Below are 56,368 nucleotides of genomic sequence, written 5' to 3'. Positions count from 1 at the left end.
ACTGGCAACTGACGAAGCTCGCCGCTCCGACAGCGTCTGATTGTAAGCGTCGGATCCATCGCTGTCGGTGTGGCCGTACACGTCGATATAGGTCTTGGGATATTGCGAGAGCACCGATGCCACGTCGTTCAGCGTCGGCTGGAACTGCGGCTGAACGGCGGCGTCATTATAGGCGAAGGTGATCCCGGACGGCATGCGCAGCAGCAGATTGTCGCCATCGCGGATCACGTCCACGCCCGATCCCGCGGTTTCCTCGCGCAGCTTGCGCTCCTGCGCGTCCATATACGCGCCGATGCCTGCGCCTGCGAGCGCGCCAATCCCCGCGCCAACGATCTTTTCGGTCCGGTCGCGCCGACCACCCACCAGATCGCCCACCAGATATCCGCCCAGAGCACCACCGATGCCGCCGATGGCGGCCTTGGAAATCGTGCGCTCCCCGGTATTCGGGTCAGTGGTGCAAGCCCCGGTCAACAGCATGGCGCTGAGCCCTGCGGTGCCCAAAATGCGGTGCGAGATGTTCATGATCTTATGTCCCTCTATTGACGGCTGAAACCGCTTCAATGCGGCAATAACAACCTATGATAGCGCTTGTTCCACTACCGAACTGAATGGAGGATGAGGTTGCTGTTGTGAAAGAGACAGAATACCGGCAATAGGTGGGCGACCGCCATGGCCATTTCCCCACCTCCGCTCCCGCCGCTGACAGTCTTTCCCTGGGCCGACGTCGTTATCATTCTGGCGCTGATCGCCCTGAACGGCGTGTTCGCCATGTCCGAACTTGCCATCGTTTCGGCGCGCAAGCCGCGCCTCCAGGGCCTTGAAAAGGCCGGAAGCAAAGGGGCGACGCTGGCAATCGCCTTGGCGGCGGACCCCGGAAAATTCCTGTCGACGGTGCAGATCGGGATCACGCTTATCGGTATCTTGGCGGGCGCCTATTCGGGCGCCAGCCTGGGCGGCCCTGTGGGAGCGCGCATCGCGCGGATGGGGGTCGATCCCGAAACGGCCTATTCCATTGGCTTTGCGCTGGTAATCGGCGTTACGACTTATGCCTCGTTGATCATCGGCGAACTGGTGCCCAAGCAATTCGCCCTACGAGCGCCCGAACCGATCGCGGTGATCATGGCCCGCCCGATGCTGTGGCTATCCAAGATCACCGCACCCGTCGTCTGGCTGCTCGACGGAAGCAGCGCACTGATCTTCCGCCTGCTCGGCATGAACCGCGAGTCCGAAAACCACGTCACGGCGGAGGAACTGCACCTGATCGTCGCGGAGGCGAGCAAGTCCGGCGTGATCGAGGAGAGCGAACGCGCCATCATCTCGGGCGTCGTGCGCCTCGCCGACCGCCCGGTGCGCGAGGTTATGACCCAGCGGATGGATGTGGACTGGATCGACATAAACGCCGACGCTCAGGCTATTCGCGACCGTCTGCTCGAAACGCCGCATACGCGCCTGCCGGTCGGGCAGGGTTCGGTCGAGGACATCATCGGCATCGTGCAGGCCCGCGACATCATGTCGGCGCTGTTCAGGGGGGAAGCGCTGGACCTGCGTGCCCTGATGCGCCGCGCCGAAGTGGTGCCAGATCAGGTGGACGCGATGGACGCCTTGGAAGTGCTGCGCCGAGCGGATGTGCCGATGGTCATGGTCCATGACGAATATGGCCATTTCGAGGGGATACTGACGCCCGCAGACCTGCTCTCCGCCATTGCCGGAGAGTTCGCGTCGGACCGCGACCTTCACGACGAACCCGACGTGGTGGAGCGCGAGGACGGCAGCCTATTGGTTTCGGGCCAGATGCCTATCGACCTGCTGGCCGACCGCATCGGCATAGACCTGTCGGAGGAGCGCGACTATGCGACCGTCGCGGGCCACGCCCTTTGGGTACTCAAGCGCCTCCCCGAAATCGGCGAGCATTTCGACGACCAGGGATGGCGTTTCGAGATCGTCGACATGGATGGGCGCAAGATCGACAAGCTGCTGGTGGAGCGGCGGTAGTTTCCCACCGCCGCCCTGCCCTTACATGGTGGGAACGGGTTCCGCGCCCGAATAATCGTAGAAGCCGCGCTTGGTTTTGCGCCCATACCAGCCTGCTTCGACATATTTGACCAGGATCGGCGCGGGACGATATTTCGGATCGCCAAAATCCTGCTGCAGCACGCGCAGAATTTCGAGGATAGTATCCAGCCCGATCATGTCCGCCAGCGTCAGCGGCCCCATGGGATGGCCAAGGCCAAGCTTTATGCCAAGGTCGATATCCGTCACTGACCCCACACCTTCGCCCAGCGCAAAGAACGCTTCGTTCAGCAGGGGCACCAGAATGCGGTTGACGACGAAGCAAGGGCTGTCCTTCGCCAGAACGACCTGCTTGCCGACCTTGGCCGCAAAGTCGCTGGCGACCTTCACTGTCTCGTCGCTGGTGGCGAGGCCGCGGATCACTTCCACCAGTCCCATCAGCGGCACGGGATTGAAGAAATGGATGCCGACGAACCGGCTCGGATCGGAGGAAGCCTGCGCCAGACGCGTGATCGAGATCGAGGACGTATTGGTCGCGAGCACTGCATTCGACCCAAGCACTTCGGCAGCCTTCCCGAAGATGACACGCTTGATCTCTTCGCGCTCCGTTGCAGCTTCGATGATGAGGCCCGCGTCGCCCATAGCCGCATAATCGCCAACTGGGGCGATGCGGGCGATAGCGGCCTCCGCAGCGTCAGCCGTCAGCTTTTCCTTCTCGACCAGACGCTTCAATTGCTTGGCGATGCCATCCTTGCCTGCCTGCGCGCGTGCCACGTCGACATCGGCCAGAAGCACGTCATAGCCTGCCTGCGCGGACACCTGAGCAATGCCTGCGCCCATCTGGCCCGCACCGATAATACCTATGGTCTGCATCATTTTTCCTCCGTGCTACGATTCGCAGGCTCTACCGGTCAGTGAACAAGGAGGCTATGATAAAAGAAGAGGGACCAATGGCGATGCGACGCGCGATGATGATGCCGCTGGCACTTGCAGCCGCACCGCTGGCGGCGGCAGGACCACAGCCGCGCGAGCTGGAGACCTATCGCGACTGGATCACGGGCTGCGACAACGGCAGTGCGTGCGCTACCGTATCGCTCGTTCCGGAAGACGCCCCGGCCGTTGACAGCCCTGTCACCGTCACGATTTCCCGGGATGGAGCCGTGCTGGCCCAGCCCGTAATCTGGATCAGCGGCCTCGAACGCATCAAGGGCCCCATATCCCTGGTGATCGACGGAAAGGCGGTAGCCACCACCACCGCGATCACGGCCGATGACGATGCGCGGTTCACTGGCCCGCGCGGCGTGGAGATCGCGCGTGCGATCGCCAATGGCATGACGATGGAAGTGCATAATGGTCAAAAGCTGCTCAGCAGGCCTTCTTTACGCGGCGCGGCAGCGGCGCTACGCTATATGGATGCGCAACAGGGCCGGGCGGGCACCACTACCGCGCTGGTGGCCATCGGCACTTTGCGGCGGACCGTCACGACACCGCCGCCTGCGCTTCCGATAATCCCGCGCCTGCTCGCTCCGAAGACCAAACCTGCGGCCCTCATGCCTGGAGAACTGGCGCGTGCCGTGAAGGCCAGCGGCTGCGGCGAGGAAGACCGCTTCCGGTCGCCCACAGATGTCTTCGCGCTCTCGAAGGGGCAGGCGCTGGTGCTGGTCCCCTGCGGATCGGGGGCCTATAACAGCCTGCATGTCCCATTGATCGCCACCGGCAGCACAGGGAGCCGTAGCTTTGCCGTCGCCAAGTTCGACCTCAATCCCGGTTGGCGGGAGGACAGCGGCAAACCGATGCTGGTCAACGCCAATTTCGACGTCGCAAGGAGCACCCTCTCATCTTATGCAAAAGGTCGCGGCGTCGGCGATTGCGGCAGTAGCGAGGCCTATGTCTGGAACGGCAGGATGTTCCGGCTGATCGAAGCGTGGCAGATGGGCGAGTGCCGCGGCGCATGGCGCTGGATCACGACCTGGCGCGCCACGCCCAAACCCTGATCAGGCAGCGTTCGCCAGCAACATCGCGAACTGATCGTCCGCATCGGTCCACTCGTGCGCCGGTTCCCATCCACCGGCGCGCAGTAGCAGCCGGGCATCCCGAGCCCCATATTTATGGCTGTTCTCCGTGTGGATCGTCTCGCCCGCCTCCATCGCGAACACTACGCCATCGACCATGAAGCAGACGTTCCGCGTCGCCTCCAGATGCATTTCGACACGCGCGGCCTCATCGTTCCAGATCGCGCGATGAGCGAACGCCTCGACTGGAATGGTGCCTTCCAGTTCGCGGTTGATGCGCGTCAGCAGATTGAGATTGAACGCGGCAGTGATACCTTGGGCATCGTCATAGGCGCGCACCAGCACGTCCACGTCTTTCACACGGTCCATGCCGATGAGCAGCATCGCCCCCTCGCCCAACGAAGCACGCATCGCCCGCAGCAAGTCGACTGCCTCGTGCGGCGTCATATTGCCGATCGTCGAACCGGGGAAAAACCCAAGCTTCGGCAAGTCTGCCACGGCGGCGGGCAAGGTGATCGGGCTCGTGAAATCCGCTTCGAGCGGCAGGACCGGCAATCCGGGGAAACGCGACGCCAGCACAGCGCTGCTTTCGCGAAGGAAATCGCCGCTGATGTCTACGGGCACATATGCGGCAGGCGCGATCGCTGACAGGAGATGCGGCGTCTTCGTCGCGCTCCCCGCACCGAATTCGATGACCGCTCGTCCTTTCCCGGTCAGCGCTCCGATCTCACTGCAAGAGGCAGCAAGCAACGCCGTCTCCGTGCGTGTCGGATAATATTCAGGAAGCGCCGTGATTTCCTCGAACAGTTCCGATCCGCGGCGATCGTAGAACCAGCGCGCTGGCGTGGTCCGCGGCCGATGCGCCAAACCGCTAAGGATATCGCGGCGAAACGCGGGATCGACGCTTTCCGCGTCGCTATTCCGGTCAAGCGTCAGCAGCATAGACGTCACAGATCCTTTGCAAGGCGCACGCCAGTGAATTGCCAGCGTTGATGGGGATAGAAGAAGTTGCGGTAAGAGGCGCGCATATGGCCACGCGGCGTGGCGCAGCTGCCGCCCTTCAGAACGAACTGGCCGGACATGAACTTACCATTATATTCACCGACGGCACCCTCCGCCGCGCGAAAGCCGGGATAAGGGCGATAGGCGCTCCCGGTCCATTCCCACACGTCGCCGAACATCTGCGCCAGACCGCTGGCCTGCTCGCAGGCACGAGGGCGCGGGCAGCGGGCGCTGTCGAGCTGGTTGCCACCATGGGAATCTAGGTCCTGCGCCGCGCTTTCCCACTCGGGCTCGGTCGGCAGGCGCGCACCGGCCCAGCTTGCATAGGCGTCGGCTTCGTACAGGCTCACATGCGCCACCGGAGCGGCGGGATTGACAGGGCGGCGGCCGTCATGGCCGAACCGCGTCCAGCCTTGCTTATCCTTGCGCCAGTAGAGCGGCGCTACGATCCCCTCGCGCTGCACCCAGGCCCAGCCATCGGAGAGCCAGTGGCGAGGATCGGAATAACCGCCAGCGGCCATGAACTCCATCCACTCGCCATTGGTGACGGTACGATGCGCCAGTGCATGCGGCGTTAATATGGTGCTATGGCGCGGTCCTTCGCAGTCGAAGGCGAAATCATCGCCATCGTGCCCGATTTCGATAATGCCCTCGCGGCCTTCGATCCACTGGACGGGGCCGGGAACCGGGGCGGGCAGCGCGCTCGGTGCATCCCAGATCGCTGGTTCCAATGGATTCTGGGCGAACAGATGCAGGATATCCGTAAGCAGTAATTCCTGATGTTGCTGCTCATGATGCAGCCCCAGTGTTACCAGCTCACGCGCCTCGGCAGGCAAGTCAGTAAGCGCTGCGGCCATCGCGCCATCAACATGCCGCCGGTATGCGAAGATCTGGGCCAGCGACGGCCGTGTCAGCAGTCCTCGATGCGGCCGGGCATGGCGTTCCCCCTCCGCCTCATAATAGCTGTTGAAAAGGTAAGAGTAGGCCGGATCGTAAGGCTCATATCCCGGCACATGATCGCGCAGGACGAACGTCTCGAAAAACCATGTGATGTGTGCCAGATGCCACTTCGCCGGAGACGCATCGTCCATGGACTGCGCGGTAGCATCGGCATCGGAAAGCGGCTGGACCAGTGCCTCGCTGAGGGCGCGAACAGCGGAAAAATGTGCGCCGAGGTTGGATTGCTTTTCTGCTTGCCGATACACCGTCACTGGCTGCTCCCATGCGGTCGTCCGCTCTGCCGATGTTAATCGCGTGGCAGCTAACTTATGTTCCGTCTGCCTCAATATTATGTCGGCACCGTTACGTGCGGTGAAGCGGATCAGCGCGCCGCGCCGGGCACCCACTTGATGTCGGCCGCACCGTTGTCGTTGACACGGCGGGCGAGCACGAACAGATAATCGGAAAGTCGGTTGATATAGGCCAGCGCCTGCGGATTGAGCGGCATCCCCTGCGCCGCCAGCGTAGCGCTCCGTTCCGCGCGCCGCACGACCGCTCGCGCAAGATGCACGGCCGCTGCGGCAGCCGATCCACCGGGCAGGATGAAGCTGTTCAGTGGCGCAAGACTCTCGTTCATCGCGTCGATGTCCCGCTCCAGCCGCGCGACTTGGCTCTCCACGATGCGCAGCGCCATTGGCACCGGCGTGAAGTCCTCGCCAGGCGTCGCGAGATCCGCGCCCAAATCGAACAGGTCGTTCTGGATCACGCGAAGCGCCGCCGCCTCGGGTGTCTCACCCAAAGCCACGACAGCCAGACCGATAGCGCTATTGGCTTCGTCCACGTCTCCCATGGCCGCAAGGCGCAGGTCGTGCTTGGGCACACGCGATCCGTCGACCAGTCCCGTAGTGCCCGCGTCACCGGTGCGCGTGTAGATGCGGTTGAGCTTTACCATCGTACCAGCCTTACTGGCTGCCGCCATTCAGCAGCATGAGCAGGGCGACGAGCAGCACTGCCACCGCCTGAAAGCCGATGCGCGCAAACATCGCCTTGTTCTGCTTGAGGCTCGAAGCGCTGGGGCGGGACTGGCCGGAATTCAGTTCCTCCTGCGTCGTCTTCAGGAAGGTGACGATGCCGCGCACCAGCATGACGACCGTCGCGATGGCGGCCGCGATGATGAGAATGATGAGGAAAGTGTTCATGAATGTAATCTAGGAACTCTGCACCGAGATTCCAACTGGAAACCGCCCCTGCCGCAGATCGTCGCGCAACCGCTCCGGGTCCATGCCGTCCGCACGCAATTGCGCCAGTTGGATGCCCCCGCTGCGCTTAGCCAGCCGCTTGCCCTGCGCGTCCACCAACAGGCCGTGATGACGATAGATCGGCGTCGGCAGATCGAGCAGCGCCTGCAGCAGCCGATGGATGTCCGTGGCCGCGATCAGGTCGCTTCCCCGGAGTACGAAGTTGATGCCCATCGCGGCATCGTCCAGCGTGGCGGCAAGGTGATAGCTGGTCGGCGCATCCTTGCGCGCCAGCACGACATCGCCGGCAGCCAACGGGTCGGCGATAATGGTGCCCCTGTCCGCGTCCTGCCAGGTCAACGCGCCTGCCTGCGCCACCGCACGCGCCATGTCGATCCGCCATGCGTGCGGCTCCTGTGCAGTCCGCGCCGCTCGCTCCCCCTTCGTCAGAGCGCGACAGGTGCCGGGATATACGGGCCCTTCCGGACCATGCGGCGCGGAAGCGGACCCGGCAATGTCCGCGCGCGTGCAGAAACAGGGATAGACCAGCCCCATCGCCTTCAGCCGGTCGAGCGCATCAGCATAATGACCCAGCCGCTCCGACTGCCGCACTACCGCGCCCGCCCACCCGATGCCAAGCCACGTCAGGTCCTCCACTATACCCGCCACATGTTCCTCACGGCTGCGGGCGCCATCGATGTCCTCGATCCGCAGGCGGAAAATGCCGCCCGCTCCACGCGCAAGATCATGCGCCATCAACGCCGACCAGCCATGGCCGATATGCAACCGCCCGGTGGGACTCGGCGCAAAGCGAGTCACAATATGCTGTGGAAGGGCGGGCAGACTCATACAGGCTCTTGACGGAGGATATAGGTTAATGCTGTCATGCCAATGTCACGCTAATCGGCGATCAGCGCGACAGACTGGGGGTAGAGGCTTTTCTATGTACCATCCCGACCTGATACGGCACCCGGAAAGTTGCCCGGCGCTGGTTTTGAATGCCGACTACACGCCGCTGAGTTATTATCCGTTGAGCCTGTGGCCCTGGCAGACGGCGATCAAGGCCGTGTTCCTGGAGCGCGTGGACATTGTCGCGAGCTACCAGCGGGAAGTTCATTCGCCCAGCTTCCAGATGAAGATCCCCTCGGTCATCGCGCTCAAGCAGTATGTCAAGCCGTCCGAGCACCCCGCCTTCACCCGCTTCAACCTGTTCCTGCGCGACAAGTTCGCCTGCCAATATTGCGGATCGCCGCACGACCTGACGTTCGACCATGTCGTGCCCCGGCGCGCAGGCGGGCGCACGACATGGGAGAATGTCGCGACGGCCTGCTCCCCCTGCAACCTGCGCAAGGGCGGCCGGACGCCGCGCGAAGCCGGAATGCGGCTCCACGTGCAGCCGATCCGCCCGACCAGCTGGCAGCTACAGGAACATGGCCGCGCTTTTCCCCCCGGCTATCTGCACGAGAGCTGGCACGACTGGCTCTACTGGGACGTGGAACTGCTGGCCTGATCGTCAGGCCGTTCGGCTATGCGGCAGGCAGCCAGGTAAGGTCGATGTCGGTATAGCGGTCGGTATAATGGCCGATCTCCGCCATCGCCCTTTCATCGAGCAGGGTTATCGAACCGTTGGAGCGTTGGATCAGGCCCTCCATCTCCATCTGGCGGATCATCCGGTTCACATGCACAGAAGTCAGGCCGATGGCGTCACCGATCTCCTCCTGGGTCAGCTTGAGGTCGAAAGTGTCGGTCATGTTGTCGTCCATCGCCCGCAGCCGATGCGCGATATCCAGAAGGAACGCCGCCACCCGCGCCTTGGCCGAAGTACGGCCCAGCGATGCAAGCCGGTCGGTGAGCGCCACGCGCTCGGTTTGCGACAGCACGAACATCAGGGCTGCGACTCGCGGATATTCCTCCAGCAGCACTCGAAGCCCCGCCTTGTCGAAGGGACACAGAACGGAATCCGACAAGGCAACCAGGGATTCCGGCGCTTTGCTGTAGATGGTGGTTGCCGATCCGATGAAATCGCCGGGAAAGAAAATGCGCAAGATCTGCCGGCTGCCGTCCGGCATGATGACGTAACTCATGACGCGTCCATGCCGCAGCACAAACAATTCCGACACCGGATCGTTGGCGCGCTGAATGATTACGCCGCGCTTAACTTTCCGCTGGGTCTCTTCCAGGCGTGCGAGGGCCCCGCGTTCGGCCTCGCTCAATGGAGTATGCTTTTCCAGTCGTTCGGCGAAACAACTTCCCGTCACGCGCGCACCTTTTCTGAATGTTGTTACGGTGGCAGAACGCCCCAGCACGCTATTGGCTGCATTCAGGATCGCCGCATTAACCTCGGTCAACAATTCGCAACACCGACAAGATTTATATCCCGCCTGTTGCAAAGCCATTTCGCGCCCTTTTCCGCAGTATTCTTTCGCCGCCTTGCATAGCAATCTTTAAGCTTTATGAAGCAGGGCAATGGATCAAATTCGCATTCAAGGCGGCGCACGGCTCAGTGGTCGCCTTCCCATCTCCGGCGCCAAGAACGCTGCCCTGACATTGCTGCCCTGCGCGTTGCTGACGGATGAACCGCTCACTCTGCGCAACCTGCCGCGGCTGGCCGATGTCGACAGCTTTGGCCACCTGCTGAACCAGCTCGGCGTGTCGACGATGATCGAAGGTGCGCGGCCGGAGGATTTCGGCCGCGTGATGACGCTGCGCGCAGGCCGCGTGACATCGACCGAAGCGCCCTATGACATCGTGCGCAAGATGCGCGCATCGATACTGGTGCTCGGGCCGTTGCTGGCGCGCGCTGGCGAGGCGACGGTTTCGCTGCCCGGCGGCTGCGCGATCGGCAACCGCCCGATCGACTTGCATTTGAAGGCACTGGAGGCCTTCGGCGCAATTATCGAGATCGCAGCGGGCTATGTCCGCGCCAGCGCGCCCGACGGCGGCCTTCCCGGCGGGACGTTCAGCTTCCCGGTGGTATCCGTAGGCGCGACCGAGAATGCGCTTATGGCCGCCGTGCTCGCTAACGGCACCTGCACTCTGGAAAATGCCGCGCGTGAGCCGGAGATCGTCGACCTGTGCAACCTGCTGGTGGCGATGGGCGCGGAGATAGAAGGCATCGGCACCGGCCGCCTCACGGTACATGGCAAGAAACGGCTCCACGGCGCGACCTGCAGCGTCATGCCGGACCGGATCGAGGCAGGCAGCTATGCCTGCGCCGCAGCGATAACCGGCGGCAGTCTCGACCTGATCGGAGCGGACTTTGCCGATATGCGGGCGATCTTAACGGCGCTTCAGGAATCGGGCGTCCATGTGGAGAACATCGCCGATGGCATCCGCATCGCCGCTGACGGCAAGCTGAAGCCGTTGACGATATCGACAGCCCCCTTCCCCGCCTTTCCCACCGACATGCAGGCGCAGTTCATGGCGATGCTGACGCTGGCGGATGGCGCTAGCGTTCTTACCGAAACGATCTTTGAGAACCGCTACATGCACGTGCCCGAACTGGCGCGCATGGGTGCCGACATCGGCGTCAACGGCCGCACAGCCATCGTGCGTGGCGTCGAGCGCCTGACCGGCGCGCCGGTAATGGCAACCGATCTTCGCGCCTCGATGAGCCTGATCCTGGCCGGTCTGGCAGCGGAAGGCGAGACGGTGGTCAGCCGGGTCTATCATCTGGATCGCGGCTATGAGCGGCTTGAGGAAAAGCTTTCAGCGGTCGGCGCGCAGATCGAACGCATCAGTGATGGCTGAACAGGTCCAGTCGAACTCGACGGAGACGGATCGCGCCGCGCTGCTTCGGCAATATGATCTGGACGCGGCCGGGTTCGAGGAACTGGACAAGATCACGGCCTTCGCCAGCGCATTGTGCGGGACGGCTACTGCGCTGGTCAGCATAGTCGAGGATGATCGGCAGCGTTTTCTGGCACGCACCGGACTGGATGCCACCGAGACTCCTCGCAGCGTGTCCTTCTGCGCCCATGCGATGATGGGCGATGCGCTGTTCGTCATTCCGGACGCTACCCTTGACGAGCGCTTCGCCGAGAATGCGCTGGTGACTGGCCCCCCTTTCATCCGTTTCTACGCCGGGGCGCCGCTGATCAATTCGGAGGGCTTTCCACTCGGCGCGCTATGCGTGATCGACCCGGTAGCGCGAGAGGCACTGACACCGCTCCAGCGACAGGGATTGAAGCTGCTCGCACGCCAGGTCACGACTTTTCTGGAAACGCGCCGGGCCGACCGCGTGCAGCGTCAGGAAGCCAGGGTGCAGACGCTGGCCCTGCAGGAAAGCGAACAGAGGTTCCGGACCTTGGCGGATGCCATGCCGCAGATGGTGTGGTCGACGCGGGCTGACGGATATCACGACTATTACAATGCGCGATGGTATGAATTTACAGGAATGCCCGAAGGATCGACCGACGGTGAAGACTGGAACGGCATGTTCCATCCCGACGATCAGGAGGAGGCCTGGAAGCGCTGGAGCCGTTCCCTTGCCACCGGGGAACCTTACGAGATCGAATACCGGCTGCGACACCATAGCGGCCAGTATCGCTGGACCCTGGGGCGCGCCCTCCCCGTACGAGATACAGAGGGGACCATCACGCGCTGGTTCGGCACCTGCACCGACATCGACCAGCGCAAGCGTGAGATGGAGGAGCGCGAAGTCATCACGCACGAACTCTCGCACCGCATCAAGAACATCTTCTCCGTCATAGCGGGACTCATCGGCCTGTCGGCTCGCCAGCATCCCCAGATCTCCGACGTGGCGCTGCAGTTGCGCGACAGGATCATGGCGCTGGGACGCGCGCATGATTTCGTTCGCCCACATAGCGCCGAATCTGCTTCCGACATGGGGCAAAGCAGCCTGTTCGGCGTGATGAAGCAGCTTTTTGCGCCCTATCAGTCCGCCACAGGAGATCGCATTCTGCTGAGCGGCGAAGACCAGGTCGTGGATGACCGCGCTGCCACGCCGCTGGCGCTCATGTTCCATGAACTTGCCACGAACGCCGCGAAATATGGCGCTCTGTCCAACGCGGAGGGGAAGGTGATGCTCGAAGCATCGCGTGAAGGCGAGACCTTCATGTTGCGCTGGCGGGAAGAAGGCGGCCCCCCGATCAACGAACCCCGTGCAGCAGGATTTGGCTCACGCCTGATCGCGCTCAGCCTGGAGCGGCAGCTTGGCGGTCGTATCGAACGGAACTGGCGCAGCGAAGGCTTGGACGTCAGCCTGTATATCCCGTGCCGCTCGCTGAGCCGCGACGCGGCAAGAACGGCGTGAAACCGGCAATATCCCGATAGTCCAGTTCGCCGTCGTCATCCTGATCGACGTCGTTTGCAGCCAAAGCCAGCGCGGCCTTGATCGTTCCGCTCCGGAACGGCTTTGTGATCACGCCAAGCGCCGCAACGGCCGCACCGCCGATCTGGCTGGGATTCGCGGTCACGTAGATGACTTTGATGCCATATTGCTGGGACAACGCCTGCCCGATGCTGGGGCCGGTCGGACCGTCCCGCAAATTGAGGTCTACCAGAGCGATGTCGCTGTCGGATGCCGCTTCGAGAGCGGCTGCGCTGTCGACAGCGATGGCACTTACCGAAAGGCCAGCCGATGTGACGATATCTTCGATTTCAAGAGCGACAAAAATTTCATCTTCGACAATCAAAACACGCTTTGTCATCATCTCTCACCAGAAGGGCGATTTCGTAATGCCCCAGCGCCATGCTTGTTCCCGATATGCGACTTATTTTCGGCACCTGTGCCAAAGTTGCACTAGGACCAGAACGCGTCGATTGCGTGGAGAGCCAGGCCCACAAGCCCGCCAACCATGGTTCCGTTGATGCGAATATACTGCAGGTCACGACCCACGGCATTTTCCAGCCGCGCCGTGACCGTGCCTGCATCCCATCCACGTACCGTCTCGCTAACCAGCTTGACGATGCTGTCGCCATAGGCCGCCGTGGCGGCAACCGCAGTGCGGCGGGCGAAGCGATTGAGCACCGCCCGAAGCTGCACGTCCTCCTGCAGCGTCCCGCCCAGTTGCCGCAAAGCCATCCCGAAGCGTCCCGCCAGAGCGCCAGAGGGATCTCGGGCGGCGCGCAACAGTCCGGCCCGCGCCTGCTCCCACAGCCCGTTGATCCACTTCTGCATCGCCGGGTTCTCGACGATCTCGTCGCGAATGGCGGCAACCCGCGCCTGCATATCGGGGTCGAACTGCAAGTCCAGCGCCAGCTTCTGCAGCCCTTCTTCCGCCTTTGCCCGCAACGCATGATCAGGATCTTCGCCCATCTCGTGCAGCAGCTTCTGCAGGCCGCTGATGATCGCGTCGGCCACATTCTCGTCCAGCCCGGTCCAGCGCAGCAACTTGCCCGCCCGCGCGTGCACCATCTCCCGGATCAGATGGTCGTTCGCCTCCAACGTGTGCCCGGCCCAGCGAATGATGCCGTCCAGCACTGCGCGATGCCGCCCGTCGCGCATCGCCGCCTCCAGCGCCTGCCCGACCAGAGGCCCGACATTAAGCGCGCGCAGGCGCTGCACGATCGCACCCTTCGCCATGCCGCCGAGCCGTTCCTGGTCCAGCGCCTCCAGCAGATCGGCGGCCAGGCGGGATGCGCCCTGCCGCAATCGACCTTCGCCACCCGCCGGCTGGCTGAGGAAGCGCCCGGCCGCCGAAGCGACATCCACGCGCCGCATCCGGCGTGCAACAACGGCGGAGGTCAGGAAATTATCGCGGAGAAACGCCGCAAGAGTATCGCCGATCCGGTCCTTGTTCCGCGGAATGATTGCCGTGTGCGGGATCGGCAGGCCGAGCGGATGCCGGAACAAGGCCGTCACCGCGAACCAGTCCGCGAGCCCTCCCACCATCGCCGCTTCGGCAAACGCCTGGACATAGCCGATGGCGGGGTGCCTGTGCGCGAAGGTCCGTGCCGCCAGGAACAGCAGCGCCATCGCGAACAACATGCCCGTCGCGATCAGCTGCATGCGCCGGGCACCATTTACCGGAACCGGCGCGGGATCGAAGCGGAACAGTTTCATGCCCGCTCCAACGATCCACGCGCCGTTTCGTTCAGGCAATGAGCCTGGAATGCCTTCACTCCGCTGGCTGCACCGCGCCCTCGTCAAGCTCAGGGCCCTTGTCGCCCGGGCGATAAGTGAGAAGTCCCCGGCTGAGGCGCGGCCCGAGCCAGGACTCAATGCCCAGCGCAAGGCTGAACGTCGCGGGCACGATCACGAGCGTCAAAGCAGTCGACAGAATCAGCCCGCCGATCACAGTGATCCCCATCGGCTGGCGCCAGGCGCCGTCGCCCGACAGCGACAGGGCGGTCGGTACCATGCCTGCGACCATCGCTACCGTGGTCATCACGATCGGCTGCGCACGCTTGTGTCCCGCATCGACGATGGCCTCATATTTCGGCACACCCTTGCCGATCTCCTCAAGTGCAAAGTCGACGACGAGGATTGAATTCTTGGCGACGATGCCAAGCAGCATCAGCAATCCGATGAAGACCGGCATCGAAAGCGGCTGACCGGCCACATGCAGTGCCAGCACACCTCCCAGCGGCGCGAGCAGCAACGATCCCATGTTCACGAAGGGTGGCATCACACGCTTGTACAGCAGCACCAGCACTGCGAACACCAGCAGCACGCCGGAGAGGACGGCGATCACGAAGTTCATGATGAGTTCGGCCTGCCATTTGGCATCCCCCACTTCCAGCTTCTGGACGCCCTTCGGCAGGGCCTTCATGGTCGGAAGCGCGTTGATCTTCTTCATGGCGTCGCTGGTGACGAGGCCCGGCGCAAGATCGGCGCCGACGACGATGCGGCGAATCTGGTTGTAGCGGCGGATCTGCGTCGGCCCGGCGCCAAACTCGATGTCCGCCACGACTTTCAGTGGCACCGATCCGCCCGATACCGTCGGCACGGGGAGATTTTCGATGGTGCTCAGGTCGCGACGCGATGCTTCCTGAATGGAAACCCGAATGGGAATCTGCCGATCCGATAAGGAGAAACGCGCGCTGTTCTGGTCGATGTCGCCCTGCGTCGCAATGCGGATCGTCTGACTGAGCGCCTGTGTCGTGACGCCCATGCTCGCGGCCAGGTCCATCCGGGGCTTGATGAGGATTTCCGGACGCTGCATGTCCCCTTGTACGCGGGGGTCACGCAGTTCCTTCAAACCCGCCATCTCGCTAACCAGCTTGTTGGCTGTCTTTTCAAGCAGTTCCGGATTGTCGCTGCCGAACATCATGATGATGTCTCGTCCAAAACCGCCACCCGATTGGGACTGGAAGTTGACTCGCGCGTCGGCGACATCGCGGAACTTGGGCGCCATGTTCCGCTCCCAAGCCACCGAGGAAATCGGCCGGTCCTTGCGGAGCGTCAGGAAGATGTCGGCGGAGGCAGGTTTGATGTCAGCAAACACGGCTTCCACGGTCCGGGAGTCGGATGACAGCATATCGGAAATCTTCTGCGCCACCCGGCGCGTCTGCTCCAGCGTGCTGCCCGGCACCATTTCCACCTTCACCTGGCTGAAATCGTTATTGGTGGTCGGCTGGAATTGCATCGGCAACGTCACCAGGCCGATGATCGTAAGCACAAAGGCGACGAAGCCGATGCCAACGGTCCACAAGCGATGATCGACCAGCGTGGCGCGGACGCGTCGGCGCAGGCGGATCCAACCCCGTGCAATTCCGTTACGGGCACCGTTCAGCAGGTGCTGCCATTTGTCTTGCGATCGAATGCGATTGGCGGCGCGTTGATCCAGCGACCACCGCAGCACTGCCATGTAACGGTCCATCATCCAGCCTTCGCCGTGGGTGGCGACGCCATGCGCCTTCAGGAAATAGGCGGCGACCATGGGCGTGATCAGGCGCGCTACAGCCAGGCTCATGAGCACGGAGACAACCACCGTCATCCCGAACTGGATGAAGAATTGCCCGGTAAGTCCCGGCATCAGAGCGACCGGCAGGAACACGGCGACGATCGCCATAGTCGTTGCGAGCACCGCAAGGCCGATTTCGTCGGCGGCATCGATGGATGCCTGATAAGCCGACTTGCCCATGCGCATGTGGCGCACGATGTTCTCGATCTCCACGATGGCATCGTCGACCAGCACGCCCGCCACCAGACTGAGCGCAAGCAGGGAGATGCCATTCAGGGTGAAGCCCATCATATCCATGAACCAGAAAGCCGGAATCGCGGACAGCGGGATTGCAAGGGCGGATATCAGAGTCGCGCGCCAGTCGCGCAGGAACAGGAACACAATGACGACGGCCAGCAGCGCGCCTTCCACCATCGCCGCCATGGCCGACTCATATTGCGCCTTGGTGTAATCGACCGTGGTGAAAAGCTGCTTGAACTTGATCTTGGGGTTGTCCTTGGCGAGCTTGTCCAATTCCTTCATCGCCTCGTCATAGACGGTGACGTCGGAGGAGCCCTTTGCCTTCTCCAGGCTGAAACTTGTGACCTGCCGGCCATCCATCAGGCCGATCGCGCGCTGCTCGGCGTACATATCGCGGACTTCCGCTATGTCTGCGAGTTTGACGGCCTGTCCGCCCGCGATGGCGATCTGCGTCTGGCTCAGCGCGTAGGCATCCTGTGCATTACCAAGCACGCGGACGGACTGTTCGGCGCCGGCGATTTCAGCGCGCCCGCCCGCCGCATTGAGGTTCACCTGGCGGAGTTGCTGATTGACCTGCGAAGCACTGATGCCATGCGCCTGCATGCGCGCAGGATCGAGTATCACGCGGATCTCTCGACTGACACCACCCTCACGCCTGACCGCGGCCATGCCGCTGATGCCCAGCAGCCGCTTCGCCACGGTATTATCGACATACCAGCTCAATTGCTCCAGCGTCATGTCGGTGGCTTCGGCGCTGAAATAGGCGATCGGCTCGCCATCGATATCGACGCGCACTACCTGCGGTTCCAATATGCCGTCGGGCAGGTCGCCGCGGATCTGATCGACGGCGTTCTTCACGTCAGCAACTGCGCGATCCACGGGCGTCCCGATCGTGAACTGGACGAAGGTCATCGAACTGCCTTCGCTCGCAACCGATGTGATCTCATCCACGCCGCTGATCGAGCGCACCGCGGCTTCGATCCGCTGCGTGACTTGCGTTTCAAGCTCGGAGGGCGCCGCTCCTGGCTGCGTCACGATCACTTGCGCAGCCGGAAAGCTGACGTCCGGGTTATTGTTGACGTCCATGCGCATGAAACTGACGATACCCGCCAGCAACAGGGCCGCGAACAGCACGAGCGGCGTAACGGGGTTCCGAATGGCCCAGGCGGATATATTGCGAAAGCTCATGTCTTTGCCTTTGTTCGCGCAGGGACTAGGCCCGCACGTCGATACCTTCCGTGCGCGTCAGCGGGACTTCTGCAATTCGGGCTTCACCTTCTGGCCGGGCGTCAGGAAAGCGCCCGCAGATGCGACGATGCGCTCCTGACCCGTCAGGCCACTGCTCACGGCCACGCCTTCGCTTGAGACCTGACCGACCTTCACGGCGCGACGCTCGACGAGGTTCTTTCCATTCACGACGTAAACATAATTGCCCGCTGCATCGCTCTGCACAGCGGATTCCGGAAGCAGCGGCGCGTTACCGGTGCTCGTCACGATGCTGACAGCGGCAAAACCGCCCGGACGAATAGCCGGTGTATAGGGTACGGCGACGCGCGCGATACCCTGGCGGCTGACGGGATCGATCACGGGCGAAACCTGCCACACGCTGCCCTTGACACTTTGGGTGCTTCCCACCGGCGTCACCATTGCGGGAATGCCCGCCCTGACTCTCGCTAGGTCGGCTTCGCTCAGCATCGCCCGCAGTTCCATGGCGCCATCCCTCGCGATCCGGAACAGCACGCCGCTGCCCGTGCCGACGACCTGACCGGGCTCCACGGCGCGCGTGAGCACCAGACCCGATGCCGGCGCACGGATATCGAGACGCCCGTTGCGCGCGCGCTGCTCCGCCAGTTGAGCTTCCGCAACGCCGACCCTTGCATTGGCCGCGGCGAGCGTCGCCTCGCGCTGATCGATATCGGCCTGCGATATGAAGCCACGGCCCACAAGTTGCCGCGCGCGATCGAGTTGCGCCTTGGCGAGCTTGGCATCGGCGCGCGCCACTCCGATCTGCGCGGCCAGGGATTTCGCCTGTTCCGACTGGACCGACCGTTCGATTACGGCAAGCGTCTGTCCGGCGCGGGCCCAATCGCCCGGCTGCACCAGAACGCGCACGACCTGCCCACCCTCACCAACAACGCCCACCGGCATGTCGATGCGCGCGTTCAGCGATCCGGTGGCCGTAACGGTGCGCGATACGGCCGACTGGCCGGGGCTGAGGACCGTCACCACGGGAGCAGGCGCCACAGCGGACGCGTCGGCAGCCGCCTCCGTATTTTCTTTCCCGATCAGCGAAATAGCGGCGACGGCGACCACGGCAGCAGCGACGACACTGGAAATGATGATGCGGCGACGCTTCCGGTCACGAACATCGTCCGCGCCCAATTGCTCCATGTCTACATCGCCCACGATATGCGTCTCGTAATTCATGCTGTCCACTCTGCGCGCCCTATCGAGGCCAACAGGCCCCGACCTCCGCTTCACGTACTGTGTTACCTGAATATAGCACCGTTCTCAAGCGCGAAAAAATTGCGAGCCGGACGATGTTCACCGCAGCGTTCCCGGCAGGGGAATGAGCCGAATTGTTGCCTTTTGCAAGCCGGTCAGGAGCTAAATGGAGGCAGTTGATGAAGGTGAACGGGGCGCTGTTGCATGGGAGGCACAGTCGGGATGAGGCGCCCGCGCCCCGTGTCGAGGCACGACAATGGCGCCGCCGCTACACCCAACGCCGGGCGCACAAAAAAAGGCCCGTCACTCGGACGGACCTTTTTGAAGTCTTTCTAGAATGTTAGCTTATCGAACGCTGCCGCGACGTACCAGATTGACGATCGCGAGCAGGACGACTGCGCCTACGAATGATGCAATCAGCGACGACAGGCTGAAATCGCTGTTGTTGATGGTGCCGCCGCTCAGGACCAGTCCGGCCAGGAACGCACCGACGATACCGACGATGATGTTCAGGAAGATGCCCTGCTGGGCGTCCGTCCGCATTACGATGCTGGCCAGCCAGCCGATGACACCGCCGATAATAAGCCAAAGAATAAGGTTCATGATGTTCTCCTCCGTCCAAGCGTCCCCCTGCCCGGCTAATCTGAGGTGTAAACGGCGAACACCGCTCCGCGTTCCATGATCGCTTTAAAGAATATTTCGGTTGGCGATGTATTTAGGCGGAACAGCTTAGCCGCGCATCAAACAAAAAGGCCGCCTGCACAACGGCAGGCGGCCCGCTTTCATCCTCTCACGGATGGCGTTGGTCAGTATTTCTGCTGACGCTCGTACAAGGATTTATAATGCTGGATGCGCGTCACTCGCAGGCCAGGCATGCCCGATCGATCGACCGCGCGCTGCCATCCGGCAAATTCTTCCAAAGTCAGGGAGTAGCGCTCGCACGCCTCGTCCACTGTCAGCAAGCCGCCATTGACCGCTGCGACCACTTCGGCCTTGCGGCGCACGACCCATCGCGTGGTTCCCGCCGGCGGCAGGCTGTCGAGAGTCAAAGGCTCTCCGAGAGGGCCTACGACCTGAGCGGGGCGGAATTTCTGATTCTCGAACATTCTCACCTCAATAACGGCACCGGGTTCCATCAGTCGGGCTTCGCCCATCGGGAACATGCGATCACTTGTGCGACACAGCGTTGAACATTGGCTAAAGCGCCACGGTAAACGCCAGCTTCACTCTTCTTGCCCCACCGTCAGATGCCTCGCGACCATCGGATTAAAACTGCCAGCGAGACAAGCAGCGTCGATCACGCTGCCCGTGCGCGGCCCGAACATTTGGGACAGCACGTGGATCTGGTCGTCTTCCCGTTCCTGCCCCCGCAGGAAGGATGCCATGCGCCGGGCTGTCGGGCTGGCCGCCTGCTGCGCAGCCGAAGCCGCCAGCAGGACCGGCAAGTCCGCAGCCCACATCGCACCCGGCGGCAACGCTCCGGTGGCTTTCAGGGCCAGCATCCTGGAAAAACTCAAATCCATGGAGGTTGATGTAGATCAGAAAGAATAAGGTCGCGTAAACCGGCCGGTCACATCCTGTTAGGGCATCTGAAGAGGCGGTTAAGCAGGGTGGAAAACTGCCGCTTTTCGGGCTATGGGCGTTCGATCATGCAGGGTGATTTTCAACTGGAGCCGCCATTTTCGGCGCGGCGCATCGTCGTCGCCATGTCCGGCGGCGTGGACTCGAGCGTCGTGGCGGCGCTTGCTGCCCGCACCGGCGCGGAAACCATCGGCGTCACGCTCCAGCTTTACGATCATGGCGCGGCGACCGGCCGTACGGGGAGTTGCTGCGCGGGCCAGGACATTCGCGACGCCCGCGCAGTCGCCGACCGCCTCGGCATCGCGCATTACGTCTTCGATTATGAGAGCCGCTTCCGCGAATCCGTCATCGCCGATTTCGCTGACGAGTATATGGCAGGTCGCACCCCGATTCCTTGCGTCAAATGCAATATGGGCGTCAAGTTCACTGACCTGTTCGCCCTCGCCCGCGATCTTGGCGCGGATTGCCTCGCCACTGGCCATTATGTCCGCCGGGTGATGGGGCAGCAAGGCGCGGAGCTGCATCGCGCCGTCGATCCCGCCCGCGACCAGAGCTATTTCCTGTTCGCCACGACCGCGCAGCAACTCGATTATCTTCGCTTTCCCCTGGGCGGCATGCCGAAGCCGCAAGTGCGTGCAATCGCCGAAGAACTGGGCCTTGCCGTCGCCATGAAGCCAGACAGTCAGGACATATGCTTCGTGCCCGATGGCGACTATGCGAAGATCGTGCGCAGCGTACGCCCCGATGCGGACGTAGGCGGCCCCATCGTCCACATCGACGGAAGCGAACTCGGCACGCATCGCGGCCTGATTCACTACACGGTCGGCCAGCGCAAGGGGCTGGAGATCGGCGGACAAGCCGCGCCGCTCTATGTCATTCGCCTCGACCCGGCACAGCGCGCCGTGATCGTCGGGCCCAAGGCCGCGCTCGCGGTGGCGTCGGCATCGCTCACCGACATCAATTGGCTGGGCGGCGACTTCAGCGGGCCATTAACGGCCAAGGTTCGCTCGATGGCGCGGCCCGTGCCGGCACGGTTGGCTGATGGACACTTGATCTTCGACGCGCCGGAGTTCGGCGTTGCCCCCGGCCAGGCGGCAGTGCTGTATGACGGCGAGCGTGTTCTCGGCGGCGGCTGGATAGCGGCAACGGAATCGGCGCTGCTCGAAGCAGCGTGAGTATTCATTGCCGTTCGTGCTGAGTAGGGGCTGAGCTTGCCGAAGCGCCGTATCGAAGCATCTGTCCTTCGATACGCCATTTCGACTGCGCTCAATGACTACTCAGGACGAACGGTATGTTAACGGGGGTCAGCTTCTAACAAGCATCCCCACCCTTTTCGATAGCGCGCCGTCCGCTTGGCCATCATCGGCACGCGCGCGGTGACGGATTTGTCTTCCGGCGAATCGCTGATCGACACGATCTCCATGCCCGGCTCCGTATCGCCCTTGCAGCTTTCCGCGGCCCGCCCCTCGACGTAGCGGCACGAGCAGGTCATCCGCGCGCCATAGGCGGCGCCCACTTCCGCCCGCGCGACCCATGCCCGCCAGTTCCACGCCAGCAGCACGATCAGCGCCGCGCCCGCAATCAGGGCGGCGAAACGCCACACGCGACTGTTCGACATACCTCCCCTTTCCGCGACGCCATGCTATGAGCCGCGCCATGAAGACGAAAAGCGCCCTGCGCGCAAGCCTTGCCCTGCTCCCCCTCGCCCTGCTTGCGTCAATCGTGCCGGGCCAAAGCCAATCCGCCGGATTCTATGAAGTAAATGCTGACGCGTCCGTATCCGAAAGCAATTTGCGCGGAGCCATAGACGCGATCTTCGATGCCGACGATATGGGCGACACCCGCGCGTTATTGGTAATGCACGATGGCAAGATCGTCGCCGAACGCTATGGCCCCGGCTTCGGCCCCGACACGAAGCAACTCTCCTGGTCGCTGGCCAAGAGCGTCACGGCAGTGCTCGTCGGCCTGATGGTGTCGGATGGCAGGCTAGCCCTCGACTCCCCCGCCCCCGTCCCGGCCTGGAACCAGGCGGGCGATCCGCGTGGGGCGATCACTCTGCGCCACTTGCTCACCATGTCCTCAGGCCTCGACCATGCCGAGACTGCGGACGATGCAGGCGGCGCGATAGCGGATGCCGACACGCCGCGCATGCTATTCACGGACGGGGCGCGCGACATGGCCGCCTACGCCGAGGCAAAGCCCATGGCGCAGCATCCCGGCAAGCATTTCAATTATTCCAGCGCCACTGCCGTCATCCTGAGCGACATCCTTACGCGCATGCTGACCAGCAGCAACGACCCGGAAGTCCGCCGCGCAGCGATGATGCAGTTCGTCGAGGGGCGCCTGAAGCAACCCGTCGGCCTCTCCAGCCTGACGCCGGAATTCGACGCGCGGGGCACGATGATCGGCGGCAGCATCATGCACATGACTGCCCGCGACTACGCGAAGTTCGGCGAGTTCCTGCGCAACCGCGGCCGCGCCAACGGACGGCAGATCCTCTCGCAGCGCTGGGTTAAGTTTATGACCACGCCCAGTGCGCAGGAACCGGCCTATGGCGGGCAACTCTGGCTCAACCGCCCCAGCGAGAACAATCACCTCTTCCCCGATACCGCCCCCCGCAGCCTGTTCGCCTGCCTCGGCCACAACGGCCAGTATATTCTCGTCTCCCCCCGCCAGCGCCTGACGATCGTGCGGTTGGGCGTGTCGGATCGCGAGGAAGGCAAATCCCTGAAGGCGGCCATGGGTAAGCTGTTGGAACTATTCCCGGACTAACTCCGCCTCACACCCCAAGCTTCTCCAGCCAAGCGCGCGCCTGCTTGGGCTCGCCCACGGCACTGGAAGCCACCGGCCCGCGCGACGCCAGAAACTCTGCATGCAAAGCGAACGCCTCCAGCCCCAGCCGCTCGCGCATCTCGTCGATATCCTCAGCCATTTCGCTCAGGGCGTCGATGACGGGCGCGATCTTCTCGCGGGTCTTCCGGTCCGCCTGATGGTCGAACAGGCCCCATGATCCCGCCGCCGCCTTCTGCAACGCCGCGACAAGAGCCTCCCGATACTCCGCTTCAAGCTCAACCCGGCGGGTATCCAGACGTTCGAGACGATCAGCTTTTGCCATTGCTCAGCCTTAGCGGCCCGCGCGGCATCGTCAAAGCCGGAACGTACCCTCGATCACCGTCACGCATTTCCCGCCCAGCACCGCGCGCTCACCGTCCAGCCGGCACGTCAGGCGGCCGCCCCGCTTGCTCGCCTGATAGGCCGTGAAGCTCTCCCGCCCCAGCCGTTTCGCCCAGTACGGCGTCAGCAGAGCGTGCGCCGATCCTGTAACCGAGTCCTCGTCGATCCCGGCGCCCGGCACGAAGACCCGGCTCAGGATGTGGCTATCCTCGCCCGGCGCCGTCGCCATGAACAGGATGTTGCCAGGATTGATTCCGCGCAGCCGATGAAAGTCGGGTGCCAGCGCCCGCACTTCTTCCGCGCTTGAATAGACCAGCAGGGCATAGCCGCCGTCCCGCCAATATGTCTCCACCGGCGCGCCGCCAATGCCCGCAACGATCTCCGGCAGTTCGCGTGATTCCATTGTCCATGCGGGCAGGTCCAGCGCATAGCCGTCTCCCTCGCGCCGGACTTCGAGCACCCCTGCCTTGCGCGTGCGGAAGCGGATACGCTCACCCTCGATCAGAAGGTGCCCGCTCGCCAACGTGGCATGCCCGCACAAGGCAATCTCCACCAAGGGGGCGAACCAGCGCAGTTCGTAATCCGCCTCGCCACTGATGTCAGGCACGGTGAAGGCCGTCTCCGCCAGATTATTCTCCGCCGCGATCGCCAGCAAAACATCATCGGGCAGCCACGCCTCCAGAGGCATTACGGCGGCCGGGTTGCCGGTGAACGGCGCGTCGGCAAAGGCATCGATCTGGAAGAACGGAAGATTAGGCATGGCAGCATCCTGAGGGCGGGTTTCCCGCGCCTGATCGCATCGCCCCGCCATGCCGCCAAGAGCCGTTCAGGAGAAAATGGCCCCCGGCGTTGCGGCGCCATCCACATGCCCCTCCGGATCGGGATGTATCAGTATCTCCACGCCGGGAAACTCCTTTTCCAACCGCGCCTCGACCTCATCCATGACGCGATGCGCTTTGGCGACGCTCATGTCCGGGTCCACCCACACATGGAACTGCACGAAGCGCTGCGCGCCGCTCGACCGGGTGCGCAGATCGTGAATGCCTTTCAATTCCGGATGTTGTGCGGCGATCTTCAGGAAGTGCTGCCGGTCGGCGGCGGGCCACTCATGGTCCATCAACTGATCGATGGCGCGGTTGGCCGAGGTCCACGCGCCCCAGGCCAGCCACAGCGCGATCGCGAGGCCGAAGAACGGATCGGCGCCCCTTATGCCCGCATACTGCTCCATCGCCAGCGCGGCGATCACCGACAGGTTGAGGATGAGATCCGATTGATAATGGAGGCTGTCGGTGCCGATCGCCATCGATCCGGTCTGCGCGATCGCGCGGCGCTGATAGACGATCAGGGCAAGACTCATCGCCATCGCAACCACTGACACGCCGATGCCGTAATCCGCTCCCCCTACGGCACCGCCGCCGCCGGAGAAGTGATCAAGCGCCCGCCATCCGATCGCAGCCGCCGCCACCGCGATCAGCGCGACCTGGAACAGGGACGCCAGCGCCTCGGCCTTGCCGTGCCCGAAGCGGTGATTATGATCCGCAGGCGTCGCCGCCACGCGCACGCCAAGCAAGGTGACGAGGCTCGCCACCAGATCAAGCCCGGTATCCGCCAGCGACCCTAGCATCGCCGTCGATCCGGTGCGCGAGACCGCGACCAGCTTCAGCACCAGCAGCACGGACGCCACCGCCACGCTGGCAAGCGCCGCGCGCTGCGCGATAGTGCCGCTCACGGGTAGAGCAGGCATTCCGTCCAGCCATCACCCGACCGCGCGAACATCCGCCGTTCATGCAGGCGATGCTCGCGATCCTGCCAGAACTCAATCTGTTCGGGCACTACCCGGAAGCCCGACCAGTGCGGCGGCCGCGTCACTTCGCGCCCCTCGAACCTGGCCTGCATCTCCTCGAAGCGGCTTAGGAACCGCTCGCGCGATTCCAGCGGCCGGGACTGATCGGATGCCCAGGCGCCAAGCTGCGAATCCCGCCCCCGCGTTGCGAAGTAAGCGTCGGCGGTGGCATCGTCGACGCGCTCCACGGCGCCCTCTATCCGGATCTGGCGCCGCAGCGACTTCCAGTGGAACAGCAGCGCCACGTGCGGATTGGCGAAGATCTGCGACGCCTTGCGCCCTTCCAGATTGGTATAGAACACGAACCCCTCCGGCCCATGCCCCTTCAGCAGCACCATGCGCACGGACGGATGCCCCGACGCGTCCGCCGTCGCCAGCGCCATGGCGTTGCTATCGTTGATCTCGCTCTCGCGCGCCGCCACATACCAGCGGTCGAACAGGGCGAAGGGATCGTGGATCTCGGCGTCGGACGTTTCATCGGTCATGCGCTCTGTCTACGGAAGCGCCGCCAGACTGTCGAGCCACGCTTGAAGCGCGACAAACCGCTTTCCACATGATAGCGAACCCCTCAACTTTTTCGAATTACGTGACGAACATGCAAAAGGTAAAAATGGCTGATCCCTACAGCGTACTGGGCGTGGCGCGCGGCGCGAGCGAGGCCGACATCAAGAAGGCGTATCGCACGCTGGCCAAGACGCATCATCCCGACCGGAATACGGACAACCCGAAGGCAGCCGAGCGCTTCTCGGAAATCACGCACGCCTATGACTTGTTAATGGACAAGGACAAGCGCGCCCAATTCGACCGCGGCGAGATCGACGGCGACGGCAATCCGACCAGCCCGTTCGGCTTTGGCGGCGGGCGCGGCGGTCATCCAGGTGGGCAGCGCGGAGGGCCTGCGGACTTCGAATTCAGCCAGGGCGGCGGCGACTTCGGCGATATCTTCGAAGGATTGTTCGGCGGCGGGCGCGGCGCGGCAGCGGGCGGCGGCGGATTTGGCGGCTTTGGCCGCGGGCGCGGCGGACCGCCTCCCAAAGGCGCGAACGTCGCCTATCGCCTCGCGGTTTCCTTCGTCGACGCAGCTACCCGCGCACCGCAGCGCATCACCCTCTCTGACGGCAAGACCATCGACGTCAAGCTCCCCGCCGGCGTCGAGAGCGGCACGCAGATGCGCCTCGCGGGCAAGGGCGAGCCGGGACCCGGTGGCGCAGGCGACGCGATCATTACCATCGAAGTCGGCAACCATCCCTTCTTCACGCGCGATGGCGACAACGTGCGCCTCAACCTTCCGGTCACGCTGAATGAGGCTGTCAACGGCGCTAAAGTGAAGGTGCCAACTGTCGAGGGCCCGGTGATGCTCGCTGTTCCGGCCGGATCGACTTCAGGCAAGACGCTGCGCCTCAAGGAGCGCGGCTTCACGAGCAAAGGCGGCACTCGGGGCGATCAGTTCGTGACTCTGATGATCGATGTGCCTGCCGACGATGCCGCCCTCAAGGTGTTCGTAGCAGATTGGCAGGACCAACGCGCCGTGCGGAGCCATTTAGGCGTGTGAGAGCGTTTCACACCACATGAGAGACGTTTCCCCCGAATCCCCCGAGGCGCGCCGCGAACGTCTGCTCAGGGAGCCGGAACACGCCCATCGCTTCCGGCTCTCCCGCTTTCGGCCCGGCGCCAACGCGATCCAGGTTATCAAGCGTGTCGCCATCGGCGTGTATACCGACGGCTTCATTCACGCGGGCAACCTTGCGTACATGTCGTTGCTCACGCTGTTCCCCTTCTTCATCGTCGCGGCCGCTATCACCAGCGCTTTCGGGCGGACGCAGGACGGCCTTGCCGCCGTCAGCGGCTTCCTGCTGACCGTGCCGCCCAGCGTCGCGGACGTGTTGCGCGGCCCGATAGAGCAGGTCGTGAACGCCCGCCTGTCCAGCGGCGTGTTGTGGCTGGGCGCACTGGTCGGACTTTGGTCGGTCGGCAGCCTGATCGAGACGATCCGCGACATCCTGCGCCGCGCTTATGGCACCCATTTCGGGCGCGCCTTCTGGCAGTACCGGCTCGGCTCTATCGGCATCATCATCGTCAGCGTCTTTGCCGCGATGTTCGCCTTTTCCATGCAACTGGCGCTGGCGGGCGCGGAGGAATTCCTCGTCCGCGTCCTGCCCTTCGCCGACCGCGCCATCGGCATCGTGGCGACCAGCAAGCTGGTGCCGATGGCGATCCTCACGCTCGCGCTTTACTCGTTGTTCGTGTCGCTCACCCCCAGCAAATATCGCGGACCGCAGTTCCCAAAATGGCCCGGAGCCCTGCTGACGGCAGCATGGTGGTATGGCACGCTGATCCTCCTGCCCGTCGCATTGTCGCACCTGTCGAGCTACGACTTGACCTATGGGAGCCTTGCCGGGGTCATGATCACGCTCATTTTTTTCTTCCTAGTCGGGCTCGGCGTGGTAATTGGCGCCGAACTCAATGCGGCACTGGCCGATTTCCCGGACGGGGAAGACGCTTCCGCACTCAAAGAATAAAAGGATCAAAAGGGCATGGGCGAAGAGATGACGGGTACCCTGATGAAGGGGAAACGCGGTCTCATCATGGGCCTGGCGAACGACAAGTCGCTTGCCTGGGGCATTGCAAAGGCGCTCCATGCGCAGGGCGCGGAACTCGCCTTCTCCTATCAGGGCGAGGCGCTGGAAAAGCGCGTGCGCCCCTTGGCCGAGCAGGTCGGCTCGGACTTCCTGATCCCGTGCGACGTGTCGGACATGGCGCTGCTGGACGCGACCTTCGACGCGCTCAAGGAACGCTGGGGAACCATCGACTTCATCGTCCACGCCATCGGCTTTTCCGACAAGAACGAGTTGCGCGGTAAATTCTACGACACCACGCTCGACAATTTCCTGCTGACGATGAACATCTCCGCCTACAGCTTTGTCGCCGTCGCCAAGCGCGCGCGCGCATTGATGCCGGACGGTGGCGCGCTGCTGACTTTGAGCTACTACGGCGCGGAAAAGGTCATCCCGCACTACAACGTCATGGGCGTTGCAAAGGCAGCGCTGGAAACCAGCGTCAAATATCTCGCCATGGACATGGGGCCGGAGAATATCCGCGTGAACGCCATCTCGGCAGGTCCGATCAAGACGCTGGCGGCCAGCGGCATCGGCGACTTCCGGTACATCCTGAAATGGAACGAGTATAACTCGCCGATGCGTCGCAACGTCACCATCGACGATGTGGGCGGCGCGGGCCTCTATCTTTTGAGCGACCTCGCCAGCGGCGTGACCGGAGAGATCCACCATGTCGACGCTGGCTACAACGTCATCGGCATGAAAGCCGAAGACGCCCCCGACATCGGCCTCGACAAGTAGGCGCATGAGCTTCAACACGTTCGGGCGCGTATTCCGCTTCACGACCTGGGGCGAGAGCCACGGCCCCGCCATCGGCGCAGTCGTGGACGGCTGCCCCCCCGGCCTGTCGCTGAGCGAGGCGGACATCCAGCCGTTCCTGGACAAGCGCCGCCCCGGCACCTCCAAATTCACGACGCAGCGGCAGGAGCCGGATCAGGTCCGCATCCTCTCCGGCGTGTTCGAGGGCCGCACCACCGGCACCCCGATCAGCCTGATGATCGAGAATGTCGACCAGCGATCCAAGGATTATTCCGACGTCGCCAAGGCATATCGCCCGGGCCACGCCGACTATGCCTATGACGCGAAGTATGGCTTTCGCGACTATCGCGGCGGGGGGCGTTCGAGCGCCCGCGAAACCGCCTCGCGCGTCGCTGCAGGGGCGGTCGCGCGGCTGGTGATCCCGGATGTCGACATCTTCGCCTATGTCAGCGAGATCGGCGGCGACGCCATCGACCCCGCTCGCTTCGACGCCGCGCAGATCGATGAAAATCCCTTCTTCTGCCCCGATCCGGAAGCCGCAAAGCGCTGGGAAACGCTGGTAGATGGAGCCCGCAAGGATGGCTCATCGCTTGGCGCGGTGGTCGAGTGCGTTGCCATCGGCGTCCCCGCAGGCTGGGGCGCACCGCTTTACGCCAAGCTCGACAGCGAACTCGCCGCCGCGATGATGAGCATCAACGCGGTCAAAGGCGTTGAGATCGGCGACGGTTTCGCCGCCGCCCGCCTGCGCGGCGAGGACAATGCCGACCCGATGCGTCCGGGCGAAAACGGCAAACCCGTCTTCATGGCCAATCACGCAGGCGGCATAGCGGGCGGCATCGCCACCGGCCAGCCGATCAAGGTCCGCATCGCCTTCAAGCCGACCAGCTCCATCCTGATCCCCGTCGACACGATCACCCGCGAAGGCGAGCCGTCCGACATCATCACCAAAGGCCGCCACGACCCCTGTGTCGGCATCCGCGGCGTGCCCGTAGTCGAAGCAATGATGGCGCTGGTGCTCGCGGATCAGCGGCTGTTGCACCGCGCGCAGTGCGGTGAAGCGGAAGAGTAGCGCGCAGCTACGAGAAGATCAGGGAAGATCCGCTACTCCGTCAAAAATCCAGTTCCGCCCGCAGAGCCATCACATCCGCGCTATAGTCCGCGCGGTCCCCCGCCAGAATTGCCGCATCGGTATATACGAGGTGCGCATAGTTGGCGTTGAAGCGGAGGTAGTTGATCGGTGTCCACACGAGCCCCGCAATATAGGCGTTCTGAGTGCCGCCAACGATGCCTTTGTCGTTCAGATTCAGATAGTCGTAGCGGAATGCGATCTGCCACGCGCCGGGGCCGCCTTCGCTTACCGGGTTCGCTGGATCGGTGCGGCCGAAGATGCCGTCCTCCAGTGGTCGGGTGTCGCCTTTCGTCAGGAAATATCCAACTTCTGCATAGGCGCCGAAGAAGGTCGGATCGGCGAGATCCCGACGCGACGCGCGCAGCCAGTGCCCTTCCCCTGCGAAGAACAACCGGCCCCTGCTTCCCGCCAGCTCGAAGCCATAATGCCGCTCCCCCTCAGCCTTGATGTTCGGGGTGGAAAGGAAGCGGCTGTTGGCGGTGTGCGTATAGGGCCGCTGGCGGTAACGCACGGGTGCCTCCGAAAGGCGCTGGAAATCGCGCCAATGATAGGAGCCGCCAAAGTGCAATTGCAGGTCGCCGACTTTCGGCATGATCACGATGCGCCCGTCCAGGCCGAAGCTGTTGTTCTCGTCCCCACCCGCAACGCCGTCGCTGCTGTTGGAAAGCGAGTCGATGCTGTCCGAAAAGATGCCGCCCTGGGCCACGACCAGTTTGCTCCGATACTGGACCGAGAGGCCGAGCCGGCGTTCGAAACCGAAGGCATCGGTAAAGGCCGCGCGCTCCATGACCGATCCGGTGCTGTCGCTAATCAGTTCGTCCAGCGACTGAAACTGATTCTGGTTCCCAAATGTCACCAGCAACTTCTTGTTCTGATAGGTTATATATGTGTCGACGATATCGATAGTGTTGTCGGATAGCTCGGCATCGAGCTTGTAACCGAAGCCTCCTCCCAGCACACCCGACGCCCCGAAGCGCAGCCGTCGGATCTCATTCGAATAGCCTTGCGCGCGGTCGTTTACGGAATCAGGTACCGAGAGGTAAGCGCCGTCGATCTGAATGCGTCCGCTGACCTTGAACGTCGCGTCACCCAGACTAAGTTGCGGTGCGCCCTTCCACTTGATGTTGGTTTTTGGCTTTTCCGGCTCCGCCACGGCCAGCTTCGGTGGGGTGGCAGCATTAGCAGGCGGCGTACTGGCGCTCTGGATGTCGCCTGACGGGGGAACGGCGTTGAGCCGCGCCTCCAGGCGATCCACTTGCGCCTTGAGCGCAGCGACCTGCGCGCGCAGGTCCGCAGCCTCTTGTGCGCTTAGCCCCTGTGCTGCGGCCGCGGTGGGTGCAGCCGCCATCAACATGGCCGTTGCTAACAGGCTTTGGCGATACTTCATCTTGTTCCCAGTTCGACCTATTGCCCGATCAACGCTCGCGCTTGGTGTTTCAAAGGCCGCGCCTATGACATTTTTGTTTCGTTCCAGCTTCAGATTTGTTTCCGATTTGTGACAGCCAATCTTATTAGCTGTATGGCTGTGATGATACAGTCGTGATACCCGTCAATTTAACGGCGAGGAGTTACATAGATGTACAGCGAAAGCGATCTGCAGGCCGCGGTCGAGGCAGGCGCTATCCCACAAAGCGCAGCCGATGCCTTGCGCGCCCATGCCGCCTCCCGGCGTGCGAGTCCTCTGGTCGATGAAGAGCATTTTCGCCTCCTGACAGGCTTCAACGACATCTTCGTGGCAATCGCCAGCGTGATCCTGCTGATCGCAGTGGGCTGGCTTGGGCAGGATCTGAGCAGCAGCGGGGATCATCAACCCTCAATGATAGCGGGCACTCTGGTCGCCGCGCTCTCGTGGGGGCTCGCGGAATATTTTACGCGCGTGCGTCGCATGGCCTTACCCAGTATCCTGCTGCTGCTGAGCTTTGCAGGCGGCGTCGCATTCGCGGTGATGGCGGCAGGGATGCGCTTGGCCCCTGATGCGAACGAGCGAACGGGCGCGCTGATCGCATCCGCCGCGGCCTTGCTGACGGCCGGTGCGATATGGCTGCACTGGCGCCGCTTCATGGTGCCGATCACGGTAGCGGCCGGCGCGGCGGCAGGAGCGGCAACGGCGATCGGTCTTCTGGTGGCGGTGGTCCCCGGGATCAAGGATGGCATCATCTGGATGATCTTGGCGGCAGGCGTCGCCGTGTTCGCCTGCGCCATGTGGTGGGACATGAGCGACCGGGCAAGGACGACCCGGCGCTCCGATGTGGCGTTCTGGCTGCATCTCACTGCGGCGCCTATGATCGCACACAGCCTCTTCCAGTTGCTCGGCGCGTTGGATGGCGCGGTATCCGCCCTGACGGCACTCAGCGTAGTCGTGCTGTACGTGGTGTTCGCCATCGTGGCGTTGGCCATCGACCGGCGAGCATTGCTGGTGTCCAGCCTGGCCTATGTCCTCTGGGCATTGAGCGCTTTGATCCGGCAAGCCGGGGCCGTGGAATGGTCGTTCGCCCTGACCGCCCTCCTTATCGGCTCCGCGCTGCTTCTGCTCTCGGCCTTCTGGCACAGGGCACGCAAAATGGTCGTCGAAGGATTGCCGCATACGATGAAAGCGCGCTTGCCTTATCTGGACCGCGAAGCAGGGCAGCCTGACCGGGTCTTTGCTTAGCAATGCCGCTACTGTCGCCGCCGCTTGCGACATGGTACGTCTCTGGAACGATCGGCAATGGAGGGATCCATGGCACGTGTTCTTTCGGTACTTTTCGGTGTCGTCGCATACTGCATATTCCTCGCGACTTTCCTTTACCTGATCGCCTTCGTCGGTGATTTGCCTGGAGCGCCGCGGACCGTAAGCCACGGGCCAGCGGCAACGCTTCCTGCCGCGCTCCTAACCGACGTCCTCCTGATCGCACTGTTTGGCCTGCAGCACAGCATGATGGCGCGAAGCGGCTTCAAGCGCGCCTGGACCCGCATCATCCCTGCCGTGATCGAGCGAAGCGTCTATGTGCTCGTAACCAGCGCCGTATTGCTGGTGATGTTCTACTTCTGGTTGCCCATTCCTACGGTAGTTTGGTCAGTAACCAATGCGCTGGCCGCTGGAACACTGTGGGCGTTGTTCGCGATTGGATGGCTGATCGTGCTCCTCAGCACATTCCTTATCAACCATTTCGAGTTGTTCGGATTGCAGCAGGTCTATCGGAATTTCCGTGGCAGTAGCGCGCTAGAGCCGAAGTTCCGCCAGCCCTTCTTCTACAAAATTGTGCGGCACCCGCTTTACTCAGGCTTCCTCATTGCCTTCTGGGCAACGCCCGTGATGACAGTGAGCCACTTGCTCTTTGCGGCTGGGATGACGACCTATATAGTCATTGCCATCGGATATGAGGAAAGAGACCTAACCACCTTGTTCGGTCAGCAATATAGCGACTACAAGAGCCGTGTCGGAATGCTCGCGCCCCGGATGGGAAGATAGTCCCTACTCCTCCACCAGCTTCATCAGCTTGCGTTCCACCGGGGCGAGGATAGGACCCAGTTCAGCGCCCCGCTTCAGCACCGCGCCCGCCTCTCCGATCAGCGCCCACATTCCTTGCCGGTTACGCAGCGATGGTCGTTTCTCTATGCGATATTCCGGGCGTTCGGCGGAGCGGCGGAAAGCGGAGAACACGGCTGCGTCCTTGCCCATGTCGATGGCATAATCCCGCCAGTGGCCGGCCGACACCATGCGGCCGTACAGGTCCATGATCCGCATCAATTCCTGCCGGTCGAATAGTGTCTGTACCGCCGTGCGGCCGTGCGGGAAAGGCGTCACATTGCCGGTGTTGAACGCACCGCTCATCAGGCGCAGCCACGCTCCTGCACGTCGTCCGCTAGCCGACGGCCCGTGTTCTGCTCCTCCACAAGAGCGGCAAGACGCTTGCGCAGCAGTTCGACTTCACACTGGAGCATTTCCAGCTTCTGCGTCGCAGGATCGAAGCCGTCGCTGCAGGGTGTGCCATAAGGTACGAAGTCCCGCTGATAAGCTGTTACATCAACTAGCATTTGCCGGGCCGGGATGCCGACCATCGTTGCACCTTCAGGCACATTTTTGGTCACGACGGCATTCGCACCGATTCTCGCGCGCGATCCGACCGTCACAGGTCCCAGCACCTGCGCACCGGACCCTATTATGGTGCCGCTGCTGATAGTGGGATGCCGCTTGCCCGCAATTCCGTTGGCCGGATCGGTGCCGCCGAGCGTCACATTCTGGTAGATGGTCACATCGTCGCCGATTTCCGCCGTCTCCCCGATCACGGTAAAGCCATGGTCGATGAAGAAGCGCTGGCCGATCCGTGCTCCCGGATGAATGTCGTTGCCAGTCAGGAAACGGGACAAGTGGTTGACGGCGCGCGCCAGGAAAAACATATCCCAGCGATAAAGACGGTGCGCGACGCGATGAAACGCCAGCGACCATACGCCGGGATAGAGCAATATCTCGGCGCGCGAGCGCGGAGCAGGATCTCGGGACTTGACCGAATCCAGATAGGAAATGAGACGACGGACCATCGGATGCCCTTTGACCTGAACCAATGTACAGAATAGGCGTTCTTCTTCCAATTTTCCAGATGGGAGCCGTTTTTGCCTTCGCCGCGCGAAAGAGAAAGTTGCTTGGTTAATTGAGAAAAGCAAAGCACGGCGCTAGACAATAGCCATTCCAGGGGGCCTAATGATCGAGTCGATCCTGAATTTGGGCGCGGCACATGCCGACGCCATCTGGCCTTATGCGCTGGTCGGCTTCTTTGCCCAGATGGTCGATGGCGCATTGGGCATGGCTTATGGCGTGATTTCGAGTACGCTGCTGCTTGCATTGGGCGTGCCGCCCGCGGCTGCTTCCGCCGGCGTACATGCAGCGGAAACCTGCACTACCGGCGTCTCTGCGATCAGTCACATCCTGCATCGAAACGTCGATTGGAGCCTGTTCCGCCGACTGGTTATCCCAGGAGTCATCGGCGGCGTCCTGGGCGCCTACGTCCTTTCCAACATAGAGGGCGACGCCGTTAAGCCCTTCATCCAGACGTACCTTCTGGCTATCGGCCTCTATCTGGTCTGGCGTTCACGCCATCTGCCACCGAAGCGCAGCAATCCCAAGATCGTGGGGCCGCTCGGCCTGGCCGGGGGCTTTCTTGATGCCACGGGCGGCGGCGGATGGGGGCCGGTCGTCACATCCAATCTGCTGATCCAAGGGTCCAGTCCGCGCCATACCATAGGCACCGTGAACACGGTCGAATTCTTCCTGACGATGAGTATCTCCATCGCCTTCTTCCTCAATATTGGTTGGAAAGCGTTTACCGTCGCAACCGCGGGTCTCCTGATCGGTGGCGTCATCGCCGCCCCTATAGGCGCGATGCTGGCCCGCCATATCGCGCCGAAGGTCCTGATGGGCTCGGTCGGCGTCATACTGACGCTTACCTCGCTGTTCGGTATCTTCAAGTGGCTTGGATATATCGCCTAGAGCGATTATATTTCCCTCTTCAATCGAGGGAGCCAATCACATGTCGAGCTACATGCCGACGCTCAAGCAGTTGCAATATCTGGTCGCGCTCAAGGAGCATGGCCACTTCGGCAGAGCCGCCGATGCCTGCTACGTAACCCAGTCGACGCTGTCGGCAGGTATCCGCGAGTTGGAGTCGCTGATTGGCGTAACCCTGGTTGAGCGTACGCGCCGCGTGGTGCGCTTCACGGGGCTAGGCGATCGTATCGTCGAGAAGGCGCATCGCGTCCTGCGCGAGGCGGAAGAACTTGCCGGGATCGCTCAGGCGGCAGGCAAGCCCTTAAGCGGCGAGCTACGCATGAGCGTCATCCCTACGATTGCGCCGTTCCTGCTGCCTCAGTTGCTGCCGAAGCTTCGTGCGGAGAAGCCGGAACTCAAGCTCTATCTGCGCGAAGAGACAAGCCACGCGGCCATCGAGTCTCTCCGGCACGGACAAGTCGACTGCGTGTTGCTGGCACTACCCTATGCGACGGGCGAGGTGGACTGTGAGATCCTGTTCTCTGACGCGCTTTACGTGGCCTTCCCCAAGGACGACCCGCGCGATCCGCCCGAACATATCGACGCGGAGATGATCGACGAGGCCCGGCTGCTGCTGCTCGAAGACGGACATTGCCTGAAGGATCATGCGCTCGCCGCCTGCAACCGCCCGGAACTCCGGGCCGAGGCTACGATGATGGGAACCTCGCTCCACACGTTGGTCCAGATGGTCGACAACGGGCTGGGACTGACGATGCTGCCCGAAATGGCCATCAGCGGCGGAATATTGGAAAACACGCAAATCGTCGCGCGCCCGCTCAACACCGACAACGCCAAGCGTGAGATCGCGCTCGTGTGGCGCAAGAACAGCCCGCGAGACAAGGAATTCCGGATGCTCGCAGAGATATTGCGGCAGGCGGCCAAAGCGCCGCGCAAGACGCGGGAGAAAGTCGCCGCCTGAGCCTCGCTGCTTTAGCCCCACTCGGCCGCTTTCGCGTCATCCTCTGCTTTAGCTTCCACCCAGGTCTCGCGACCATCTTTAAAGCGTTCCTTTTTCCAGAACGGGGCGTGGCTCTTCAGCCAGTCGATGAGGAAGGCGCAACTTTCGAGCGCAGCGGTGCGATGCGCGGATGCCGTGCCCACGAACACGATACGATCGCCGGGCAGCAGCGTGCCTGTCCGATGCACGATGCGGATGCCAAGCAAGGACCATCGCGCCATGGCATCCGCGCATATCCGCTCCACCTGCGCCTGCGTCATTGCGGGGTAGTGATCGAGGTGCAGGCTGACGAGCCCATCCCCGCCGCGCACGATGCCAGTGAAACTCGCGACGCCCCCGCCTCCCATGGCTTCCAACGCGGCGAGTTCGGCGGCCGTGTCGAAGTCCTCGGCTCGCACGGACGCAACGACACTCATCCGCCCGTAACCGGCGGGAACAGCGCCAGTTCCTTGGCACTACCGATAGACGTATGTAGTGGCACGAACCGTTGATCGAGAGCAGCGCGCAGCCGCTTGCGGTCGCCAAGCGCCTCCGCATAGCCCCCGCCCCGCGCAACAAGACTGTCGATGAGTCCCTCGACGGTCGTTTCCGGCAGCGGGCTCTCGATACGCTCGCCATCCTTGCCGATGCCATCGCGCACCCACGCGAAATAAAGGATCTCCAGCGTTGCCATGCTGCTTCAGTCCATATGCTTCAGGCCGACGCGGAGATAGTCCCAGCCGGTCACTGCCGTCAGAATTGCCGCGCCCCAAAGAGTCGCGATCCCCGTCCACTGAATGAACGGATATTGCGGTAGCGCTCCTGCCAGGATCAAGGCGCCAAAGCAGATGAGCTGAAACGTCGTCTTCCACTTCGCCAGTTGCGACACGGGAATGGAAACCTGCAGACCCGCCAGAAATTCGCGCAGTCCGGAGACCGCTATTTCTCGCAGAAGGATGATGAGCGCCGCGATGATGTGAATGCCTGCGATGTCTCGCGTCGCGGTAAGCATCAGGATGACGGCGGCGATCATGATCTTGTCGGCGATGGGATCAAGAAAGATGCCCAGTCGCGATACCGCGCCGTTGGCACGCGCCAGATATCCATCGAAATAATCGGTGATGCCCATCAGGCAGTAGAGCGCGAAGGCAAAGGCATAACCCGCTGCCCACTGCGGCCACCACAGCAAACCCACGAGCAACGGCACCGCAAATATGCGTGAAAGCGTAAGCAAATTGGGCAGGGTCAGCATGGCTTCCGCCTGCCACAGGCAAGTGCCGGTGACAAGGTACGGCTTAACTGTCGCAGGGCGCCGCGAAGGCCTCTGCCCCTACACTCACAATCCACTGATCGCATGGCTGGAACGCGACATTGGACAGCGGCATCCACAAAGGCTAGACCCCGCATCCAAGCGCAACAGCGAGAGATTTCGCGCATATGCAAGCCTCTTTCAGGCTCCTTACCAAGCGGCGTTTTCTTCCGCTGTTCATCACGCAGCTCCTGGGCGCATTCAACGACAACCTGTTCAAGAACGCCATGGTGCTGTTCGTCGTCTACTCGGTTTACAGTGACGAAAGGGCAGAGACATGGTTCAGCGCGATTGCGACGGGCGTGTTCATCCTGCCGTTCTTCATACTCTCGGCGCTATCGGGGCAACTTGCCGATCAGCGGGATAAATCCGCCATCATTCGAATCGTCAAGGCGGCCGAGATCGTCATCATGGGTGTAGGCGCAGCCGGACTCGCGCTTGCATGGTGGGGAATGGCCATCCACAGCATCGCCATTCCGCTGATGCTGCTCGCGCTGTTCGCCATGGGGATACACTCCACCTTTTTCGGCCCCATCAAATATGCGATCCTGCCGCAGCATCTGCATGACGATGAAGTGCTTGGCGGCACGGGCCTGGTCGAGGCAGGCACGTACATCGCCATCCTCGCGGGCACGATCCTGGCGGGTATCATCCCGGTCGAAGTCGCGGCGGCAGGCGTCGTCGTGACGGCAGTCGTTGGATATATCACAGGGCGGCAAGTGCCCCCCGCCCCGCCCATGGGACGTTGCGATCCGCTGGATTATCACTTCGTTCGCGCATCTATCCGCCTTGTCAAAGGCACGATGCACATACCCCGCTTGTTCCTGGCGATCATGGCGATCAGCTTTTTCTGGACCATCGGCGCGGTGCTGTTCATCCAGTTTCCGCCGCTCGTTAAGAATGTCCTGACCGCCGACAAATCCGTGGCCAGTCTGTTCCTCGCGATCTTCTCGGTCGGCATCGCTTTGGGCTCTGTCGCCATCAACCGGATGTTGCAGGGCACGGTGTCGGCGAAATTCGGCCCTTCCTCGGTGATCGCGATGGGCGTGTGCCTGCTCGGATTTCATTTCGTATGTGCGAATTGGGCGGGCGCTGACGACGGACACCTCCTGTCGTTCCGCGATTTCCTGAGGCATCGGGATGCGCTGGCGTTGACAGGCTGCCTACTAGGCGTAGCGACTTTCGGCGGGATGTTCGTCGTGCCACTCTACGCATTTCTGACGACTACAGTGGAAAAGTGCGAAGCGGCGCGCACCATTGCAGCCAACAACATCGTGAATTCCGGGGCCATGGTGGCGGGCTCGATCATTGCCCTTGGCCTCACCATGATTGGCGTCCCTCCAGTCAATCAGCTGGTCCTGGTCGCCGCTATGTGCCCTGTCTCGGCCTGGCTGGCATGGCGCCTGCACAAAGCCTGCGACCTGCATCCGGTGACTGTTTAAGGCTGCGTCTCGTCAGGCGATGAAGCTGTAGAAGGCCGTGAAGAAAGCCGCAAAACTGAGGCCGAACAGCTTCCAGTCCTGATCGTCTGATTTCGCCGGAGTATCATGCTTCGGCATCACCAGAACATGCGGCGGCAGGCCGCGGCGGAAAGGATGGCCAGCCGATTCGCTGGTGAGGACAAGGGCGCGTCGTTTTCTCATGATGCCAAGTTAACGCATTGTTTACCTTTTCGGCCATGGTCATAAAGGGTTAACGATCAGACGTACCGGTATGGGACAGACGGGATCGCCGTAGAGCGGCCAATCCTGCTTGCGGCAGCATCAAAGCGGGAGCTTTTGCCATCGGCGAAACGTTGTCTGGGCAAACCCCTGAAGGAGACGATGATGCCCAAGACCTTGGCAGACTTATCGAGCAAGATGCGCGATATCGACTTCGCGATGCTCTCCACCCACACGCAGGGCGGCGCGATCGGCGCACGCCCCATGAGCAACAACCGGGAAGTCGACTATGACGGCAACTCCTATTATTTCACCCATGACAGCACACGGATGATCCAGGATATCGAAAGCGACTCTCAGGTTGGTCTCAGCTTCCTCGGCAAATCAGGTATTATCGGCCAGCGACCGTTCTTCGTCGCGGTCGAAGGCAGAGCAGAGTTGATCCGCGACAAGGCCGCTTTCGCCGAACATTGGACTAAGGACATCGACCGCTGGTTCGAAGATGGCATCGACACACCGGGCCTTGTTCTGATCAAGGTCCATGCCAGCCGCGTGCATTATTGGGACGGTGAAGACGAGGGCGAACTTACGATCTGATTTTGGTACAACTTGCTAGCTGTTCAAAGGAGGAAGCAGCAAAGTGTCGCCGCCGGGACGAAAAGAGCCGGCCCGCTGCGTAGCGAACAACTGAAGCGCACTACCGTCGCGCTTCAGTAGCGCTATAGAATAACCGACCGTCGGAGGCGGAAGCACGTTCTGCTGAGGAACGTATGTGGGCGCGGTTCATTCAATTGCGGATGATTCCACAAACCAGTCGAGTTCGCCTAGTAAAACCAGTCGCCAGCTACCCTGCTGGCACTGTTGCTACTGTAGTTTTAGTGTATCCCGATGAGGAGGAATATGAAATCGAGATCGACGGCTGGCTGTTGAACGTAGATCATCTTGAAGTCGAAGCCGTATAAATCAGAATGACTTCAGCCAGATATCCCTCATAGGAGGAAGCCGGGTTCAAGTTCTGATCCGAATGCCTGACCAGCCTTGCAATTCGGGGCGGCGTGCTGCCTTATCCGGCAGTGACATCACCGCCCCAACACACGCGACACGCGGCGCGTCCCCTCGGTATCGCCGCCTGTATCGCGCTGGTCATGGGCAACATGATCGGGACCGGCGTGTTCCTGCTGCCTGCGGCGCTCGCCCCGTTTGGGTGGAACGCCGTGGCCGGTTGGGCGATCACCATTTCCGGCGCGCTGGCGCTGGCATGGGTGATCGCGCGGCTTACCGTGCATCTGCCTCAAGCCAAGGGACCTCCGGCCATGATCGCCGCCGCCTTCGGCCCGGTGGCGGGCTTCGCGATCGGCTGGACCTACTGGGTATCGATCGTCACGGCGAACACGACCATTGCCGTCGCCACAGTTGCCAATCTCACACCGCTGATACCAGCTCTGGGGCAGACACCGCTGATCGGCGTAGGCGCGGCGCTGATCCTGCTGTGGGGCCTGACGCTGCTCAACCTGCGCGGGGCGCAGGTGGCGGGGTCGCTGCAGCTCGTGACCTTGATCCTGAAGCTTGTGCCGATGGTCGTAGTCGTTGTGCTCATCCTGCTGGCGCTGTGCAGGAGCACCGCCGTCGTAGCCCCCTTCCCTAGCGAGGGCTTTGCGCTCCCTGCCGTAACCGCGTCTGCCGCGCTGACACTCTGGGCGCTACTTGGCTTCGAATCCGCGAGCGCAGCTGCGGACAAGGTTGCCGATCCCGCCCGCACTATCCCGCGCGCCACGATGATCGGCACGGCGGCGACAGGCGCGATCTACCTGCTTGTCTGTTCCGGAATAGCCCTGCTGCTGCCCATGGCGAAAGCACAGTCGGCGTCGCCCTTTGCCGCGTTCGTGTCGCACTATTGGGCGCCCGGCCCGGCCAGTTTGATCGCGCTGTTCGCCTCGATCAGCTGCCTCGGCGCACTGAACGGATGGACATTGCTGCAGGGCGAAGTCCCCCTGGCAATGGCGCGCAATGGCGAGCTGCCCGCATGGCTCGCCATGACGGATGCGAGGGGAACGCCGGTGCGGGCATTGATCGTCTCCAGCATATTTGCAAGCCTGCTGCTGATCGCCAACAGCCTGCAAGGCCTCGTTGCGATCTTCACGGCCATGGCGCTGCTCTCCACATCCGCGACATTGTGGCTATACCTCGCCTGCGCTGCGGCGGCGCTGCGGTTCCGGGTCGCGCTACCGGCTGCCGGGCTTGGTCTGATCTACGCGCTGTGGACGTTGTGGGGCGCTGGAATTTCGGTCAGCGGATTGAGCCTGGTCCTGATGTTGGCGGGCTTGCCGCTATACTGGTGGACACGCCGCAGCACTTCACTCTCATCGCCCGCGCAGCTTCCCGAAGATACTGCCGGCTGACAACGCTGCCCGCGCCGCATTATGCCCCGGCGCTCCAGTAACGCCGCCGCCGGGATGCGTCCCCGCACCACACATGTAGAGCCCCGCCACCGGCCCGCGATAACTGCCATGGCCAAGCACCGGCCGCGCCGCCCAAAGCTGGTCGAGGCTCATATTGCCATGCATGATGTCGCCGCCCGATAGTCCGAACTTGCGTTCGAGTCCCTTGGGGCTGAGCCGCGTCTGCGCAATGATCGAGGCGCGGAAGCCGGGCGCGTGCTTCTCCACCGTATCGATGATGCAATCCGCCGCAGCCTCCTCTTCATCGTCCCAGTCCCGCCCATCCGGCAAGACCGGCGCGAACTGCTGGCAGAAGAGGCTCGCCACGTGGCATCCCGGCGGGGCGAGGCTGTCGTCCACCGTGGAAGGGATCAGCATCTCGACGATCGGCGCCTTCGACCAGCCATGAACCTTCGCATCAATGAAGGCGCGATCCATATAGTCGAGCGTCGGCGCGATGATGATGCCCGACTGATGATGCTCGCCCGGCTCTGGAAGGCTCGCAAAGCGCGGCAGTTCGGACAGCGCCACGTTCATGCGGAAAGTGCCGGAGCCCGCCTTGAAGGCCCTGATGCGTTTCAGGAAGTCGGCCGGCAGGTCCGACGGCGTCATCATCTTCTCATACAGAAGCTTTGGCCCGACATTGGCGATAACGCGCTTGGCGGCAATTTCCTTGCCGGAGACGAGCCGCACACCCGCTACCCGGTGGCCATCCACCAGCACCTGATCGACATGGCTCTCAAGGCTGATCTCTACGCCCATATCCCGGCATACCTTTGCCATGATCTGCGTGATCGTGCCCATGCCGCCGACGCAATGGCCCCATGCGCCCTTCTTGCCGTTCACTTCGCCAAAGACGTGGTGGAGAAGCACATAGGCGCTGCCGGGCGTGTCGGGCGATGCGTAATTGCCGACCAAGGCATCGAAGCCGAACGCGGCCTTTACCGCTTCGCTCTCGAACCAGCTGTCGAGAAAGGTGCGCGCGGATTTGGTGAAGAGGTCGAGCACGTCGCGTTGCTGTTCGATGCCGAGCTTTGAGAGCGCACGTCCCTGCATCGCGCCATCATACAACGCGCGCAGACCATCGCCGATATTCGGCGGCGCTTTCAAAGCCAGGCCGCGCAGCACTTCGGCCACATTCTCCAGCGCCGCATAATAGGCAGGCAGAGCCGCAGCATCTGCCCTGGAGAATCGCGCAAATTCCGCCTGCGTGCGCTCAAGCCCGCCGCCCAGCATCAGATAACCGCCATCGTCCTGCGGCAGGAAATTGGAAACCGGCCGCTCGATCACGCGATAGCCATGGTCGGCCAGCCGCATGTCCCGAATGACCTTGGGCTGAAGCAGGCTCACCGTATAGCTGGCGACGGAATTGCGGAAACCGGGGTGGAACTCCTCCGTCACGGCCGCGCCGCCCACGACATCGCGACGCTCGACGATGCGGACCTTCAGGCCCGCGCGCGCCAGATAAAAGGCGCAGACGAGACCATTATGCCCCGCGCCGATGATGAGGGCGTCATAGGTCATGCTCTGCTCCATCCATTGCGCGGTCGCCGTTCCTCCCGCGCCTGTGGGATCAACGCGCGCAATTTGGCGCAGAAGGACCGCAGGCAGACTTCGCTTTGCCCGAGCGGCCCGATAGTGAAGCTGCGCGATGCCATGCCGTCCTGCACCCGCGCGATCAGCTGCGTATCCTCGGCATTCACCTGCCGGTTGATCCGCCAGTTGAGGTAGCGCGCCGCCTTCATCTCCCTGCGATCATCCGGCAGGACATAGCTGATTTCGCGGATCAGGGTCTCGGTCGGGCTGACGGGCAGGAACTGCATGAAGTCCACCTGATCGGGGTAGATGTCGAAGGCGACATTGGGCCACAGCTTGAAATAGAGCCAGCGCCTCTGCGCCGTTTCGGGCAGATGCGGCACAGGCGGCAATAGCGTCTGATACAGCCGCTCGGACCAGTTCACGGACGGCCGGTCGATGAGGTCGCCCCACATCCGGTCGACATGCGTTTCCGCCTCTACGCCATAGCTTCGCCCGAACAGGCGTGTGAGGCCGGGATGCGCAACGGGGATGTGGAGGCCGTCCGAATAGTTGTCTGCCACATTCTTCCAATTGACCGAGCGCGGCCGAAGCGTAACGCGGCCGAAAGCCGTCAGCTCCTCGAATCGATAAGGCGCGATCTGGTCTTCATAAGGCGCCATCATCTGCGCAACGGCCGGGCCTTGACTAACGAGCCGCACGAAGATGAAGCCGCGCCAGATTTCCATGTCCACCGGGCTCAGGCTGTGCCGCGACGTGTCCAGTCCCGGATAGTCGCTCTTCTGCGGCACACCGGATAGCCGTCCATCGAGATCGTAGGTCCATGCATGATAAGGGCAAACCAGCTTCTTCGCACAGCCGCTCGATCCATCCAGAATGCGGGATCCGCGGTGGCGGCATACATTGGTGAAGGCGCGGACGACGGCATCCTCTCCACGCACCACAACGATGCTTTCGCCGAGATATTCGAGCGTGTGCCAATCACCCTTCTCCGGAATGTCGCTAAGGTGGCAGACCAGTTGCCAGCTGGGAGCAAACACGCGGTCCTGCTCCGCCCGAAAGAAGTCCCGGTCGTCGTAGGTCCAGGCAGGCAAACTCCAGCCTTCGAGCAGATCAGATAACGGCATCATTGTTGCACAGTCGTAAAACAGTGCGATGTCTTGCGCAAGCGCCGCTACTTCGAAAGCATCTTCAGCATGATGTCCCATTGCTGCAGCGCGCCCGGAATACCATCCACCGGCACGCGCTCGTTCAGGCCATGGGCAAAGCCATCGCTGGCTTTCTGAAAGAGGCTGCTCACGCCATAGCTCGGTACGTCCGATGCCCGAAAATACAAGCTGTCGGTCGCTCCAGAGATCATGCTGGGCGTGACCTCCAGTCCCGGATAGCGCGCCTGCACAGCCTTGGTGACTGCGGCGATTACATCCTTGCGCAGCGGCGACGCGTCGCTGGCGAGCGGCTCGCCAAGGGTGGTGATCGTGGCGCTGTCGTCCGCGATGACCTTGGTCAGTTCCGCCTTGACCGATTCAATGCTGACGCCGGGGAATATCCGGCAGTTTACGCTGACCGTAGCGCGCTGCGGCAGGGCGTTCAGCGCGTGCCCGCCACTCAGCATCGTCGCGACGCAGGTCGTCCGGATCTGCCCCACGAGCTCCGGCTTCGACGAGAGCACAGCCGCCGCTTCGGCATCCTGCGGGTTCGCGGCATAGCGCGCCATTGCGGCGCCTGCCTCGCCAGCGATCCGCCTCGACCCCGCCCGCATGGAGGCCCGCGTCAACTCGTTCGCCATTGGCGCGAACTGATAGCTGGCGATCCGGTCCAGAACCTTTGCAAGGCGATAGATCGGGTTGGTCGCCGTGGGCGCGCTGCTGTGGCCCCCCGCATCGGTGATCGCGATCTCGAAATCGGCATAGGTCTTCTCGCCCGCTTGCAACTGGAACAGCGCCGGCTTGCCGTCTTCTCCGATCAGGCCGCCCCCGCCGTCGCCATTCAGCAGCAGCTCCGCATTCTTGTACTTCTGCGCGAGAGCGCGAGTCGTCGCCATCTGCGTCTCCTCGTCTCCCGACAGCAGCAGGATGACGGTCCGGCGCGGTTTGAATCCATCGCGCTTCAGCTGCGCCAGCGTCGTCACCATCATGGCGACGTCATATTTATTGTCCTCCGCCCCGCGCCCGAAAATATAGCCATTCTCCTCGACGGCCACGAACGGATCGCGCGTCCAGTCTCTCCGATCTGCCGCGACCACATCCATATGCCCAATCATCAACAGCGGCTTCAGCTTCGGGTCGCTGCCTTTCAGAGTGGCGGCCAGCGTCGCGGTTTCGCCTATTGGCGTGATTGTGATGTCGGCATCGGCGAAACCGGCATCCTTCAGCACGGACGCATAATAGTCCGCCAGCTTGGGCACCTGCCCCTCGCCCTCGACGGTCTTGAACGCCACCGACCGGAGCAGGACTCGCTTGGCGAGAGCGGGATCGGCAGCAGCGTGCGCGGGCGCGGCCAACATCAGTATCGTGGCTGCAACACCCAGCTTCATCCAGCGGCGGTTCATGCAAGCTCCTATGGTATCGGCTGAAAGCTGCAATGTTGCACAGGGTCGGGGCAAGTCCAACGATCATTACGCAGCAATAACCGGCGCTCGACATTTTCTCCGCCAACAAAAAAAATCACGCCAATATCCGAGCGATAGGATCGGCTTACCGCCTGGACGGCTACACTCGTCGAACCGAGCGGAACCGCGGGCATCGACCGGCATTTAGATGGCATGACACTCTATCGCTACGTGACGCCCACACGGTCGGGCAAATGGTATCCAAGCATCGAAGCCGCACAGAAAGCCGCCAACAAGATCGGTGCAGGCTTTTGGGATGACAGGAGCGGCGCGTTCTATTGCTACCCGCAAGTTCGGCTGGAGACCCGGCCTTCCTGTTTGAGCCGCCCGAACCTGGCCAAACTCGTTTCCCATACGAATGCAGGGCTGCATGGGAGACATGGCGCAGCTTTAGCCCCGGCTTACATTATCCTTTCCGGAACTCCCAATTCTGATAGGATTTGTACGAAGAACAGCAAGGAGAGCCCGCCATGAACGTATCGAAGACAGCCGTGATCGAACGGATCGCACGCGTTCTGGCCGGGCAACATCTGAGTATAAACGCGCTGGGTCACGAATCCTCGGCGGCGCCCGATGTGGACAGCGCCTGGCCCGATTACTGCGACGATGCGTTTGCAGTGCTGAGGACCTTGCGGGAACCGGACGAAGTCATGGCAGCAGCCGGGGACCCGGCCATCTGGGAGCGGATGATAGCTGCCGCACTGGGGCAGAAACCTGCTGGTGCGGGGGGTGTCCACGCGACGGAGGAACCGCCCGAACCGGGCACCGATCCCCTCCACGAAGGCCCCTGAACAACTGGCAGTAGCCTAAAAATGCGAAAGGCCGCCCCATTGGGACGGCCTTTCCATTGTCAGCCGGTATGCGGCCATCAGACGCGGCAGAACCCCGCGGTGGAGACGATGCCTGCGAACTGTGCCGTGACCGGCGTGAGACAATGAGACATTCGACCACCTCCTTTCGTTTGTTGAACAACAACCGCGATATGGTGAAGCGCGACGCGTTTTCAATGGGTTGGTTTGATATTGCGCGACCGACTGCCTCTATCTGATAGAGTGCGAAAGGTGAGTGACCAGCGGGTCGCAGGCAATTCCGTGATGCTGTGCTCCCATTCATGCCGGGCTGCCCCCGCAAGATGATAGACGGACCTAGGCGCGAGCCGCAGATTGGCCCGCTCGAAGCCTGTGACCGTACGCCTCCGGAACCGCATTATCGCTGGCTGACCCAGAGAGATCCCGACGACATGCTCGAACACCGGCCGGTCCCGATGCCACCCGATGCCCGCTCCCGGATCGTAACGCGTCAGCAGCGCCTGCACGAGATCGCCTTCAGCCAGCCCGCTGAACGCCGCCGCCTTAGCCCGCACGGGGAGCAACCAGTCGGGCATAGGATCGGCAGGATTGAAAGCCGCGTTGTCGAAATCATAGCGCCATCCAAAGGAAGCCGTCAGGCGCTTGCCGAGCCAGCCCTGAAACCGAAACGGCTGCAGAGGGGCCGCATCGATATGCCCAATCAGTGCGGCTTCCTCCGCCGGCGTCATCAGATCCTGCGCATATGTCAGTCCCGGCACGAGCGGAGCAGCAAAGAGATCGAGTTGAGTTCCGGGCATGACGACGACCAAGGACCATAGGATGGCGTCGATATAGGACGCTCCCGCCCGATGACTAGCATCGCCGCCGGAACATCGGCTCCATTGGCGCGCTGATATACGACCCTCGACTTGCCCGAAAGATGTTCGCTTGAAGATCGCCACCTACAATGTGAACGGCGTAAACGGACGCCTGCCGGTCTTGCTGCGATGGCTGGAGGAGTCGCAACCGGACATTGCCGTCCTGCAGGAGTTGAAGGCGCCGCAGGAGAAATTCCCCCGCGCCGCTATCGAAGCCGCCGGATACTCTTCAATTTGGCGCGGCCAGAAAAGCTGGAATGGCGTGGCCCTGCTGAGCCGCGTCGGAGAGATCCACGAGACTCGCCGTGACTTGCCCGGCGATCCCGATGACGTAGAGAGCCGCTACATCGAGGCTGCGGTGAATGGCCTGCTGATTGCCGGGCTTTACCTTCCGAACGGCAACCCGCGTCCCGGTCCCAAGTTCGACAACAAGCTGCGTTGGTTCGACCGCCTGATCACGCATGCCGCGGAACTGATCGCGACAGGTCTGCCGGTCATCATCCTCGGCGACTTCAACGTCATGCCCACGGACCGCGATGTCTACAAGCCGGAACGCTGGCTGGACGATGCCCTGTTCGCCCCGGAGGTGCGCACCGCCTATGCCCGGCTGCTGGAACAGGGCTGGACGGATGCCTTGCGGACCATGCACCCCGACGAGACGATCTACACCTTCTGGGACTATTTTCGGAACGCCTTTGGGCGCGATGCGGGCCTGCGCATCGACCATATCCTGCTCAGCCCTTTGCTGGCCGACCGGCTACAGGATGCGCAGGTCGACCGGCATGTACGCGGTTGGGAAAAGACGAGCGATCATGCGCCCGTGTGGATCGAACTTTCGGATTAGTGAACGCGGCGCGGGCGCAGCGAACTCCGGAAGGCGGCGAGCGGCACGAAGTCGAGATAGTGCCTGATCGCCAGGTTCGCGCCTACCGCAATGGCGATGGCCGTCGTCACCGTAGCCCATGCCGCGCCATTCGCGCCGAACAGCGGGGTGAAGACCGCGAGCGAAATGCCCAGGCAAACCGCAGCAACCAGGTTGATCCGGCGCAACATACTCCCATGCCCCGCCATGCCCAACAGTTCCGGTGCGCCTGCCGAGAGCATCGCGATGAATTGCCCCAGCAACAGGATGCGCAAGGTCATCGCGCCGTCGCCATAGCCCGCGCCGAACAGTTCCAGTATCGGCCGCGCGCCGATCACCAGCACGATCAGCGGCAACGCTCCCAGCGCGAAGACTATCGCCAGCGCCTGCGCGGATGTCGCGATCAGATCCTCGCGATTGCCCTGCGCGTGCGCGCGGGCGAAGCGCGGAGATACCATCGCGGCGACAGCGCTGACCACGAGGTTCAGGATCAACGCTACGCGCCATGCCAGCGCAAAATAGCCGACTTCCCGCTCGCTGGTGACGATGCCGAGCGTCAACGTCGGCGCGGATGCGAGTAGCAACTGCACGATCTCGGTAGTGAAGAGCGACCAGCCGAGCCCGAACAGCGGCACTCGCTCTCCCGCAGAAGCTCCAACGTCCTTCTTTGGCAGCATCATGCCGAGAAGCACGAAGCCGATCACGGCGTTGATGGTGGTGGACGCCAGCAGCAGCCACAGCGCGCTCGTCACCGTCAACGGCACGATTAGCGCGCAGATGCAGAAGATGGCGGGCCACAACCAGGAATAGATCATCTGGCTGTAGCCGACGCGCATCAGCCCGAGCAGAGCGCCGCCCGCCACCACGCTGAGACAGAGCGGCACGATAGACAGCGCGCCGATCATCAGCGGCCGTGCGAGCGCCGGATTGCCGATCAAGTGCCGCGCGACCGGATCCGCGATCAGGATCATCAGTAGCGTGGCGACGATGCACAGCACGAAGACGGTGCGAACCCCGTTACCGATGATCGCACGTGCGCTGTTGGGCGCATGCTGCGCGATGGCCCGCGCGACCTCTCGCGTCAGGGCACGATCGATACCCAACCGGCCCGCTCCCGCCGCCAGCGTCAACACACTGAATACGATGTAGAACAATCCGGCGTCCAGAACGCCCAGCCGGAAAGCGACGATCAAGTGGAAGCCGTAGCGGCTCGGCAGGTCCAACAGCCGTGAACCCAAAGTGACGAACGCCGCGCGCAGGAAATCCTGACGCCCGCGAAGGAGTGCAGCGATCCTCACGGCTGCGTTTCCAACACCAGCATCGTCACGCTCTGGGGCGGTGCGATCGTCCACATCATGTTCCGGTTCAGTCGCTCGACGGGCAAGGTCTCGACCTTCCGGTTCGCAAGCCTGATAGTGCGCAGACGCGCATCCGCTGGCGTCCGTCCCGCCAAGGCGATCGACAGCCGCGCATCCCTGTCCGCCTGTTTGTTGATCACCAGAACCGTCAGCGCACCATCACCGCTTCGCCGCGCCGCGAAGGCGGACACGCGATCACTGTCCGGCACAGTCACAGGCAGGCTCATGTCGCCAAATCCGGCGCCATTCCCGTCGTAATTCCGGATCAGCTTCATCGCCTGATACGTCGGCGTACCTACTTTCGGCGCAGGCCAGCGGTTCGCCATGTCCAGCCGCTCGCGACCGAAGATACCCCATATGTCGGCCTGCGCCGTCGCCCCGCTCATGCTGTCTTCGCCACCCCAATTATATTCCGTTATCGCAATCGGCGTCCCCGGCCGGTAATAGCGATCCACCCAACCCCTCAGCAGCGACACCAGCGCCACTGGCTGCGCGATCCAGCTTTCCTCGCGATACTGCTTGTCCCACAGCAACCGTGTCGAGCGGTTGCGCAGCAGCTGGATTGCCTGTGGCCCGGCATTGCCCCCCGTCGCATACTCCCCGCCCTGCGGATAGAAATGCACGCTCACCACATCCACCGGTGACCCTGCCGCTTTCCAGCGCTGAAGCAGCCACGGGAGATAATCGATGCCGCCCGTCTGCCGCACCCGGTCGGATTGCGCCAACGCCCCTTTAGCCGCGGCGAGTTGCTGATCGAAGCCACTGTCTTTGTAACCGCCCCAGCCCCACTCCTCCGGCGCGACGATCTTCGCGCTGGGATCGACGGCTTTGATGGTGGCAGCAGCCTCGATCACCTTATCCGCTATTTCCCGTGTATGTGCGCCAACCGGCCGAACATGGCGATGAGTGAGGTGCCAGAGGCTCGGCTCATTATCCATCAGGTAATAAGCGACGCCGCCCTGCGACGCCCTGCCCCACTCTGCGACTAGCGCGCGGATCCATGCCTGCTGGTCGGCAATGGACACCGGCGTCGCTGCGTCGTCAGGGTCATTGCCGCTGATAGGCCGCCGGTCTTTACCAAAGCCGTTTCCGGCATCCGGCATCCATTGGTCGGTGACAGCCTGCGGGCCGTATTTCGCGACGGAAAAACCCGCCAGTGGCGAGCGTTGCGGCCCGAGGCGCGCGACCCACCCGTTCAGAGGGAAAGTGAGCATGGCGCTGGCGCCACCCCGCTTCGTAAGCGCCACAAAGCCGCTGCCGAACTGGTCCCGTACCGGATCGCGCACCGGCAAGCTTTCAAAGAAGTAATCAGATCCAGCATTTCGCGCATCGATCCGCCAGTTGTATAGCGAAGCGCTATTCCCACCCGCCCGGTTCAGCGGAAGGTAGAGATCGCGCAGTACCTCCGCCGACGCAAAGCTCACCCCGTAGATGAGTGGGCTGATCGGATGTCCCGGCGCGGATAAATCGACCTTGATGCGGACGAGGTCGTCAGGCTCACGGCCAGCGGGCAGTAACAGCCCCACCGCCACCAGCAGAACACCATGCCTGCTTTTCACGCGAATCGGCGTCGGCGCGCGCGGAAATCCTTCGCGGCCCAGCGGCAATATACCGCGACCGCAAGGATTACGGCGACTTCTCCAGGCTGCAGCGTCAGAGAGGGGTAAAGCGGCGAGATCAGGATGACGTACAACAGATAATCCTGTAGCGCGGCGAGCAGCGGATGGTCGATCCGGCGGCGCAACTGCCCGAAATAAAACAGTCCTCGGACCGGCAACGCAAGGAGCAGCGCTGCACCGACCAGCCCGAACTCGAAAACGATACCCAGCCAGGTGATATCCGCCAGAAAGAAATAATGGCTGAAGAAGGTCGACATGCCTTTCGAATTTATCGAACTGATCGAGCCGACACCGAAGATCCAGTTGATCCAGTCGCTGCCGAGGAAATCGGTTGCCTTCTGCGCGGTGATGACCCGCACATCCAGGCCCGAATTCTGGCCGGTATCGAACACACTGGCGACATAGGGTACCTGGAACATCGCCAGCATCAAAAGCGGCACCAGAACCAGCACGATCAGCCTACGACGCGGAGTCGTGGCCATCAGCATCGCAAGCGCCAGCGTGGCCGCCCCGCCCAGCACGAAGGCACGGGTCCGCACCAGCCCCATCAGACACGCCAGCACGACCGCCACAAGGATCATCCAGCGTGCCTTGCGCGTCTGGTTCGCCAGCCGATACCAGAAGAACATCGCCACAACGGCAAAGAACATCGGCATCCTGATGCGATTGCCGCGTGCGTCCGCCGACAGAATCGGAGCGTCACCCACTTCGATGGAACTGACATACCAGCTTTGCGGCGCGACGAGCCAAAGCGCGAACAGCACGAGCAACGTCAGCGCGGCACAGATCATGAATGCGACGGAGAGTTCCCGCAGCGTGGGTTTCTGCCAGTACAGCAGGCCGAGGAACGAGAAGAAGGATAAGAGCGGCAACAGCTTGATCTGCCCCGTCAGGCCGGTGACGAAACTTTGGCCAAAAGCGGGAACGGCTGCAAAGCTGGAGATCACCACCAGCCACAATAAAGTGAAGATCATTTGCCGCGTGAAGGGGGAATACGGGCGATACAGCAGCACCGGAGCCAGCGGCAGGGCAATAAGCGGAAACGCCTTGGACAAAGCCCAAAGCGGCGGGATATCCTTGACGTAGTGAAAGCTCTGCCCGAACAGCGGGAGCATCAACACCAGGATCGTGACTTTTTCCCACGCCAGTCGCGCTGGCATCGGCGGGGGCGTCTTCATCCAGGCGAATCGCGCCGGAGAGAAACCCTCTGGCGCCAGCATAGCGGGACCCTGCCCCTCAACGGGCGGCGTTGCCGCTAGTCGATTGTACACATGCGGCAGCTGCGCAGAGGGGGACACCGGCACGTCCACTTTCATTCCGCCGCGACGGTGATCCGCCTCTCGTGCAGCAACGAATCGATGAACGCCACCACGCGAGCGTCAAACACCGCTTCACTGAACCGGGTGGACCGTTGCCAGATATGCTGCCGGTCGAAACGATGTTCATAGGCTTCGAACTCATGCACGGCCTGTACGATTGCTTCGCAGTCCTGCGTACCGAACAGCACGCCTGTAGGCTGATCCCATTCCGGCGCGCAGTCCACGATCTCCAGCGTGCCGCCGCTCTTCAAGGCTATGACGGGCAGGCCATAGGATTGTGCTTCAACAGTGGCGATACCGAAGTCCTCGTCGCCCGCGAACACAAATGCCCGGGCGCTGCGAAAGTGCGCTTCCAGAGCTTCATCGTCAACACGGCCCATGAAACGAACTGTCGAACCGGCCATGGCCTTGAGTTTCGCCTCCTCCGGCCCGCTGCCAACGATGATCAGCGGACGCCGTAGCCGGTTGCAAGCCTCGATTACCAGATCGGTGCGTTTATGAGGGACCAGACGCCCCACCGACAGATAGTAATCTCCGGTAGGCGATGGGCTATATGCCGCCTGGACTGCTACCGGCGGATAGATGGTCGTGCTCTCACGGTGATAATAGCGGCGAATACGCTCCGCCACATAGTCCGAGTTCGCAATGAACGCGTCCACCCTCTGGGCAGCCTGATAGTCCCATTTACGGAGATAGGCGCAACTCGCCCGATACAACGGCCGTGCAAGAGCGGGCAGCCGGGCCTGCCACACCGGAAACTGGTCCCACAGGAAGCGCACGGGCGAATGGCAATAATGCACGTGCAGCGCGTAAGGGCTGATCTTCACGTTCTTGACGGCAGGACCACCCGAACTGATCACGAGATCATAGCCGGTCACATCGAGAGTATGGGTCGCAATGGGATATAAGGGTGAGAGATGCTTGTAATAGTGGCTCGATCCCGGCACATAGTCGAGGAAGGTCGAATGTATCGTTCGCCCTTGAAGCGCAGGCGGAATCTGTTCCTGGGACACCATTAGGCCGAAGAAATCCGCTTGCGGATACAGGCGCGCCAACGCTTCGACGACCTTTTCGCCGCCGCCGTTCGTGATGAACCAGGGATGGACGACAGCGACCTTCATGACCGGGCAACGCGCGGCGCCACGTCATCACCCTGACGCCCCCGTCCCGTAAACCTTAAAGAACTCATGCATCGCACCTGTCGCTTACCGAGTTCTTGGTCATAGATGCAGAGGCTTAATTTTTGATGCACCACGCAGATACGGAGCATCAGGCGCTTGGATGCATGGAAATAGGGAAGTTGATGTAGGACCTTGCTCTCACGGACCGGAGCAGCGCGATTTCCCAGTAATGGCGGGACAGGCTACCTTTAACTTTGGACTTCCCGCCACTCTCCAGGCTGTACTCCATTGATCGACCAGTCGCCTATGCTCCACCGCACAAGCCTTAACGTCGGATAGCCAACGGCCGCGGTCATCCTGCGCACCTGTCGATTACGGCCTTCCCGGATCGTCAGATTGAGCCAGCAATCCGGGACGCTCTTGCGGAAGCGCACTGGTGGATCGCGCGGCCAGAGTGCGGGGTCCGCAATGCGTTCTACCTGCGCAGGGCGGGTCGGGCCATCTTTCAGGGTTAGGCCGCGCCTCAGCTTGTCAAGCTCTGCCTCTCCGGGATCGCCTTCGACCTGCACGAGATACGACTTGGGCATCTTGAATTTCGGATCGGCTATCCGCGCCTGCAACTTGCCATCGTCGGTGAGCAGGAGCAGCCCCTCGCTATCGAGATCGAGCCGCCCTGCCGGATAGACGCCCGGCAAATCGATGAAGTCCGATAAGGTGGGGCGGGCGGTGTCCGAGCCGCGATCCGTAAATTGGCAGAGCACCCCATACGGCTTGTTGAAGAGGATCAACCGCGACACGGCTCTGTCATACCTCGCCAAGCGCCAGGCTGCCCTGATTGAGCAACTTGGTGATCATATCCATCGCCGCATCGGATTTAGACAATGCCGCATTAACATTTAGCGGCTCCTGTGTGCAGAGGCGTTCGGCAAACATGGCCGTTTCATCCCGGCACTCGAAACAGTTCCCGTCCACGAAGAACCATATCGCATGCGTCCCTTGGCGAATGAAGGAGAAGCGGCTCGCCGGGTTGCGGCGCAATGCCACATCGTCAGCCGCAAGTGCGCGAAGTTCATCGATCTGGATGGCCTCCTCCGGCTGCCAATCCATGTCGGCATATTTGGGCGTGCTGTTATAGTGCCCGAACCATTGCGCAAAGGCTCGTCCGTCGAGCATCTTTTCGCTGACCATTGCGTGTAGTCGTGCGAGCGCCTGCGGCGAAATTTCCCCCGGATTGTGTTGAATCTGCAAGTCCGGATCATCATAGCGATCATCGTTTTGCAGATCGCCGAGCAGATGATCGCACCAATGCGCGATTAACTCGCTGCGCAATGGGGCGCGAAAACCAATGGAATAGGTCATACAATCGTCGCCAACCGCAATGCCATTATGTGCGAAGCGAGGTGGCACGTAGAGAATGTCGCCGGGCTCCAAGATCCATTCGTCGGTCGCTTCGAAGTAGGCAAGGAGCCGCAGATCGTCATGCGGCAACAATGGCGTAGCGGGACCGCACACTGCTCCGGTCTGCCAGCGGCGCCTGCCCGAACCCTGCACCAGAAAGACATCATATTGATCGAAATGCGGACCTACGCCCCCGCCATCGGTAGCGTAGCTCACCATCACATCGTCCACGCGCCAATTGGGAATGAAGCGGAAGGGTTCAAGCAAGGCTGCAACTTCCGGGACGTGATGATCGACTGCCTGCACCAACAACGTCCATTCTTTTTTCCCTAGCCGTGCGAAGCGGGATTCGAGGAATGGCCCATGTTCCACTTTCCACGACGCGCGCGTTCGCCTGATCAGGCGCGCTTCGACTTCTTCTTCGCAGGCAAGGCCCGCAAGTTCATCCGGTTCGACCGGATTGATCCACGACTTCCAGGGATTTCTGATCAGGAGCGGCTTCTTCTGCCAATGATCCCGGAGAAAAGCGGCGGCGTCGAAATGTTCAAGTTGCATGGGCACTCACGGAGAAACGACAGGTCAGTTGTTTACGGGCGCGCCGGTCGTCACCCGAACCCGGCAACGGGCAAACGCTGCCATAGCTCTTCCCTGTATTCTCGTCGCGATCAATAACGCGGCCTTGGCTGGCTCAATGAAGGTCTTCTCGCCGGGCTGAGCACTTGCTTGCCAAAACCTGCCTTAGCTTGGCCACGATCACTTCCGGATCGGTGGGCTTGGCCACGATAGGACATTTGGCAAATCGCGCAGGTATGGAGTCGCGACCGTAGCCAGTGGTGATGACGAGCGGAATGGACTGATCCAGAAGATGGTCGATAAATTGATAAGCCATTTCACCATGCAGGTTGAGATCGATGACAGCCGCATCAATCTTCATCTGGCTCTCCTTGAACACGGCTTTCGTCAGAAAGCCATATGGACCTGCCACAGTGAAATGTTCTTCCTCAAGCGCTGCACAGATAGCTTCAGCGATAACATATTCGTCCTCAAGGACGAGAACCCGCCTAGACAATCTTCTCTTTGAGATTGATTCCATGATAGTTCCCCTATTGAGAAGACCTTACGCTATCTTCCTCTCAAAGAGTGAATAATGTT

58 protein-coding genes (1 of these 58 cut by a window edge) are annotated in these 56,368 nt (G+C 62.2%); 20 read left to right on the top strand and 38 right to left on the bottom strand.

Annotated features, from left to right (window positions below):
- On the bottom strand, positions 1–522 hold the 5' portion of the coding sequence (locus QHC67_RS08795) for an OmpA family protein (RefSeq protein ID WP_319293297.1). 156 nt of this gene lie to the left of the window's left edge; 522 of the gene's 678 nt are visible here — the first part of the coding sequence; the start codon lies at positions 520–522; the stop codon falls past the left edge of the window.
- Positions 523–669: 147 nt separating this feature from the next.
- Between QHC67_RS08795 and QHC67_RS08790 the strand changes: the two genes are divergently transcribed.
- A complete protein-coding gene (locus tag QHC67_RS08790) occupies positions 670–1,992 on the top strand; it encodes a hemolysin family protein (RefSeq protein ID WP_319293295.1) in 1,323 nt (440 codons plus the stop codon).
- A gap of 21 nt (positions 1,993–2,013) precedes the next feature.
- Here QHC67_RS08790 and QHC67_RS08785 read toward each other — a convergent pair whose 3' ends face one another.
- Positions 2,014–2,883, bottom strand: coding sequence for a 3-hydroxyacyl-CoA dehydrogenase NAD-binding domain-containing protein (locus tag QHC67_RS08785; RefSeq protein WP_319293489.1), 870 nt, complete (start codon positions 2,881–2,883; stop codon positions 2,014–2,016).
- 77 nt (positions 2,884–2,960) lie between these two features.
- Between QHC67_RS08785 and QHC67_RS08780 the strand changes: the two genes are divergently transcribed.
- Positions 2,961–4,004: a DUF1176 domain-containing protein gene (locus QHC67_RS08780; protein WP_319293293.1), complete on the top strand. Its 1,044-nt coding sequence runs from the start codon at positions 2,961–2,963 to the stop codon at positions 4,002–4,004.
- On the opposite strand, the gene egtD is transcribed toward QHC67_RS08780, so the two are convergent.
- From egtD to gluQRS, 5 genes are all read right to left on the bottom strand, one after another.
- Positions 4,005–4,964, bottom strand: coding sequence for an L-histidine N(alpha)-methyltransferase (egtD, locus tag QHC67_RS08775; protein ID WP_319293292.1), 960 nt, complete (start codon positions 4,962–4,964; stop codon positions 4,005–4,007).
- Positions 4,965–4,969: 5 nt separating this feature from the next.
- Positions 4,970–6,235 (bottom strand): ergothioneine biosynthesis protein EgtB, encoded by a 1,266-nt coding sequence (gene egtB / locus QHC67_RS08770; protein WP_413818514.1) that lies wholly within the window; start codon positions 6,233–6,235, stop codon positions 4,970–4,972.
- Positions 6,236–6,345: 110 nt separating this feature from the next.
- Entirely contained in the window at positions 6,346–6,915 is a 570-nt protein-coding gene (locus tag QHC67_RS08765) for a cob(I)yrinic acid a,c-diamide adenosyltransferase (protein WP_319293290.1), read from the bottom strand.
- 10 nt (positions 6,916–6,925) lie between these two features.
- Positions 6,926–7,162: a twin transmembrane helix small protein gene (locus tag QHC67_RS08760; protein WP_319293288.1), complete on the bottom strand. Its 237-nt coding sequence runs from the start codon at positions 7,160–7,162 to the stop codon at positions 6,926–6,928.
- Between the two features lie 9 nt (positions 7,163–7,171).
- A complete protein-coding gene (gene gluQRS, locus QHC67_RS08755) occupies positions 7,172–8,050 on the bottom strand; it encodes a tRNA glutamyl-Q(34) synthetase GluQRS (protein ID WP_319293286.1) in 879 nt (292 codons plus the stop codon).
- 94 nt (positions 8,051–8,144) lie between these two features.
- On the opposite strand from gluQRS, the gene QHC67_RS08750 reads away from it, so the two are divergent.
- Positions 8,145–8,711 (top strand): HNH endonuclease, encoded by a 567-nt coding sequence (locus QHC67_RS08750; protein ID WP_319293284.1) that lies wholly within the window; start codon positions 8,145–8,147, stop codon positions 8,709–8,711.
- A gap of 16 nt (positions 8,712–8,727) precedes the next feature.
- Here the strand turns inward: QHC67_RS08750 and QHC67_RS08745 are convergent, their stop codons facing one another.
- Positions 8,728–9,459 (bottom strand): Crp/Fnr family transcriptional regulator, encoded by a 732-nt coding sequence (locus tag QHC67_RS08745; RefSeq protein WP_319293485.1) that lies wholly within the window; start codon positions 9,457–9,459, stop codon positions 8,728–8,730.
- 208 nt (positions 9,460–9,667) lie between these two features.
- Between QHC67_RS08745 and murA the strand changes: the two genes are divergently transcribed.
- Both murA and QHC67_RS08735 read left to right on the top strand, forming a co-directional pair.
- Positions 9,668–10,951, top strand: coding sequence for a UDP-N-acetylglucosamine 1-carboxyvinyltransferase (murA, locus tag QHC67_RS08740; protein WP_319293282.1), 1,284 nt, complete (start codon positions 9,668–9,670; stop codon positions 10,949–10,951).
- Entirely contained in the window at positions 10,944–12,476 is a 1,533-nt protein-coding gene (locus QHC67_RS08735; protein WP_319293281.1) for a PAS domain-containing protein, read from the top strand. Before murA ends, QHC67_RS08735 begins: the two co-directional genes overlap by 8 nt.
- Here QHC67_RS08735 and QHC67_RS08730 read toward each other — a convergent pair.
- From QHC67_RS08730 to QHC67_RS08700, 7 genes are all read right to left on the bottom strand, one after another.
- On the bottom strand, positions 12,421–12,873 hold the full coding sequence (locus QHC67_RS08730; RefSeq protein WP_319293279.1) for a response regulator: 453 nt from the start codon (positions 12,871–12,873) through the stop codon (positions 12,421–12,423). The two genes, QHC67_RS08735 and QHC67_RS08730, sit on opposite strands and share 56 nt — an antisense overlap.
- A gap of 92 nt (positions 12,874–12,965) precedes the next feature.
- Positions 12,966–14,228: a DUF445 domain-containing protein gene (locus tag QHC67_RS08725; protein ID WP_319293277.1), complete on the bottom strand. Its 1,263-nt coding sequence runs from the start codon at positions 14,226–14,228 to the stop codon at positions 12,966–12,968.
- Positions 14,229–14,283: 55 nt separating this feature from the next.
- Positions 14,284–17,499 carry an efflux RND transporter permease subunit gene (locus QHC67_RS08720; protein WP_319293275.1) on the bottom strand — a complete coding sequence of 1,072 codons (3,216 nt, stop codon included), beginning with the start codon at positions 17,497–17,499 and terminating at the stop codon, positions 14,284–14,286.
- Positions 17,500–17,556: 57 nt separating this feature from the next.
- On the bottom strand, positions 17,557–18,738 hold the full coding sequence (locus QHC67_RS08715; RefSeq protein ID WP_319293273.1) for an efflux RND transporter periplasmic adaptor subunit: 1,182 nt from the start codon (positions 18,736–18,738) through the stop codon (positions 17,557–17,559).
- A 363-nt stretch (positions 18,739–19,101) separates the two neighbouring features.
- The gene (locus QHC67_RS08710; protein WP_319293271.1) at positions 19,102–19,359 is read right to left on the bottom strand and encodes a GlsB/YeaQ/YmgE family stress response membrane protein; all 258 of its coding nucleotides are present in this window, start codon (positions 19,357–19,359) and stop codon (positions 19,102–19,104) included.
- A 203-nt stretch (positions 19,360–19,562) separates the two neighbouring features.
- Positions 19,563–19,862: a DUF1153 domain-containing protein gene (locus tag QHC67_RS08705; RefSeq protein WP_319293269.1), complete on the bottom strand. Its 300-nt coding sequence runs from the start codon at positions 19,860–19,862 to the stop codon at positions 19,563–19,565.
- A 117-nt stretch (positions 19,863–19,979) separates the two neighbouring features.
- Entirely contained in the window at positions 19,980–20,258 is a 279-nt protein-coding gene (locus QHC67_RS08700; RefSeq protein WP_319293268.1) for a hypothetical protein, read from the bottom strand.
- A gap of 147 nt (positions 20,259–20,405) precedes the next feature.
- Here QHC67_RS08700 and mnmA point away from each other — a divergent pair, with 147 nt between their 5' ends.
- Positions 20,406–21,512, top strand: a complete 1,107-nt coding sequence (gene mnmA / locus QHC67_RS08695) for a tRNA 2-thiouridine(34) synthase MnmA (RefSeq protein WP_319293266.1) — start codon at positions 20,406–20,408, stop codon at positions 21,510–21,512.
- 119 nt (positions 21,513–21,631) lie between these two features.
- Here the strand turns inward: mnmA and QHC67_RS08690 are convergent, their stop codons facing one another.
- Positions 21,632–21,955: a hypothetical protein gene (locus tag QHC67_RS08690; protein ID WP_319293264.1), complete on the bottom strand. Its 324-nt coding sequence runs from the start codon at positions 21,953–21,955 to the stop codon at positions 21,632–21,634.
- Between the two features lie 38 nt (positions 21,956–21,993).
- Here QHC67_RS08690 and QHC67_RS08685 point away from each other — a divergent pair, with 38 nt between their 5' ends.
- Entirely contained in the window at positions 21,994–23,109 is a 1,116-nt protein-coding gene (locus QHC67_RS08685; RefSeq protein WP_319293262.1) for a serine hydrolase, read from the top strand.
- Positions 23,110–23,116: 7 nt separating this feature from the next.
- Here QHC67_RS08685 and QHC67_RS08680 read toward each other — a convergent pair whose 3' ends face one another.
- From QHC67_RS08680 to pdxH, 4 genes are all read right to left on the bottom strand, one after another.
- Positions 23,117–23,452, bottom strand: coding sequence for a hypothetical protein (locus QHC67_RS08680; protein WP_319293261.1), 336 nt, complete (start codon positions 23,450–23,452; stop codon positions 23,117–23,119).
- Between the two features lie 30 nt (positions 23,453–23,482).
- Positions 23,483–24,271, bottom strand: a complete 789-nt coding sequence (locus tag QHC67_RS08675; protein WP_319293259.1) for a PhzF family phenazine biosynthesis protein — start codon at positions 24,269–24,271, stop codon at positions 23,483–23,485.
- A gap of 66 nt (positions 24,272–24,337) precedes the next feature.
- Complete coding sequence (locus QHC67_RS08670) at positions 24,338–25,255, bottom strand: cation diffusion facilitator family transporter (protein WP_319293257.1); 918 nt, start codon at positions 25,253–25,255, stop codon at positions 24,338–24,340.
- Complete coding sequence (gene pdxH / locus QHC67_RS08665; protein WP_319293483.1) at positions 25,237–25,812, bottom strand: pyridoxamine 5'-phosphate oxidase; 576 nt, start codon at positions 25,810–25,812, stop codon at positions 25,237–25,239. Before pdxH ends, QHC67_RS08670 begins: the two co-directional genes overlap by 19 nt.
- Before the next feature lie 152 nt (positions 25,813–25,964).
- Here pdxH and QHC67_RS08660 point away from each other — a divergent pair, with 152 nt between their 5' ends.
- The 4 genes from QHC67_RS08660 to aroC are packed head-to-tail and all read left to right on the top strand — an operon-like array spanning position 25,965 to position 29,797.
- Positions 25,965–26,906: a J domain-containing protein gene (locus QHC67_RS08660; protein WP_319293255.1), complete on the top strand. Its 942-nt coding sequence runs from the start codon at positions 25,965–25,967 to the stop codon at positions 26,904–26,906.
- Positions 26,907–26,922: 16 nt separating this feature from the next.
- Entirely contained in the window at positions 26,923–27,873 is a 951-nt protein-coding gene (locus QHC67_RS08655; protein WP_319293253.1) for a YihY/virulence factor BrkB family protein, read from the top strand.
- 27 nt (positions 27,874–27,900) lie between these two features.
- Positions 27,901–28,710 (top strand): enoyl-ACP reductase FabI, encoded by an 810-nt coding sequence (fabI, locus tag QHC67_RS08650; RefSeq protein WP_319293481.1) that lies wholly within the window; start codon positions 27,901–27,903, stop codon positions 28,708–28,710.
- Between the two features lie 4 nt (positions 28,711–28,714).
- Positions 28,715–29,797, top strand: a complete 1,083-nt coding sequence (gene aroC, locus QHC67_RS08645; protein WP_319293251.1) for a chorismate synthase — start codon at positions 28,715–28,717, stop codon at positions 29,795–29,797.
- 40 nt (positions 29,798–29,837) lie between these two features.
- Here aroC and QHC67_RS08640 read toward each other — a convergent pair whose 3' ends face one another.
- Positions 29,838–31,244, bottom strand: a complete 1,407-nt coding sequence (locus QHC67_RS08640) for an OprO/OprP family phosphate-selective porin (protein WP_319293249.1) — start codon at positions 31,242–31,244, stop codon at positions 29,838–29,840.
- A 189-nt stretch (positions 31,245–31,433) separates the two neighbouring features.
- On the opposite strand from QHC67_RS08640, the gene QHC67_RS08635 reads away from it, so the two are divergent.
- Positions 31,434–32,507, top strand: coding sequence for a hypothetical protein (locus tag QHC67_RS08635; protein ID WP_319293247.1), 1,074 nt, complete (start codon positions 31,434–31,436; stop codon positions 32,505–32,507).
- Between the two features lie 69 nt (positions 32,508–32,576).
- A complete protein-coding gene (gene mddA / locus QHC67_RS08630) occupies positions 32,577–33,308 on the top strand; it encodes a methanethiol S-methyltransferase (RefSeq protein ID WP_319293246.1) in 732 nt (243 codons plus the stop codon).
- A gap of 3 nt (positions 33,309–33,311) precedes the next feature.
- On the opposite strand, the gene QHC67_RS08625 is transcribed toward mddA, so the two are convergent.
- Both QHC67_RS08625 and epsC read right to left on the bottom strand, forming a co-directional pair.
- Positions 33,312–33,671 carry a DUF2794 domain-containing protein gene (locus QHC67_RS08625; protein ID WP_319293245.1) on the bottom strand — a complete coding sequence of 120 codons (360 nt, stop codon included), beginning with the start codon at positions 33,669–33,671 and terminating at the stop codon, positions 33,312–33,314.
- Complete coding sequence (epsC, locus tag QHC67_RS08620; protein ID WP_319293244.1) at positions 33,671–34,378, bottom strand: serine O-acetyltransferase EpsC; 708 nt, start codon at positions 34,376–34,378, stop codon at positions 33,671–33,673. The genes QHC67_RS08625 and epsC overlap by 1 nt, the downstream gene beginning before the upstream one ends.
- A gap of 160 nt (positions 34,379–34,538) precedes the next feature.
- Here epsC and QHC67_RS08615 point away from each other — a divergent pair, with 160 nt between their 5' ends.
- Together QHC67_RS08615 and QHC67_RS08610 are read left to right on the top strand one after the other, a co-directional pair.
- The gene (locus tag QHC67_RS08615; RefSeq protein WP_319293243.1) at positions 34,539–35,324 is read left to right on the top strand and encodes a sulfite exporter TauE/SafE family protein; all 786 of its coding nucleotides are present in this window, start codon (positions 34,539–34,541) and stop codon (positions 35,322–35,324) included.
- Positions 35,325–35,364: 40 nt separating this feature from the next.
- Entirely contained in the window at positions 35,365–36,300 is a 936-nt protein-coding gene (locus QHC67_RS08610; RefSeq protein WP_319293242.1) for a hydrogen peroxide-inducible genes activator, read from the top strand.
- An 11-nt stretch (positions 36,301–36,311) separates the two neighbouring features.
- On the opposite strand, the gene QHC67_RS08605 is transcribed toward QHC67_RS08610, so the two are convergent.
- The 3 genes from QHC67_RS08605 to pgsA are packed head-to-tail and all read right to left on the bottom strand — an operon-like array spanning position 36,312 to position 37,570.
- Entirely contained in the window at positions 36,312–36,755 is a 444-nt protein-coding gene (locus tag QHC67_RS08605; RefSeq protein ID WP_319293241.1) for a molybdenum cofactor biosynthesis protein MoaE, read from the bottom strand.
- Positions 36,752–37,012, bottom strand: coding sequence for a MoaD/ThiS family protein (locus QHC67_RS08600; RefSeq protein WP_319293240.1), 261 nt, complete (start codon positions 37,010–37,012; stop codon positions 36,752–36,754). Before QHC67_RS08600 ends, QHC67_RS08605 begins: the two co-directional genes overlap by 4 nt.
- 6 nt (positions 37,013–37,018) lie before the next feature.
- The gene (pgsA, locus tag QHC67_RS08595; protein WP_319293239.1) at positions 37,019–37,570 is read right to left on the bottom strand and encodes a CDP-diacylglycerol--glycerol-3-phosphate 3-phosphatidyltransferase; all 552 of its coding nucleotides are present in this window, start codon (positions 37,568–37,570) and stop codon (positions 37,019–37,021) included.
- Positions 37,571–37,755: 185 nt separating this feature from the next.
- Between pgsA and QHC67_RS08590 the strand changes: the two genes are divergently transcribed.
- Positions 37,756–39,069, top strand: a complete 1,314-nt coding sequence (locus tag QHC67_RS08590) for an MFS transporter (RefSeq protein ID WP_319293238.1) — start codon at positions 37,756–37,758, stop codon at positions 39,067–39,069.
- Between the two features lie 12 nt (positions 39,070–39,081).
- Here QHC67_RS08590 and QHC67_RS08585 read toward each other — a convergent pair whose 3' ends face one another.
- Entirely contained in the window at positions 39,082–39,270 is a 189-nt protein-coding gene (locus QHC67_RS08585) for a hypothetical protein (RefSeq protein ID WP_319293237.1), read from the bottom strand.
- 180 nt (positions 39,271–39,450) lie between these two features.
- On the opposite strand from QHC67_RS08585, the gene QHC67_RS08580 reads away from it, so the two are divergent.
- Entirely contained in the window at positions 39,451–39,885 is a 435-nt protein-coding gene (locus QHC67_RS08580) for a pyridoxamine 5'-phosphate oxidase family protein (protein WP_319293236.1), read from the top strand.
- 476 nt (positions 39,886–40,361) lie between these two features.
- Positions 40,362–41,687, top strand: a complete 1,326-nt coding sequence (locus tag QHC67_RS08575; protein WP_319293479.1) for an amino acid permease — start codon at positions 40,362–40,364, stop codon at positions 41,685–41,687.
- Here QHC67_RS08575 and QHC67_RS08570 read toward each other — a convergent pair.
- From QHC67_RS08570 to QHC67_RS08560, 3 genes are read right to left on the bottom strand one after another with little or no spacing between them, the layout of a single operon-like run.
- Positions 41,649–43,250, bottom strand: coding sequence for an NAD(P)/FAD-dependent oxidoreductase (locus QHC67_RS08570; RefSeq protein WP_319293235.1), 1,602 nt, complete (start codon positions 43,248–43,250; stop codon positions 41,649–41,651). The two genes, QHC67_RS08575 and QHC67_RS08570, sit on opposite strands and share 39 nt — an antisense overlap.
- Entirely contained in the window at positions 43,247–44,392 is a 1,146-nt protein-coding gene (locus tag QHC67_RS08565) for an aromatic ring-hydroxylating dioxygenase subunit alpha (RefSeq protein WP_319293234.1), read from the bottom strand. The genes QHC67_RS08570 and QHC67_RS08565 overlap by 4 nt, the downstream gene beginning before the upstream one ends.
- Positions 44,393–44,436: 44 nt before the next feature.
- On the bottom strand, positions 44,437–45,813 hold the full coding sequence (locus tag QHC67_RS08560; RefSeq protein ID WP_319293233.1) for a M20/M25/M40 family metallo-hydrolase: 1,377 nt from the start codon (positions 45,811–45,813) through the stop codon (positions 44,437–44,439).
- 530 nt (positions 45,814–46,343) lie between these two features.
- Here QHC67_RS08560 and QHC67_RS08555 point away from each other — a divergent pair.
- Positions 46,344–46,664 (top strand): hypothetical protein, encoded by a 321-nt coding sequence (locus QHC67_RS08555; RefSeq protein ID WP_319293232.1) that lies wholly within the window; start codon positions 46,344–46,346, stop codon positions 46,662–46,664.
- A gap of 212 nt (positions 46,665–46,876) precedes the next feature.
- Here the strand turns inward: QHC67_RS08555 and QHC67_RS08550 are convergent, their stop codons facing one another.
- On the bottom strand, positions 46,877–47,479 hold the full coding sequence (locus QHC67_RS08550; protein WP_319293230.1) for an alpha-ketoglutarate-dependent dioxygenase AlkB: 603 nt from the start codon (positions 47,477–47,479) through the stop codon (positions 46,877–46,879).
- A 130-nt stretch (positions 47,480–47,609) separates the two neighbouring features.
- On the opposite strand from QHC67_RS08550, the gene xth reads away from it, so the two are divergent.
- Positions 47,610–48,383, top strand: a complete 774-nt coding sequence (xth, locus tag QHC67_RS08545; protein WP_319293228.1) for an exodeoxyribonuclease III — start codon at positions 47,610–47,612, stop codon at positions 48,381–48,383.
- Here the strand turns inward: xth and QHC67_RS08540 are convergent.
- The 7 genes from QHC67_RS08540 to QHC67_RS08510 form a co-directional block, all read right to left on the bottom strand.
- Positions 48,380–49,699: an oligosaccharide flippase family protein gene (locus QHC67_RS08540; protein WP_319293226.1), complete on the bottom strand. Its 1,320-nt coding sequence runs from the start codon at positions 49,697–49,699 to the stop codon at positions 48,380–48,382. The genes xth and QHC67_RS08540 overlap by 4 nt on opposite strands.
- Entirely contained in the window at positions 49,696–51,318 is a 1,623-nt protein-coding gene (locus QHC67_RS08535; protein ID WP_319293224.1) for a glycoside hydrolase family 44 protein, read from the bottom strand. The genes QHC67_RS08540 and QHC67_RS08535 overlap by 4 nt, the downstream gene beginning before the upstream one ends.
- A complete protein-coding gene (locus tag QHC67_RS08530; protein WP_319293222.1) occupies positions 51,315–52,682 on the bottom strand; it encodes a hypothetical protein in 1,368 nt (455 codons plus the stop codon). The genes QHC67_RS08535 and QHC67_RS08530 overlap by 4 nt, the downstream gene beginning before the upstream one ends.
- Positions 52,683–52,690: 8 nt before the next feature.
- Positions 52,691–53,818, bottom strand: coding sequence for a glycosyltransferase (locus QHC67_RS08525; RefSeq protein ID WP_319293220.1), 1,128 nt, complete (start codon positions 53,816–53,818; stop codon positions 52,691–52,693).
- 248 nt (positions 53,819–54,066) lie between these two features.
- A complete protein-coding gene (locus QHC67_RS08520; RefSeq protein WP_319293218.1) occupies positions 54,067–54,615 on the bottom strand; it encodes a pseudouridine synthase in 549 nt (182 codons plus the stop codon).
- 7 nt (positions 54,616–54,622) lie between these two features.
- Positions 54,623–55,771 (bottom strand): cupin domain-containing protein, encoded by a 1,149-nt coding sequence (locus tag QHC67_RS08515; RefSeq protein WP_319293216.1) that lies wholly within the window; start codon positions 55,769–55,771, stop codon positions 54,623–54,625.
- 133 nt (positions 55,772–55,904) lie between these two features.
- On the bottom strand, positions 55,905–56,309 hold the full coding sequence (locus QHC67_RS08510; RefSeq protein WP_319293214.1) for a hypothetical protein: 405 nt from the start codon (positions 56,307–56,309) through the stop codon (positions 55,905–55,907).
- Positions 56,310–56,368 lie beyond the last annotated feature (59 nt).

Source organism: Sphingobium sp. (genome assembly GCF_033795625.1).
Classification (GTDB): Bacteria; Pseudomonadota; Alphaproteobacteria; order Sphingomonadales; family Sphingomonadaceae; genus Sphingobium.
Note: the sequence above shows the minus strand (reverse complement) of the source record. Positions and strands in the feature narration are given on the sequence as shown.

Coding starts and splice junctions, on each gene's coding strand:
- QHC67_RS08790 (WP_319293295.1), top strand. CDS start 670: ATGGCCATTTCCCCACCTCCGCTCCCGCCGCTGACAGTCTTTCCCTGG.
- QHC67_RS08785 (WP_319293489.1), bottom strand. CDS start 2,883: ATGCAGACCATAGGTATTATCGGTGCGGGCCAGATGGGCGCAGGCATT.
- QHC67_RS08780 (WP_319293293.1), top strand. CDS start 2,961: ATGGCGATGCGACGCGCGATGATGATGCCGCTGGCACTTGCAGCCGCA.
- egtD (WP_319293292.1), bottom strand. CDS start 4,964: ATGCTGCTGACGCTTGACCGGAATAGCGACGCGGAAAGCGTCGATCCC.
- QHC67_RS08765 (WP_319293290.1), bottom strand. CDS start 6,915: ATGGTAAAGCTCAACCGCATCTACACGCGCACCGGTGACGCGGGCACT.
- QHC67_RS08760 (WP_319293288.1), bottom strand. CDS start 7,162: ATGAACACTTTCCTCATCATTCTCATCATCGCGGCCGCCATCGCGACG.
- gluQRS (WP_319293286.1), bottom strand. CDS start 8,050: ATGAGTCTGCCCGCCCTTCCACAGCATATTGTGACTCGCTTTGCGCCG.
- QHC67_RS08750 (WP_319293284.1), top strand. CDS start 8,145: ATGTACCATCCCGACCTGATACGGCACCCGGAAAGTTGCCCGGCGCTG.
- murA (WP_319293282.1), top strand. CDS start 9,668: ATGGATCAAATTCGCATTCAAGGCGGCGCACGGCTCAGTGGTCGCCTT.
- QHC67_RS08735 (WP_319293281.1), top strand. CDS start 10,944: ATGGCTGAACAGGTCCAGTCGAACTCGACGGAGACGGATCGCGCCGCG.
- QHC67_RS08730 (WP_319293279.1), bottom strand. CDS start 12,873: ATGACAAAGCGTGTTTTGATTGTCGAAGATGAAATTTTTGTCGCTCTT.
- QHC67_RS08725 (WP_319293277.1), bottom strand. CDS start 14,228: ATGAAACTGTTCCGCTTCGATCCCGCGCCGGTTCCGGTAAATGGTGCC.
- QHC67_RS08720 (WP_319293275.1), bottom strand. CDS start 17,499: ATGAGCTTTCGCAATATATCCGCCTGGGCCATTCGGAACCCCGTTACG.
- QHC67_RS08715 (WP_319293273.1), bottom strand. CDS start 18,738: ATGAATTACGAGACGCATATCGTGGGCGATGTAGACATGGAGCAATTG.
- QHC67_RS08710 (WP_319293271.1), bottom strand. CDS start 19,359: ATGAACCTTATTCTTTGGCTTATTATCGGCGGTGTCATCGGCTGGCTG.
- QHC67_RS08705 (WP_319293269.1), bottom strand. CDS start 19,862: ATGTTCGAGAATCAGAAATTCCGCCCCGCTCAGGTCGTAGGCCCTCTC.
- QHC67_RS08700 (WP_319293268.1), bottom strand. CDS start 20,258: ATGCTGGCCCTGAAAGCCACCGGAGCGTTGCCGCCGGGTGCGATGTGG.
- mnmA (WP_319293266.1), top strand. CDS start 20,406: ATGCAGGGTGATTTTCAACTGGAGCCGCCATTTTCGGCGCGGCGCATC.
- QHC67_RS08690 (WP_319293264.1), bottom strand. CDS start 21,955: ATGTCGAACAGTCGCGTGTGGCGTTTCGCCGCCCTGATTGCGGGCGCG.
- QHC67_RS08685 (WP_319293262.1), top strand. CDS start 21,994: ATGAAGACGAAAAGCGCCCTGCGCGCAAGCCTTGCCCTGCTCCCCCTC.
- QHC67_RS08680 (WP_319293261.1), bottom strand. CDS start 23,452: ATGGCAAAAGCTGATCGTCTCGAACGTCTGGATACCCGCCGGGTTGAG.
- QHC67_RS08675 (WP_319293259.1), bottom strand. CDS start 24,271: ATGCCTAATCTTCCGTTCTTCCAGATCGATGCCTTTGCCGACGCGCCG.
- QHC67_RS08670 (WP_319293257.1), bottom strand. CDS start 25,255: ATGCCTGCTCTACCCGTGAGCGGCACTATCGCGCAGCGCGCGGCGCTT.
- QHC67_RS08660 (WP_319293255.1), top strand. CDS start 25,965: ATGGCTGATCCCTACAGCGTACTGGGCGTGGCGCGCGGCGCGAGCGAG.
- QHC67_RS08655 (WP_319293253.1), top strand. CDS start 26,923: ATGAGAGACGTTTCCCCCGAATCCCCCGAGGCGCGCCGCGAACGTCTG.
- fabI (WP_319293481.1), top strand. CDS start 27,901: ATGACGGGTACCCTGATGAAGGGGAAACGCGGTCTCATCATGGGCCTG.
- aroC (WP_319293251.1), top strand. CDS start 28,715: ATGAGCTTCAACACGTTCGGGCGCGTATTCCGCTTCACGACCTGGGGC.
- QHC67_RS08640 (WP_319293249.1), bottom strand. CDS start 31,244: ATGAAGTATCGCCAAAGCCTGTTAGCAACGGCCATGTTGATGGCGGCT.
- QHC67_RS08635 (WP_319293247.1), top strand. CDS start 31,434: ATGTACAGCGAAAGCGATCTGCAGGCCGCGGTCGAGGCAGGCGCTATC.
- mddA (WP_319293246.1), top strand. CDS start 32,577: ATGGCACGTGTTCTTTCGGTACTTTTCGGTGTCGTCGCATACTGCATA.
- QHC67_RS08625 (WP_319293245.1), bottom strand. CDS start 33,671: ATGAGCGGTGCGTTCAACACCGGCAATGTGACGCCTTTCCCGCACGGC.
- epsC (WP_319293244.1), bottom strand. CDS start 34,378: ATGGTCCGTCGTCTCATTTCCTATCTGGATTCGGTCAAGTCCCGAGAT.
- QHC67_RS08615 (WP_319293243.1), top strand. CDS start 34,539: ATGATCGAGTCGATCCTGAATTTGGGCGCGGCACATGCCGACGCCATC.
- QHC67_RS08610 (WP_319293242.1), top strand. CDS start 35,365: ATGTCGAGCTACATGCCGACGCTCAAGCAGTTGCAATATCTGGTCGCG.
- QHC67_RS08605 (WP_319293241.1), bottom strand. CDS start 36,755: ATGAGTGTCGTTGCGTCCGTGCGAGCCGAGGACTTCGACACGGCCGCC.
- QHC67_RS08600 (WP_319293240.1), bottom strand. CDS start 37,012: ATGGCAACGCTGGAGATCCTTTATTTCGCGTGGGTGCGCGATGGCATC.
- pgsA (WP_319293239.1), bottom strand. CDS start 37,570: ATGCTGACCCTGCCCAATTTGCTTACGCTTTCACGCATATTTGCGGTG.
- QHC67_RS08590 (WP_319293238.1), top strand. CDS start 37,756: ATGCAAGCCTCTTTCAGGCTCCTTACCAAGCGGCGTTTTCTTCCGCTG.
- QHC67_RS08585 (WP_319293237.1), bottom strand. CDS start 39,270: ATGAGAAAACGACGCGCCCTTGTCCTCACCAGCGAATCGGCTGGCCAT.
- QHC67_RS08580 (WP_319293236.1), top strand. CDS start 39,451: ATGATGCCCAAGACCTTGGCAGACTTATCGAGCAAGATGCGCGATATC.
- QHC67_RS08570 (WP_319293235.1), bottom strand. CDS start 43,250: ATGACCTATGACGCCCTCATCATCGGCGCGGGGCATAATGGTCTCGTC.
- QHC67_RS08565 (WP_319293234.1), bottom strand. CDS start 44,392: ATGATGCCGTTATCTGATCTGCTCGAAGGCTGGAGTTTGCCTGCCTGG.
- QHC67_RS08560 (WP_319293233.1), bottom strand. CDS start 45,813: ATGAACCGCCGCTGGATGAAGCTGGGTGTTGCAGCCACGATACTGATG.
- QHC67_RS08555 (WP_319293232.1), top strand. CDS start 46,344: ATGAACGTATCGAAGACAGCCGTGATCGAACGGATCGCACGCGTTCTG.
- QHC67_RS08550 (WP_319293230.1), bottom strand. CDS start 47,479: ATGCCCGGAACTCAACTCGATCTCTTTGCTGCTCCGCTCGTGCCGGGA.
- QHC67_RS08525 (WP_319293220.1), bottom strand. CDS start 53,818: ATGAAGGTCGCTGTCGTCCATCCCTGGTTCATCACGAACGGCGGCGGC.
- QHC67_RS08515 (WP_319293216.1), bottom strand. CDS start 55,771: ATGCAACTTGAACATTTCGACGCCGCCGCTTTTCTCCGGGATCATTGG.
- QHC67_RS08510 (WP_319293214.1), bottom strand. CDS start 56,309: ATGGAATCAATCTCAAAGAGAAGATTGTCTAGGCGGGTTCTCGTCCTT.